Source organism: Streptomyces sp. NPDC014727 (assembly GCF_043083485.1).
In the GTDB taxonomy this organism is placed as follows: domain Bacteria; phylum Actinomycetota; class Actinomycetes; order Streptomycetales; family Streptomycetaceae; genus Streptomyces.
In genome coordinates this window covers 1-57,671 of the sequence record NZ_JBIBYR010000034.1, presented here as the reverse complement: position 1 = coordinate 57,671, position 57,671 = coordinate 1, and the positions used below count along the sequence as shown (strand labels likewise).

General features: G+C 70.3%; 40 protein-coding genes, 6 tRNA genes, 1 pseudogene and 1 riboswitch (1 of these 48 running past the window's edge). Of the genes and pseudogenes, 28 read left to right on the top strand and 19 right to left on the bottom strand.

Features of this window, described 5'->3' with window-relative positions; all coding sequences use genetic code 11:
* From purL to purM, 6 genes are all read left to right on the top strand, one after another.
* Positions 1-1,336, top strand: partial view of a phosphoribosylformylglycinamidine synthase subunit PurL gene (gene purL / locus ACF1B9_RS33345; RefSeq protein WP_391744844.1) — the 3' portion only. It extends 914 nt beyond the left edge of the window; only the last 1,336 of its 2,250 coding nucleotides appear in the window; its start codon lies beyond the left edge, outside the window; it ends in the stop codon at positions 1,334-1,336.
* Between the two features lie 478 nt (positions 1,337-1,814).
* Positions 1,815-2,453, top strand: coding sequence for a TetR/AcrR family transcriptional regulator (locus ACF1B9_RS33340; protein ID WP_391744842.1), 639 nt, complete (start codon positions 1,815-1,817; stop codon positions 2,451-2,453).
* A gap of 58 nt (positions 2,454-2,511) precedes the next feature.
* Positions 2,512-3,312 (top strand): sterol carrier family protein, encoded by an 801-nt coding sequence (locus ACF1B9_RS33335; RefSeq protein ID WP_391744840.1) that lies wholly within the window; start codon positions 2,512-2,514, stop codon positions 3,310-3,312.
* A 52-nt stretch (positions 3,313-3,364) separates the two neighbouring features.
* Positions 3,365-3,850: an META domain-containing protein gene (locus ACF1B9_RS33330; RefSeq protein ID WP_391744838.1), complete on the top strand. Its 486-nt coding sequence runs from the start codon at positions 3,365-3,367 to the stop codon at positions 3,848-3,850.
* A gap of 463 nt (positions 3,851-4,313) precedes the next feature.
* A complete protein-coding gene (gene purF, locus ACF1B9_RS33325) occupies positions 4,314-5,840 on the top strand; it encodes an amidophosphoribosyltransferase (protein ID WP_114245671.1) in 1,527 nt (508 codons plus the stop codon).
* A gap of 60 nt (positions 5,841-5,900) precedes the next feature.
* Positions 5,901-6,974 carry a phosphoribosylformylglycinamidine cyclo-ligase gene (gene purM, locus ACF1B9_RS33320; protein ID WP_391744836.1) on the top strand — a complete coding sequence of 358 codons (1,074 nt, stop codon included), beginning with the start codon at positions 5,901-5,903 and terminating at the stop codon, positions 6,972-6,974.
* 219 nt (positions 6,975-7,193) lie between these two features.
* Here purM and ACF1B9_RS33315 read toward each other — a convergent pair whose 3' ends face one another.
* Both ACF1B9_RS33315 and ACF1B9_RS33310 read right to left on the bottom strand, forming a co-directional pair.
* Positions 7,194-7,451 (bottom strand): DUF3073 domain-containing protein, encoded by a 258-nt coding sequence (locus ACF1B9_RS33315; RefSeq protein WP_351076855.1) that lies wholly within the window; start codon positions 7,449-7,451, stop codon positions 7,194-7,196.
* Between the two features lie 309 nt (positions 7,452-7,760).
* On the bottom strand, positions 7,761-8,861 hold the full coding sequence (locus ACF1B9_RS33310) for a Leu/Phe/Val dehydrogenase (protein WP_391744834.1): 1,101 nt from the start codon (positions 8,859-8,861) through the stop codon (positions 7,761-7,763).
* 177 nt (positions 8,862-9,038) lie between these two features.
* Here ACF1B9_RS33310 and ACF1B9_RS33305 point away from each other — a divergent pair, with 177 nt between their 5' ends.
* Entirely contained in the window at positions 9,039-9,884 is an 846-nt protein-coding gene (locus tag ACF1B9_RS33305) for a hypothetical protein (RefSeq protein ID WP_391744832.1), read from the top strand.
* A 523-nt stretch (positions 9,885-10,407) separates the two neighbouring features.
* Positions 10,408-10,614, top strand: a complete 207-nt coding sequence (gene bldC, locus ACF1B9_RS33300; RefSeq protein WP_003949541.1) for a developmental transcriptional regulator BldC — start codon at positions 10,408-10,410, stop codon at positions 10,612-10,614.
* A 912-nt stretch (positions 10,615-11,526) separates the two neighbouring features.
* Here bldC and ACF1B9_RS33295 read toward each other — a convergent pair.
* Positions 11,527-11,601 (bottom strand) — tRNA-Asp (locus ACF1B9_RS33295).
* Between the two features lie 115 nt (positions 11,602-11,716).
* Positions 11,717-15,652, bottom strand: coding sequence for an ATP-dependent RNA helicase HrpA (gene hrpA, locus ACF1B9_RS33290; protein WP_391744830.1), 3,936 nt, complete (start codon positions 15,650-15,652; stop codon positions 11,717-11,719).
* A 163-nt stretch (positions 15,653-15,815) separates the two neighbouring features.
* On the opposite strand from hrpA, the gene ACF1B9_RS33285 reads away from it, so the two are divergent.
* Genes ACF1B9_RS33285 through ACF1B9_RS33275 form a run of 3 tightly spaced genes read left to right on the top strand, consistent with a single transcriptional unit; the run spans position 15,816 to position 17,981 of the window.
* Complete coding sequence (locus ACF1B9_RS33285) at positions 15,816-16,280, top strand: hypothetical protein (RefSeq protein ID WP_391744828.1); 465 nt, start codon at positions 15,816-15,818, stop codon at positions 16,278-16,280.
* 58 nt (positions 16,281-16,338) lie between these two features.
* Positions 16,339-17,136 carry a DsbA family protein gene (locus tag ACF1B9_RS33280; protein WP_391744826.1) on the top strand — a complete coding sequence of 266 codons (798 nt, stop codon included), beginning with the start codon at positions 16,339-16,341 and terminating at the stop codon, positions 17,134-17,136.
* The gene (locus ACF1B9_RS33275; RefSeq protein WP_391744824.1) at positions 17,133-17,981 is read left to right on the top strand and encodes a cytochrome c biogenesis CcdA family protein; all 849 of its coding nucleotides are present in this window, start codon (positions 17,133-17,135) and stop codon (positions 17,979-17,981) included. The genes ACF1B9_RS33280 and ACF1B9_RS33275 overlap by 4 nt, the downstream gene beginning before the upstream one ends.
* A 38-nt stretch (positions 17,982-18,019) precedes the next feature.
* Here ACF1B9_RS33275 and ACF1B9_RS33270 read toward each other — a convergent pair.
* From ACF1B9_RS33270 to ACF1B9_RS33260, 3 genes are all read right to left on the bottom strand, one after another.
* Positions 18,020-18,096, bottom strand: a tRNA-Phe gene (locus tag ACF1B9_RS33270).
* A 22-nt stretch (positions 18,097-18,118) separates the two neighbouring features.
* Positions 18,119-18,193, bottom strand: a tRNA-Asp gene (locus ACF1B9_RS33265).
* A gap of 38 nt (positions 18,194-18,231) precedes the next feature.
* Positions 18,232-18,304, bottom strand: a tRNA-Glu gene (locus tag ACF1B9_RS33260).
* 211 nt (positions 18,305-18,515) lie between these two features.
* Here ACF1B9_RS33260 and ACF1B9_RS33255 point away from each other — a divergent pair.
* The 7 genes and pseudogenes from ACF1B9_RS33255 to ACF1B9_RS33225 all read left to right on the top strand — a co-directional run bounded on the left by ACF1B9_RS33255 (position 18,516) and on the right by ACF1B9_RS33225 (position 26,508).
* On the top strand, positions 18,516-18,866 hold the full coding sequence (locus ACF1B9_RS33255) for a metallopeptidase family protein (protein ID WP_267004328.1): 351 nt from the start codon (positions 18,516-18,518) through the stop codon (positions 18,864-18,866).
* A 155-nt stretch (positions 18,867-19,021) separates the two neighbouring features.
* Positions 19,022-19,606 (top strand): hypothetical protein, encoded by a 585-nt coding sequence (locus ACF1B9_RS33250; protein ID WP_391744822.1) that lies wholly within the window; start codon positions 19,022-19,024, stop codon positions 19,604-19,606.
* 208 nt (positions 19,607-19,814) lie between these two features.
* Positions 19,815-22,001 carry a DEAD/DEAH box helicase gene (locus ACF1B9_RS33245; RefSeq protein ID WP_391744821.1) on the top strand — a complete coding sequence of 729 codons (2,187 nt, stop codon included), beginning with the start codon at positions 19,815-19,817 and terminating at the stop codon, positions 21,999-22,001.
* A gap of 396 nt (positions 22,002-22,397) precedes the next feature.
* Positions 22,398-22,958, top strand: a pseudogene (locus ACF1B9_RS33240) (FG-GAP repeat domain-containing protein); the annotation flags it as partial.
* Positions 22,958-24,541 carry an FG-GAP-like repeat-containing protein gene (locus ACF1B9_RS33235; RefSeq protein ID WP_391744819.1) on the top strand — a complete coding sequence of 528 codons (1,584 nt, stop codon included), beginning with the start codon at positions 22,958-22,960 and terminating at the stop codon, positions 24,539-24,541. The pseudogene ACF1B9_RS33240 and the gene ACF1B9_RS33235, both read left to right, overlap by 1 nt.
* Positions 24,542-24,778: 237 nt before the next feature.
* The gene (locus tag ACF1B9_RS33230) at positions 24,779-26,308 is read left to right on the top strand and encodes an amino acid permease (RefSeq protein ID WP_391744817.1); all 1,530 of its coding nucleotides are present in this window, start codon (positions 24,779-24,781) and stop codon (positions 26,306-26,308) included.
* A 127-nt stretch (positions 26,309-26,435) separates the two neighbouring features.
* A tRNA-Lys gene (locus ACF1B9_RS33225) sits at positions 26,436-26,508 on the top strand.
* Between the two features lie 4 nt (positions 26,509-26,512).
* Here ACF1B9_RS33225 and ACF1B9_RS33220 read toward each other — a convergent pair.
* The 5 genes from ACF1B9_RS33220 to ACF1B9_RS33200 form a co-directional block, all read right to left on the bottom strand.
* Positions 26,513-27,037: a glycerophosphodiester phosphodiesterase family protein gene (locus ACF1B9_RS33220; RefSeq protein WP_391744815.1), complete on the bottom strand. Its 525-nt coding sequence runs from the start codon at positions 27,035-27,037 to the stop codon at positions 26,513-26,515.
* An 86-nt stretch (positions 27,038-27,123) separates the two neighbouring features.
* Positions 27,124-27,645, bottom strand: coding sequence for a ricin-type beta-trefoil lectin domain protein (locus tag ACF1B9_RS33215; RefSeq protein WP_391744945.1), 522 nt, complete (start codon positions 27,643-27,645; stop codon positions 27,124-27,126).
* 302 nt (positions 27,646-27,947) lie between these two features.
* The gene (locus ACF1B9_RS33210) at positions 27,948-28,826 is read right to left on the bottom strand and encodes a hypothetical protein (protein WP_391744813.1); all 879 of its coding nucleotides are present in this window, start codon (positions 28,824-28,826) and stop codon (positions 27,948-27,950) included.
* Positions 28,827-29,528: 702 nt separating this feature from the next.
* The gene (locus ACF1B9_RS33205) at positions 29,529-30,917 is read right to left on the bottom strand and encodes an FAD-binding oxidoreductase (protein ID WP_391744811.1); all 1,389 of its coding nucleotides are present in this window, start codon (positions 30,915-30,917) and stop codon (positions 29,529-29,531) included.
* Between the two features lie 229 nt (positions 30,918-31,146).
* A complete protein-coding gene (locus ACF1B9_RS33200; RefSeq protein ID WP_391744809.1) occupies positions 31,147-31,557 on the bottom strand; it encodes an SHOCT domain-containing protein in 411 nt (136 codons plus the stop codon).
* Between the two features lie 199 nt (positions 31,558-31,756).
* Here ACF1B9_RS33200 and ACF1B9_RS33195 point away from each other — a divergent pair, with 199 nt between their 5' ends.
* The 6 genes from ACF1B9_RS33195 (at position 31,757) to ACF1B9_RS33170 (ending at position 37,863) form a co-directional block, all read left to right on the top strand.
* The gene (locus ACF1B9_RS33195; RefSeq protein WP_391744807.1) at positions 31,757-32,050 is read left to right on the top strand and encodes a hypothetical protein; all 294 of its coding nucleotides are present in this window, start codon (positions 31,757-31,759) and stop codon (positions 32,048-32,050) included.
* 52 nt (positions 32,051-32,102) lie between these two features.
* A complete protein-coding gene (locus ACF1B9_RS33190) occupies positions 32,103-33,302 on the top strand; it encodes an SPFH domain-containing protein (protein WP_391744805.1) in 1,200 nt (399 codons plus the stop codon).
* A gap of 90 nt (positions 33,303-33,392) precedes the next feature.
* A tRNA-Met gene (locus ACF1B9_RS33185) sits at positions 33,393-33,466 on the top strand.
* A gap of 241 nt (positions 33,467-33,707) precedes the next feature.
* The gene (locus ACF1B9_RS33180) at positions 33,708-34,868 is read left to right on the top strand and encodes a PP2C family protein-serine/threonine phosphatase (protein WP_391744803.1); all 1,161 of its coding nucleotides are present in this window, start codon (positions 33,708-33,710) and stop codon (positions 34,866-34,868) included.
* 279 nt (positions 34,869-35,147) lie between these two features.
* Positions 35,148-35,300, top strand: a riboswitch (cyclic di-AMP (ydaO/yuaA leader).
* Positions 35,301-35,311: 11 nt separating this feature from the next.
* Entirely contained in the window at positions 35,312-36,592 is a 1,281-nt protein-coding gene (locus ACF1B9_RS33175) for a M23 family metallopeptidase (RefSeq protein WP_391744802.1), read from the top strand.
* 326 nt (positions 36,593-36,918) lie between these two features.
* The gene (locus ACF1B9_RS33170) at positions 36,919-37,863 is read left to right on the top strand and encodes an aldo/keto reductase (protein ID WP_391744801.1); all 945 of its coding nucleotides are present in this window, start codon (positions 36,919-36,921) and stop codon (positions 37,861-37,863) included.
* A 156-nt stretch (positions 37,864-38,019) separates the two neighbouring features.
* On the opposite strand, the gene ACF1B9_RS33165 is transcribed toward ACF1B9_RS33170, so the two are convergent.
* The 4 genes from ACF1B9_RS33165 to ACF1B9_RS33150 all read right to left on the bottom strand — a co-directional run bounded on the left by ACF1B9_RS33165 (position 38,020) and on the right by ACF1B9_RS33150 (position 44,190).
* Positions 38,020-39,693 (bottom strand): PrsW family glutamic-type intramembrane protease, encoded by a 1,674-nt coding sequence (locus tag ACF1B9_RS33165; RefSeq protein WP_391744943.1) that lies wholly within the window; start codon positions 39,691-39,693, stop codon positions 38,020-38,022.
* Between the two features lie 141 nt (positions 39,694-39,834).
* On the bottom strand, positions 39,835-40,779 hold the full coding sequence (gene trmB, locus ACF1B9_RS33160) for a tRNA (guanosine(46)-N7)-methyltransferase TrmB (protein ID WP_391744799.1): 945 nt from the start codon (positions 40,777-40,779) through the stop codon (positions 39,835-39,837).
* Positions 40,772-42,028: an L-2-hydroxyglutarate oxidase gene (gene lhgO, locus ACF1B9_RS33155; RefSeq protein ID WP_391744797.1), complete on the bottom strand. Its 1,257-nt coding sequence runs from the start codon at positions 42,026-42,028 to the stop codon at positions 40,772-40,774. Before lhgO ends, trmB begins: the two co-directional genes overlap by 8 nt.
* A 284-nt stretch (positions 42,029-42,312) precedes the next feature.
* Entirely contained in the window at positions 42,313-44,190 is a 1,878-nt protein-coding gene (locus ACF1B9_RS33150) for a sporulation protein (RefSeq protein ID WP_391744795.1), read from the bottom strand.
* Positions 44,191-45,467: 1,277 nt separating this feature from the next.
* Here ACF1B9_RS33150 and ACF1B9_RS33145 point away from each other — a divergent pair.
* Positions 45,468-47,579: an asparagine synthase-related protein gene (locus ACF1B9_RS33145; RefSeq protein WP_391744794.1), complete on the top strand. Its 2,112-nt coding sequence runs from the start codon at positions 45,468-45,470 to the stop codon at positions 47,577-47,579.
* A gap of 132 nt (positions 47,580-47,711) precedes the next feature.
* On the opposite strand, the gene ACF1B9_RS33140 is transcribed toward ACF1B9_RS33145, so the two are convergent.
* Positions 47,712-49,775: a sigma-70 family RNA polymerase sigma factor gene (locus ACF1B9_RS33140; protein WP_391744792.1), complete on the bottom strand. Its 2,064-nt coding sequence runs from the start codon at positions 49,773-49,775 to the stop codon at positions 47,712-47,714.
* A 511-nt stretch (positions 49,776-50,286) separates the two neighbouring features.
* Positions 50,287-51,258 (bottom strand): TetR/AcrR family transcriptional regulator, encoded by a 972-nt coding sequence (locus tag ACF1B9_RS33135; protein ID WP_391744790.1) that lies wholly within the window; start codon positions 51,256-51,258, stop codon positions 50,287-50,289.
* A 340-nt stretch (positions 51,259-51,598) separates the two neighbouring features.
* Here ACF1B9_RS33135 and ACF1B9_RS33130 point away from each other — a divergent pair, with 340 nt between their 5' ends.
* Complete coding sequence (locus ACF1B9_RS33130) at positions 51,599-53,095, top strand: NAD(P)/FAD-dependent oxidoreductase (RefSeq protein ID WP_391744788.1); 1,497 nt, start codon at positions 51,599-51,601, stop codon at positions 53,093-53,095.
* A gap of 298 nt (positions 53,096-53,393) precedes the next feature.
* Positions 53,394-55,220, top strand: a complete 1,827-nt coding sequence (locus ACF1B9_RS33125; RefSeq protein WP_391744787.1) for a SpoIIE family protein phosphatase — start codon at positions 53,394-53,396, stop codon at positions 55,218-55,220.
* A gap of 51 nt (positions 55,221-55,271) precedes the next feature.
* Here ACF1B9_RS33125 and ACF1B9_RS33120 read toward each other — a convergent pair whose 3' ends face one another.
* Positions 55,272-56,573: an MFS transporter gene (locus ACF1B9_RS33120; RefSeq protein ID WP_391744941.1), complete on the bottom strand. Its 1,302-nt coding sequence runs from the start codon at positions 56,571-56,573 to the stop codon at positions 55,272-55,274.
* Positions 56,574-56,728: 155 nt separating this feature from the next.
* Here ACF1B9_RS33120 and ACF1B9_RS33115 point away from each other — a divergent pair, with 155 nt between their 5' ends.
* Entirely contained in the window at positions 56,729-57,286 is a 558-nt protein-coding gene (locus ACF1B9_RS33115; RefSeq protein ID WP_391744785.1) for a MarR family winged helix-turn-helix transcriptional regulator, read from the top strand.
* Positions 57,287-57,671: the final 385 nt, after the last annotated feature.

The following is a 57,671-nucleotide window of genomic DNA, read 5'->3' as shown; positions in this document are numbered from 1 at the left end:
CGTGCCGCTGCGCGACTCCTCCCTCTCGCCCGAGGAAATCCTCATGAGCGAGTCGCAGGAGCGCATGTGCGCGATCGTCGAGCCGCAGCACGTGGACCGCTTCTTGGAGATCTGCGAGAAGTGGGACGTCATCGCCACCGTCATCGGTGAGGTGACCGAGGGCTCGCAGCTGGAGATCTTCTGGCACGGCGAGCAGATCGTGGACGTACCGCCGCGGTCCGTCGCCCACGAGGGCCCGACCTACCACCGCCCGTTCGCCCGCCCGTCCTGGCAGGACGCGCTGCAGGCCGACGACGCGGGCAAGCTGGCCCGCCCGGCGAACGGCGCCGAGCTGCGCGAGCAGGTCCTCAAGCTGGTCGCGTCGCCGAACCAGGCGTCGAAGTCCTGGATCACTGACCAGTACGACCGGTTCGTGCAGGGCAACACCGTGCTCGCGATGCCCGAGGACGCCGGCATGGTCAGGATCGACGAGGAGTCGAACCTGGGCGTGGCCATGGCGACCGACGGCAACGGCCGGTACGCCAAGCTCGACCCGTACACCGGTGCTCAGCTCGCACTGGCGGAGTCGTATCGCAATGTCGCCGCCTCCGGCGCCAAGCCGCTGGCCATCTCGGACTGCCTGAACTTCGGTTCGCCCGAGGACCCGGACGTCATGTGGCAGTTCGCCGAGGCCACCCGTGGTCTCGCGGACGGCTGCCTGGAGCTGGGCACCCCGGTCACCGGCGGCAACGTGTCGCTGTACAACCAGACCGGTGAGACGGCGATCCACCCGACGCCGGTCGTGGCCGTGCTCGGCGTGATCGACGATGTCACCCGGCGTACGCCGGTCGCCTTCGCGGAAGAGGGCCAGCTCCTCTACCTGCTGGGCGACACGCATGAGGAGTTCGGCGGTTCGGCCTGGTCCGAGGTCGTCCACAACCACCTCGGCGGCATGCCGCCCAAGGTGGACCTGGGCCGGGAGAAGCTGCTGGGCGAGATCCTGATCTCGGCCTCCCGCGACGGCATGATCGACGCGGCGCACGACCTCTCCGACGGCGGTCTGATCCAGGCGGTCACCGAATCCTGCCTGCGCGGCGGGAAGGGTGCCCGGCTGGTCGTGCCGGACGGGCTGGACGCGTTCACCTTCCTCTTCTCCGAGTCGGCGGGGCGCGCGGTCGTCTCCGTTCCGCGCAGCGAGGAGCTCCGCTTCAACGACATGTGCGGGGCGCGGGGCCTGCCCGCCACCCGGATCGGTGTCGTGGACGGCGAGGAGGTCGAGGTCCAGGGCGAGTTCGGCATCCCGCTGAGCGAGCTGCGCACGGCGCACGAGGAGACCATCCCGGGTCTGCTCGCCTGACGCGACTGTCGCTGTGGAGGACGGCCCCGCCCGGGTCTCGGATTCCGGGCGGGGCCGTTCCCGTGTCGTCGTATCGCCCAGGAAGTGGATACGGTTCGTCCGGGCCGCGAACTCGGTTCGTCCGAGCGGTGGATACGGTTCGTTCCGGCCGTGAATCCGGTTCGCGTCGGCTCGCGGACTCGGCGTTTCGGGAATTCCAGCGGGCGGTATGCGTAATTCCGACTGACGTCCCGATCGAGGCGCGGACGCGAGCGGCCGTGGAATCGCGCCCGGCCCACCGGGCGGCGGTGTTCCGGCGGATGGCGGGCATTCGATTCCGGCGATGCGAGCAGAACGCAGGCCGGGCCACCGGAGGTGGGGGCGGCCGTTACCGAGCCGCCGGGCACGGTGTCGCCGCGGCAGTTCACCACACCACCATGAAAATATACTCGGTCAAAATTTATTCCAGGATTAATCTTTATCCTGGTACAGTGATGCCATGACTGAGAGGATGAGCCTGCGCGAGCGCAAGAAGCTCCAGACGCGGCGCCGTCTGCTGGCGGTGGCCACCGAGCTCTTCGCCGCACGTGGCTTCGACAAGGTCTCGGTCGCCGAGATCGCCGAGGCGGCCGACGTCTCGAAGATGACGGTCTTCAACTACTTCGCCGGCAAGGAGGACTTGGTCCTCGCTCCCATGGAGGAGCACATCGGCGATGTCGCGCGGGTGGTGCGGGAACGGGCCCCCGGGGAGTCCGCCCTGGCCGCCGTCCGGCGTCAGTTCCTGGCCGCCGTCGAGGCCCGTGACCCCTCGGTCGGGATGAGCGACTCACCCGTGGTGCTCGGGGTGCGCCGGCTGATCCAGGAGACACCGGCGCTGCTGATCCGGGCGCACGCGTTCTCCATGCGGTCCTACGCCCTGCTCGCCGAAACCCTGGCCGAGGAGGGGGAGGAGCCCTCCCTCGCCCGGATCGCGGCCGCCCAGCTGATCGGCACCCGCAACGCCCTCATCACAGCGAACCAGTTGCGGCTGCTGGCGGGGGAGTCGGCGGACGCGGTCGCGCCGGACGCCGTCGCGCTCGCCGAGCGCGGCTTCGACCTGCTCGACAAGGGACTGGGCGACTTCGCGACCCGGTCCTGAGGCCGCCGCTCCGACAGCCCACTGCCCGTCGCGGGCGAGGTCGTTAGGCTCCTGGACCATGCCGCCGTCCCAGAAACGAGCCCGCCGCTACGACCCGGTCAGGACCCGCGCCGCCGTCCTGGCCCAGTTCGCCCATGTCCGGGAAGCCGTCCGCGCCCTGACGCCCGAACAGCTCGCGCTGCCGACCCGGCTCGGGGACTGGACCGTGCGCGAACTGGCCGTCCATCTGACCCTGGCGCTCTCGCGCGTCACCCATGATCTTGAGCTGCCCGAACCGGCGTCGCCCAAGCCCGACCTGACGCTCCTCGAATGGCCGTTCTCGACCGCTGACCGGGCTGCCCGCATCGCCGAGGACACCACGGCCGCGGCCGCGGACCATCCGGACCTGGACGCGCTGTACGGGGAGGTCGCCGGCCGGTTCGAGGCGCTGGTACCCGGCGATCCCGGGGAGCGGCTGCTGCCGACCCGGCTCGGTGCGATGCGGCTGGCCGACTTCCTGGTCACCCGTACCGTCGAACTCGTCGTGCACACAGACGACCTGAACGAGGCGGCCGGCCTGGCCGTCCCGTACGACCGGCAGGCCCTCGCCGCCTGCACCCGGCTGCTCGCCGACGCCCTCGCGGAGAGGGCGCCGGGCGGTTCGGTCGAGGTGCGGGTCCCGCCGTTCGCCGTCGTCCAGTGCGTCCAGGGCCCCAAACACACCCGCGGCACACCGCCCAATGTCGTCGAGACCGATCCGCTCACCTGGATCCGGCTCGCCACCGGGCGTACGGAGTGGGCGCAGGCGCTCGACGCGGCGAAGGTCAGTGCCAGCGGGGAGCGGGCCGACCTCGCCGCCCTGCTCCCGCTGATGGGGTGAGGGGGAACCGGACGGGGTCCGGGGCCGTCCCAGGGCCATGCGGAGACAACGTATGGCCCTCGCTGTCCTGGGGTCCCTTCTCGTTCTCACCTCCTGCGGTACGGAGACGGGGGACGATCCACGGTCCGGAGCCGGTTCCGGCGGCGCCGTGCGGACCGAACTGCCCGCCACCGGCACCACCTGGACGGTCACCTCACTGGTCTCCGGCTCCGTCGCCTCCTCCCTGCCCGCGGGCACGGAGGGCAAGGCACGGATCGTCTTCGGCAAGGACGGTTCCGTGCACGGCAGTTTCGGCTGCAACGGCTTCCGCGGCCGGGCGACGGTCTCCGGCTCCACCATCACGTTCGCCAGCGTCGGCAGCACCAAGATGATGTGCCCGGACCCCCGGATGAAGCTGGAGCGGGCCGTGCTCGCGATCCTGGACGGGAAGGCGACGTACAGGATCGACCACCGCGGCCTGTCCCTCACCGCGGAGAACGGCGAGGGACTCGGCGCGTCGGCCGCGGAGAAGACCCGCACCGGGGGGACGACGGGCTGACTCGGGCATGTGCCTGTCAGCGACGGTCTCGACTGCGGACTCGGTCGCGAACAGCCCCGCGACTCCGGGGGCTCCCGCACCACGTCCCCGGACGCTCCACCGCCCCGTCCGCGCCCCCGAGATGCCGCATACCGGGCTCGTCGATGTGAGGCTCACCACGAAACGGGCGTTCGGCCGGACTCCGCGCCGGAACGTCGGCCGGTTCACCGAGTGCCACCATCCGGCCATTCGGGCCTACGCGCCCCGAGTGGCCGGATTCAGCCCTCGACCGGCCGCTGGTCCGGGCGACCGCCGCCCCGAAGGCGTCCCGTACCCCGTCCCGATCCTCGCCGCATCCCGGAAATGATCACTCCGCGTGACCATCCGGTCCGGCCTTTGAACAGCCTCTGGGAGCGCTTCCCCGGTGCTCCGGCCCGGTGTCCCGAATTCGGACCAGTGGTCGATCTCGCCTACACTCGGTGGCGTGCCCCGTGGTGATGGACGACTCAACCACGACCTGCTCCCCGGAGAGAAAGGCCCCCAGGACGCTTGCGGCGTCTTCGGTGTCTGGGCTCCGGGTGAAGAGGTCGCCAAGCTCACCTATTTCGGACTGTATGCCCTGCAGCACCGTGGACAGGAGTCCGCGGGTATCGCAGTGAGCAACGGGTCCCAGATCCTGGTCTTCAAGGACATGGGACTGGTCTCGCAGGTCTTCGACGAAACGTCTCTGGGATCTCTCCAGGGCCATATCGCGGTCGGTCATGCCCGCTACTCGACCACCGGTGCCTCGGTGTGGGAGAACGCGCAGCCGACGTTCCGTGCGACCGCGCACGGCTCGATCGCCCTGGGTCACAACGGCAACCTGGTCAATACGGCCCAGCTCGCCGAGATGGTCGCCGACCTTCCCCGCAAGGACGGCCGCGCCACCCAGGTCGCCGCGACGAACGACACCGATCTGGTGACCGCGCTGCTCGCCGGCCAGACCGATGAGGACGGCAAGCCGCTCACCATCGAGGAGGCCGCCGCGAAGGTGCTCCCCGATGTGAAGGGCGCCTTCTCCCTCGTCTTCATGGACGAGCACACCCTCTACGCCGCCCGTGACCCGCAGGGCATCCGCCCGCTGGTTCTCGGCCGTCTCGAGCGCGGCTGGGTGGTGGCCTCCGAGTCCGCCGCCCTGGACATCTGCGGTGCCAGCTTCGTCCGAGAGATCGAGCCGGGCGAACTCGTCGCCATCGACGAGAACGGCCTGCGCACCTCGCGCTTCGCGGAAGCGAAGCCCAAGGGTTGTGTCTTCGAGTACGTGTACCTGGCCCGGCCCGACACCGACATCGCCGGGCGCAACGTCTACCTCTCCCGGGTGGAGATGGGACGCAAGCTGGCCGCCGAGGCCCCCGTCGAGGCCGATCTGGTCATAGCGACCCCGGAATCCGGCACCCCCGCCGCCATCGGTTACGCGGAGGCCAGCGGCATTCCGTTCGGCGCCGGACTGGTGAAGAACGCCTACGTCGGCCGGACCTTCATCCAGCCGTCCCAGACCATTCGCCAGCTGGGTATCCGCCTCAAGCTGAATCCGCTCAAGGAAGTCATCAAGGGCAAGCGCCTGGTGGTCGTCGACGACTCGATCGTCCGCGGCAACACCCAGCGCGCACTGGTCCGGATGCTCCGTGAGGCAGGCGCCGCCGAGATCCACATCCGGATCTCGTCCCCGCCGGTGAAGTGGCCCTGTTTCTTCGGTATCGACTTCGCGACCCGCGCCGAGCTGATCGCCAACGGCATGACGGTCGACGAGATCTGCACATCGATGGGCGCCGACTCGCTCGCGTACATCTCGCTCGACGCGATGGTCGAGGCGACGACGATCGCCAAGCCGAACCTGTGCCGCGCCTGCTTCGACGGCGAGTACCCGATGGAGCTGCCGGATCCGGAGCTGCTCGGCAAGCAGCTGCTGGAGACCGAGCTGGCGGCAGGCCCCGCGGCGACCGCCGCGTCCGACGCGCTGCGTCGTCCGTGACGGTCCCGCCGTATCCCTCTGGCCACCAGCCCCGTATTTCCACACGAAAGATCCCAGGCAATGTCTGAGACAACAGGTGCTTCCTACGCGGCAGCGGGCGTCGACATCGAGGCCGGCGACCGCGCCGTCGAGCTGATGAAGGAGTGGGTGAAGAAGACGCAGCGCCCCGAGGTCGCGGGCCTCGGTGGCCTCGGCGGTTTCGCCGGCCTCTTCGACGCCTCGGCCCTCAAGCGTTACGAGCGTCCGCTGCTCGCCTCCGCCACCGACGGTGTCGGAACGAAGGTCGACCTCGCCCGCAAGATGGGCGTCTACGACACCATCGGCCACGACCTCGTCGGCATGGTCGTCGACGACCTGGTCGTCTGTGGCGCCGAGCCGCTCTTCATGACCGACTACATCTGCGTCGGCAAGGTGCACCCCGAGCGTGTCGCGGCCATCGTCAAGGGCATCGCCGAGGGCTGCGTCCTCGCGGGCTGCGCCCTGGTCGGCGGCGAGACCGCCGAGCATCCGGGCCTCCTCGGTCCGGACGACTTCGATGTCGCGGGCGCCGGTACGGGCGTGGTCGAGGCCGACCACCTGCTCGGCCCGGAGCGTATCCGTAAGGGTGACGCGGTGATCGCCATGGCGTCCTCCGGTCTTCACTCCAACGGGTACTCGCTGGTCCGGCACGTGGTCTTCGACCGTGCCGGCTGGGAGCTGGACCGCCAGGTCGAGGAGTTCGGCCGGACGCTCGGCGAGGAACTCCTGGAGCCCACCAGGATCTACTCGCTGGACTGCCTGGCTCTCACCCGTACGACCGAGGTGCACGGCTTCAGCCATGTCACCGGAGGCGGCCTCGCCAACAACCTGGCCCGGGTCGTCCCGGACGCGCTGCACGCCAGGGTCGACCGTTCCACCTGGACGCCCGGCGCGGTCTTCGACCTGGTCGGCAAGGCCGGTCAGGTCGAGCAGCTGGAGCTGGAGAAGACGCTGAACATGGGCGTCGGCATGATCGCGATCGTCCCGGCCGAGTCCGTGGACGCCGCCCTGACGACGCTGGCCGACCGTGGGGTCGAGTCCTGGGTCGCGGGCGAGATCACGGAACGCGGTGAGCACACCTCGGGTGCGGAACTCGTCGGCGGGTACGCGCGATAGGCACGGAGGCGGGTGCACCGGGGACGCCCGGTGGCCGCTTCGCCCTCGATCGCCGGTCGGGCCGGGGCCCGTCGCCCGGTGCGCGACGGAATTCGGTCCGCCCGGCAGTCGAGGACGCTGTTGAGGACGACGGGGTCCGCACGGCGAACGGACCGAATCGGGGTAGCACAGAACCCGGTCCGGGACAGGCCCGGACCGGGTTGATGTGTCAGCGCGAGGTCAAGCGCCGCGGCGCTGTGACGACGGACCGGACTTGCCGTCCTCGTCCTCGTCCTCATCGTCGTTGTACAGATCCGCGTACTGTGCGTACGGGTCATCTTCCTCGTCGTCGTCCTCGAACGGCTCTGCGTTCGGTGGCTGACTCGAAGGCGATGCGCCCAGCTCATTGGCCAGACGCGACAGGTCAGTCCCGCCGCTGCTGTACTTCAGCTGGCGGGCGACCTTTGTCTGCTTGGCCTTTGCCCGGCCGCGCCCCATGGCTCGACCCCCTCGGTGACGGGGCTCGACGGCCCCAGAGTCTTGACACGCGTTCATGTTTCAGGACGGACTCTCGGCAGAGAGACCGTGCCCGTAGGGCTTTAACGGTACCTGCTTCCGCGGCCATACGGTACGCCGCCCGCGTCACACGCCCCGGAAGAGGACCGGCGAGACGCCCCGTCCTCGCTGGTCAACTGCGATTTTAACCTCTTCTTGGCATGCGACCCGCCGACCGGAGTGAGTCTTGTCTCGCCGGTCGGCGGGTCGGTGCCATGCGCGGTGAAGGCGTCCCGTGACGCCCCGCGACCGTCAGCCGCGGCGGGCTTCGGCCATCCGCTGCTCGGCGATCCGGTCGGCCGCCGCGGCCGGCGGAATGCCGTCGTCCTTCGCACGTGCGAATATGGTCAGCGTGGTGTCGAAGATCTTCGAGGCCTTCGCCTTGCACCGGTCGAAGTCGAACCCGTGCAGCTCGTCTGCGACCTGGATGACACCGCCCGCGTTCACCACGTAGTCGGGTGCGTAGAGGATCGACCGGTCCGCGAGGTCCTTCTCGACGCCGGGGTGCGCGAGCTGGTTGTTGGCCGCGCCGCACACCACCTTGGCGGTGAGCGCCGGAACGGTGTCGTCGTTCAGCGCGCCGCCGAGCGCGCACGGGGCGTAGATGTCGAGACCCTCGGTGCGGATCAGCGAACCGGTGTCCGCGGCGACGGCGATCTGGGGGTGCTTCTCGGTGATGCGGCGAACGGATTCCTCGCGCACATCCGTGATCACGACCTCCGCGCCGTCCGAGAGCAGGTGCTCGACCAGGTGATGACCCACCTTGCCGACGCCGGCGACCGCCACTTTTCGGCCACGTAGCGTCGGGTCGCCCCAGAGGTGCTGGGCGGAGGCCCGCATGCCCTGGAAGACGCCGAACGCGGTGAGGACCGAGGAGTCGCCGGCGCCGCCGTTCTCGGGTGAACGGCCGGTGGTCCAGCGGCACTCTCGGGCGACCACGTCCATGTCGGCGACATAGGTGCCGACGTCGCACGCCGTCACGTAGCGGCCGCCGAGCGAGGCCACGAACCGGCCGTACGCCAGGAGCAGCGCTGTCCGCTGGGGGCCCTCGATCTGCGCGGAGTCCCCGATGATCACGGCCTTGCCGCCGCCGTGGTCGAGACCGGCCATGGCGTTCTTGTACGACATACCGCGCGACAGGTTCAGCGCGTCCGCGACGGCCTCCTCCTCGGAGGCGTACGGATAGAAGCGGGTGCCGCCGAGGGCCGGGCCCAGGGCGGTGGAGTGGATGGCGATGACGGCCTTGAGGCCGCTGGCACGGTCCTGGCAGAGCACGACTTGCTCGTGGCCCCCCTGATCCGAGCGGAACAGGGTGTGCAGTACATCGCCAGGCGCGCCGGTCACATCGGTCACTGTGGTGACTCCCAAGTACGAAGCGGCGGGAGACCCTCCTGAAGGTGGGGAGGGCCGTGGACCGGCCGGCACGGCCGGTCCGACTAGGGCAAGAGCGTAAGTCCTACGCGGAGGTAGATCTGTTGCAGTGCCGAGGATCACCCCCCGGCGGAGTACGGGCATGACACGATTTGCTGCATGTCGGTGGTGTCTTCAGTGCTCGTTCCTTACGCGTCCTACCTCCGGGTGTACGAGCCGCTGGCAGCCTTCCCGGAGCCCGAACGCACCCACTGGGCCCGCTACGCGGGCCGTTCCCGCATCCCCACGGCCCAGGACGAACTGCGTCGTTCGCTGGCCGCCTTGGTGGCCACACCGCCGGTCGGCGTGCCGGTGCACGAGAGCGCGGACGCGTTCGTCGCCGAGGTGGACGGCGTGGTGTGCGTCTGCCCGTGGCGGACCAGGCTGCGCGGCTGGCTGGCGCTGGCCGAGCTGACGGAGATGTTCCCCGAGTCGGTGCTCGACGCGGTGCTGCCGCCGGTGGTGCGGGGGCAGGCGGTCGCGGACCACGAGCGGTGGGCGGAGCGCAATCCGGACGCCAGGCCCTGGATCCTCAGCTCGGTGTGGCAGGTTCCGGTGCGGTGGTTCGTGCTCTTCTCGGACGAGGAGAGGGAGTACACGAAGGCGGGCGAGGGCGGTGAGCCGCCCGTGCTGCGCTACCGGACGCCGATGGTCGAGGCCCGGCGCCGGCTGGCCCGGACGCTGAAGACGCTGCGCGAGACCGTGGGCGAGGGACCGCTGACCGAGGGGCTCGTGGACGTGGGACGTTGGCTGGAGGAGTTCCACCCGCGGGCACTGGTCGAGCTGGACTACGCGGGGCTGGTGCACGCGCTCTCGGCGGAGCAGCTCGCCGGGGACCGCTCGGCCGCCGATGTGGCCGAGGGCGTCGCGGCGCTGCGGGCCGGCGACACCGAAGGGGCGAGTGAGGCGTACGGACGGCTGGCGGAGCGCTGGCGTGCGGTGAGGGACCGTCAGTTCGCCAACTGAGGGGCTTCCGTTCACGTCCACTCTGGTGTCCTGTGTGACGCGTGAGGATGAAGAGGCGGAAGCGTACCGCAGTGGTCTTAGGACCTACGTCCCGAACCGGGCCTTTGCCTCAAGCGTGATGGATAGCACTAACTGGGCCCTTGCGTCCTTCCCTACTCCTCGTGCCAAAATAGGACAAGGAGTCCGGGGAGGGCTCCATCCGTCCAACTAGGGGCGGATTGCTCAGCATTGCACGCTATGGGGGGTCTGGTGACTCCTGATCGCTCTGTGACTGATCGTCACGGTGGTGTGACTGTCCGCTATGGCATGGTCCATCGGCTTCCGTCGCTGATGAACACCTGGGAGGGCAATTCCATCGGTTTGGCCGACGTGGCTGGACGGATGGTGTAGTTGTAGTGCCGAGGACAAGCCGTTCGTCCTATAACCGACTCGGCCCGCGTCCGCCATTTCGGGCAACGTGGGTCAAGGTGCAGAATTTAGAGGAAAGAACCGAGATGGTTCGGTTCTCCCGAGGAGGCCGCTCATGACCGCTCGCACCCCTGATGCCGAGCCGCTGCTGACCCCGGCTGAGGTCGCCACGATGTTCCGCGTGGACCCGAAGACGGTTACCCGCTGGGCCAAGGCCGGCAAGCTCACGTCCATCCGCACGCTCGGTGGACACCGCCGGTACCGCGAGGCAGAGGTCCGCGCACTGCTTGCGGGTATTCCGCAGCAGCGCAGCGAGGCCTGACACACCCCTGTCGCCGCGCCACAACAGGGCTTCCGGGTCCCCCTACCCGTACAGGCCCACCCATAGCTCCACATGACGGGCGTCCGCCCCAACGGGCGCCATACCTGTGTCATACGGGCACGTCATTCGATCGCGCTGGACTCCGCCGGGTCCAGCGCGATCTTTTTTGTGCGCTCGCGCCCTGGGGGGGCTTCCCGTGCGTGCCGCCCGCGACGGCTCCGATGCCTCGGGAAACCGGGCGTCCGGTTGGCTGCGGGCGCAGTGGCGTGCGGGCTTGCGCGGGTCTGTGCGGGACTGTTCCCGACCGTCCCGGGGAAGCCGGGCCGTGACGGTTCGGAAGGTCCCGTGCGGCTCCCGTCCGGGTGGTGCAATTGCACATATTAAATTCGCCAGTTGTAGGAAGGGTGTAAAGTCACCCCTTCTCAAAACTCGTGCAGTGACTCCCGTCACATCGCATGAGTCTTGCCAGATACGAGCCTGCCACCTTCGTGGAGCGGGGCGGCTCGCCATTGGTCACCCGGGCGGGGGACTTTCGTCCCGGCTCCCACAAGGCCCTTCCGGCGCCCCGTGGGCACGGTCGGCGGTTCGGGCGGCGGGGCGGTCCCGGAGGCCGTCACGGGCTCGATGGCGGCCTCTGGGGGCCGGTGGCCGAGGGGTGGGTGGCGAGTGGGTCGGCGGAAGCCGGATGCGGCGGTCGGGCGGACGTGCGGGAGCGCGTCGGTCCCGCGTCCGACGGGTGCCGCCGTGCGCGCCACCTCCCGGTGGACCGTCGTCATGCGTGCCACCTCCCGGCGGACCGTCGCCCCGTGCCGAGGAACAGGAGCGGCTCCTGCTGTCTGACTACTCGTCGGCGGTTGCCGGAGTCAAGACGCGCGAAAGCCCGGATCCAGGGGATCCGGGCTTTCGTTACTGCGGTCCTGACGGGATTTGAACCCGCGGCCTCCACCTTGACAGGGTGGCGAGCACTCCAAACTGCTCCACAGGACCAGGTTTTCGCTGCTGCCTTGCGGCTGGCTGCGAAGACAGACTGTACAGCAGGTCAGAGGGTCCGGTCGACCTCACTCAAGGTGGTGGTTCCGTCACGGTGCCGATCCCGCCCGTCTCACGGTGCCGCCGCGTCGATCGCCTTCACGATCCGCTTGTCGGAGACGGGATAGGCCGTCCCCAGGGCATGCGCGAAATAGCTGACCCGGAGCTCCTCGATCATCCAGCGGATGTCCAGGACCTCCTGCGGAACGGGCCTGCCCCGTGGCATCTGTTCGAGCAGCCAGGCGTACTCGTCCTGCATCTCGTGGACCTTCTCCATGCGCGTGGTGTCGCGCTGGACGGCCGTCGGCATCTGCTGGAGCCGGCGGTCCACTGCGACCAGGTAGCGCATCAGGTCCGGCAGCCTGCGCAGTCCGGTCGAGGTGACGAAGCCCGGCGGCACCAGGGCCGCGAGCTGGTCCCGTGCGTCGGTGACGTTGTTGACCAGGACGAGGCTGTTGGTGGCCTTCAGGCGCCGCTCGCAGGCCTGCCAGGCGGCCAGCACCTGCTGCACCTGCTTGACCGTGTGCTCGGTCAGTGCGACGAGGTCGGCGCGCACCTTGTCGAACAGCTTGCGGAACGACTCCTCGTCCCAGGCAGGGCCCCCGTGCGCGCCGATCAGCCGGTCGGCGGCCGCCGTCGCGCAGTCCTCGAAGAGCGCCTGGATGGACCCGTGCGGATTGCGGGACAGGGCCAGCTTCTGCTGGTTCGTCAGGTTGTCCGAGGCGAACTTCGCCGGGTTCACCGGGATGTTCAGCAGGATCAGCTTCCGGGTGCCGAGCCACATCGCCTGCTGCTGCTCGGCCTCGGTGTCGAAGAGCCGGACGGCGACTGTGGCGCCCTGGTCGACGACGGCCGGGTACGCCTTGACCGGCTGGCCGGCCCGGCGGGTCTCGAAGACCCGGTTCAGCGTCCCGATCGTCCAGTCCGTGAGGCCCGAGCGTTCGATGGACTCGCCCGAGGGCCCCGCGGTGGCCGCGGCGGCCTTGGAGAGGGCCTGACGGGCCTTGGGACGCAGCTGGAGCTTCAGTGCCTCCAGGTCCTTGTCCTCGGCCACCTTGCGGCGCCGCTCGTCGACGATCCGGAAAGTGATCTTCAGGTGGTCGGGGACCCGGGTCAGGTCGAAGTCGTCGGCCGTGACCGGGACACCGACCATCCGCTGGAGCTCCCGCGCCAGCGTGACCGGCAGCGGCTCCTGCAGTGGAACGGCCCGGTCGAGGAACTTGTCCGCGTAGTTCGGCGCGGGGACGTAGTGCCGGCGGATCGGCTTGGGCAGCGAGCGGATCAGCTCGGTGACCACTTCCTGGCGCAGCCCCGGGATCTGCCAGTCGAAGCCCTCGGGGGTGACCTGGTTGAGCACCTGGAGCGGGACGTGGACGGTCACACCGTCGGCGTCCGCGCCGGGCTCGAACTGGTACGTCACCCGGAACTTGAGCTTCCCCTGCCGCCAGGAGTCGGGGTAGTCGTCCTTGGTGACGGCCCCGGCCTTCTCGTTGATGAGCATCGAGCGCTCGAAGTCCAGCGCGTCCGGCTCGTCCCGGCGCTTGTGCTTCCACCAGGAGTCGAAGTGGGCGCCGGAGACGACGTGCTCGGGGATGCGCCGGTCGTAGAAGTCGAAGAGCGTCTCGTCGTCCACGAGGATGTCGCGGCGCCGGGCGCGGTGCTCCAGTTCCTCGACTTCGCCGAGGAGTTTGCGGTTGTCGTGGAAGAACTGGTGGTGCGTCCGCCAGTCGCCCTCGACCAGGGCGTTGCGGATGAACAGGTCCCGGGACGTCTCCGCGTCGATACGGCCGAAATTGATCTTGCGCTGGGCGACGATCGGTACCCCGTACAGCGTGACCCGCTCATAGGCCATCACCGCGGCCTGGTCCTTCTCCCAGTGCGGCTCGCTGTAGGTGCGCTTCAGCAGATGCTGGGCCAGCGGCTCGATCCACTCCGGCTCGACCTTGGCGTTGACCCGCGCCCACAGCCGGGACGTCTCGACCAGCTCCGCTGACATCACGAACCGCGGCTGCTTCTTGAAGAGCGCCGATCCGGGGAAGACCGCGAACTTGGCGCTGCGGGCACCCAGGTACTCGTTCTTCTCGGTGTCCTTCAGACCGATGTGCGAGAGCAGCCCGGCCAGCAGCGAGACGTGCACCGACTGCTCGGGCGCGGGCTCCTCGTTCAGGTGGATGCCCATCTGCTTGGCGACGGTACGCAGCTGCGCGTAGATGTCCTGCCATTCGCGGATGCGCAGGAAATTCAGGTACTCCTGCTTGCACATCCGGCGGAAGCTGGACGAGCCTCGCTCCTTCTGCTGCTCACGGATGTACCGCCACAGATTCAGGAACGCCAGGAAGTCGGAGGTCTCGTCCTTGAAGCGGGCGTGCTGCTGATCGGCCTGCGTCTGCTTGTCCGAGGGCCGCTCGCGCGGGTCCTGGATGGAGAGTGCCGCGGCGATCACCATGACCTCGCGGACACAGCCGTTGCGCTCGGCCTCGATGACCATCCGGGCCAGACGCGGGTCGACGGGCAGCTGGGAGAGCTTCCGGCCGAGCTGGGTGAGCCGCTGCCCCTTCTTCCCTTCCTGGGGGGACTTCTCCTCCAGATCGAGCGCGCCGAGCTCCTGGAGGAGCTGGATGCCGTCGCGGATGTTGCGATGGTCCGGCGGGTCGATGAAGGGGAACTTCTCGATGTCGCCGAGGCCGGCCGCGGTCATCTGGAGGATGACGGAGGCGAGGTTCGTGCGCAGGATCTCGGGATCGGTGAACTCCGGACGGGTCAGGAAGTCGTCCTCGGAGTACAGCCGGATGCAGATGCCGTCCGACGTACGGCCGCAGCGGCCCTTGCGCTGGTTGGCGCTGGCCTGTGAGATCCGCTCGATCGGCAGCCGCTGGACCTTGGTGCGGTGGCTGTAGCGGGAGATCCGGGCGTTGCCCGGGTCGATCACGTACTTGATGCCGGGGACGGTCAGCGAGGTCTCGGCGACGTTGGTCGCCAGCACGATCCTGCGCCCCGTATGGCGCTGGAAGACACGGTGCTGCTCGGCGTGCGAGAGACGGGCGTAGAGCGGGAGCACCTCGGTGTGGCGGAGGTTCTTCTTGTTCAGGGCGTCCGCGGTGTCACGGATCTCGCGCTCGCCGGAGAGGAAGACCAGGACATCGCCCGGCCCCTCCGACTGGAGCTCGTCGACGGCGTCGCAGATCGCGGTGATCTGGTCCCGGTCGGCGTCGTCGCCCTCCTCCTCCAGGAGGGGGCGGTACCGCACCTCCACCGGGTACGTACGCCCGCTGACCTCGACGATCGGCGCCTCGCCGAAGTGGCGTGCGAACCGCTCGGGGTCGATCGTCGCCGACGTGATGACGACTTTCAGATCCGGGCGCCTGGGCAGCAGCCTGGCCAGGTAGCCGAGCAGGAAGTCGATGTTCAGCGACCGCTCGTGGGCCTCGTCGATGATGATCGTGTCGTACGCGCGCAGCTCGCGGTCCGTCTGGATCTCGGCGAGCAGGATGCCGTCCGTCATCAGCTTGACGAACGTCGCGTCGGGGTTCACCTGGTCGGTGAAGCGGACCTTCCAGCCGACCGCCTCGCCCAGCGGGGACTTCAGCTCGTCGGCGACGCGCTCGGCGACCGTACGGGCCGCGATCCGGCGCGGCTGGGTGTGCCCGATCATGCCCCGGACACCGCGCCCCAGCTCCATGCAGATCTTCGGGATCTGCGTGGTCTTGCCGGAGCCGGTCTCCCCGGCGACGATCACGACCTGGTGGTCGCGTATCGCCTCCAGGATCTCGTCCTTCTTCTGACTGACCGGGAGCTGTTCCGGGTAGGAGACGGCGGGCAGCCGCCCGGCACGCAGCGCGAGCCGTTCGGCTGCCTTTCCGGCCTCGGCGGCGATCTCGTCCAGCACGGACTGCTGGGCCTCGGGCTTGCGGATGCGGCGCGCCCCTTCGAGACGGCGGCCGAGCCGGTGCGCATCGCGCAGCGAGAGCTGTTCGAACCGGTTCTGGAGATCAGCGAAGGAAGTAGACATACGGGTCCCAGGATCTCACCCGGGCCCGAAGAACGGCGAACGTATTTCGTGCGGCCCCGGTCACCACCTCGGCACTGCGCGGAGGCGCGGGATCACAGCACGTACCATTTCGGGCAGCTGACCACCCGTTGCCCGATGCCCCAGTCCGGAAAGGCCGGTCGCCGTGTCCCGTACGCAGTGGTGCTGCCTGATGGCGGTGCTCGTGGTCGCGCTGGGGCTGTTCTGCGGGCCGGGGAAGGCTGCGCCGGGCGACCAAGGACGTGCCTCTGCCCCGGTGGTCGCGGCTGCCGGGGCCGACATCGGAAGGGCGGCCTCCTCGGCGCGTCCCGGCCCGCACGCCGCTTCGGTGGATCCCGGCGCGGACGCCACGTTCGCCGGTAGGACCGTCGTGTCGGCCGTGGACGGGCACCAGGTGCCGGGGTGCGGCAAGAGCAGGAAGCGCGAGGACGGCGAGCCCGCCCTGCCCGGCCGGGCCCGCGCGGCGCACGACCTGGCGCCCGGACTCGCCGAGTGGGGCCTGCCCGCCGCCACCGGGGAGGGACCGGTCGGCCCGCCCACCCGGATAAGGCTGCGCGGCCCCGCTGCCGCCGCGCCCACTCCCGTCGAGCTCTCCGTACTGAGGGTGTAGAAGGCCGTTCCCCCCGGCCGTCCCTCTTCCCTCCCGCATCACCAGCACGGAGTCCCGCATGCCCAAGCCCAAGTCCTCACGTACACCGGCGTCCAAGAAGCCGCTGATCTACGGTGCCGGAGTCGTCCTCGCCGCCGCGGCGCTCGGCTTCGTCTCCTACCGGGCCACCGCCCCCGACCACCCGGCTTCCTCCTCTTCCTCCTCGGTCGCCGATGTCACCTCGGAACCGGACGCCGGCGTCTATCCGGAGCTGGCGAAGCTCGCCCGGCGCGACGCCGGTGACAAGCTTGCGCAGGGACGAGTGGACGCGCCCGTCGTCCTCATCGAGTACGCCGACTTCAAGTGCGGCTACTGCGGCAAATTCGCCCGCGACACCGAACCCGCCCTGGTGAAGAAGTACGTCGAGAACGGCACCCTGCGCATCGAATGGCGCAACTTCCCGATCTTCGGCGCCGAGTCCGAGGCAGCCGCCCGCGCCGCCTGGGCCGCCGGGCAGCAGGGCCGCTTCTGGCAGTTCCACCGTGCCGCGTACGCCGAGGGGGTCAAGGAGAAGGGGTTCGGAAAGGACCGGCTGAAGGCGCTCGCCCAGCAGGCCGGGGTCGCGGACCTGGACCGGTTCGCGCGCGACGCGGACAGCTCCGCCGCCTCCGACGCGGTGGGCAAGGACCAGGAACAGGGGTACGGCATCGGCGCGACCTCCACCCCGTCGTTCCTGATCAACGGCCGCCCGATCGCCGGAGCCCAGTCGATGGAGACCTTCACCCAGGTCATCGACGCGGCGGCCGAGAAGGCCCACGACACCGAGAACGCCAAGAGCGGAAAGAACGGCCGCGGCGCCGAGGGCGGCGCGAAATGACGGCCGACATCGGCTACTTCGCGGCCTTCCTCGGCGGGCTGCTCGCCCTGGTCAGCCCGTGCAGTGCGCTGCTGCTGCCCGCCTTCTTCGCCTACTCCATCGACTCCACCTCGCGGCTGCTGGCCCGTACCGGAATCTTCTACGCGGGTCTCGCCACCACCCTGGTGCCGCTCGGCGCGGCGGGCTCGTACGCCGGACGGCTCTTCTACAGCCACCGCGACGCGCTCGTGCTCGGGGCCGGGTGGCTGATCATCGTGCTCGGCATCGCACAGATCGTGGGTCTGGGCTTCGCCTCGCGCCGGATCGCCGCCCTCAGCGGTCGGATCCGTCCGACCACCGCCCTGTCGGTCTACGCGCTGGGCGCCGTATACGGACTGGCCGGTTTCTGCGCGGGGCCGATCCTGGGCAGCGTCCTCACCGTCGCGGCGGTCAGCGGCAGCCCGGTCTACGGCGGAGTGCTGCTCGCCGTCTACGCCCTGGGCATGGCGGTACCGCTCTTCCTGCTCGCCCTGCTCTGGGAACGCTTCGACCTGGGCCGCCGGGCCTGGCTGCGCGGTCGCACCTTCCGGATCGGCCGCTTCGAGCTGCACACCACGACGCTGTTGTCGGGGCTGTTCTTCGTCGGCCTCGGCGTGCTGTTCCTCGTGTACGACGGGACGACCGCGCTCCCCGGGCTGCTGGACGTCGACGATTCGTTCGCCGTCGAGCAGTGGGCCCAGCGCATCGGTGAGCACGTGCCGGACGCCATGGCGCTGGTGGCCGTGGTCGCGGTGGTGCTGCTGGCTCTGGCGGTACGGGCGTGGCGCGGCCGGGGTGCGAACTCGGCGGACCGGGAAGAGGCCTGACACGACGAAGGCCCCGTCCGGTGGACGGGGCCTTCGGGTGGTGGCTGGGGCCGGGATCGAACCGGCGACCTATCGCTTTTCAGGCGATCGCTCGTACCAACTGAGCTACCCAGCCACGCAGCTCACAAGGGCTGCAGCGGTCCTGACGGGATTTGAACCCGCGGCCTCCACCTTGACAGGGTGGCGAGCACTCCAAACTGCTCCACAGGACCAAGCGATGTGCGAGACAAGTCTCGCACACGTTAAACCGTGCCCCCAACGGGATTCGAACCCGTGCTACCGCCTTGAAAGGGCGGCGTCCTGGGCCACTAGACGATGAGGGCTAAGGGCCCACCTGCGCGCTTTCCAGCGCGTCGGGGACGTGAGAAGCATATGGGATGGCAGCAGCTATCGCCAAAACGGTTTACGGCGAGGCGGTGGGAGGGGGCGGGGAGACGGCCGGACGGCCCCCCGTCCGGCTCACCTGCGGCCCCGTACATCCGTGCCGCGGTCCGGCCCGGGGCGTGTAGAGCGGCCGTACGGGACAATGGCGGGGTGCTGGAGATGACGCGCGAAGAGTTCGAAGAACTGGTCGCCGAGGCGCTGGACCGGATTCCGCCGGAGCTGACACGGCTGATGGACAACGTCGCGGTATTCGTCGAGGACGAGCCGGATCCGGGTGATCCGGAACTGCTCGGTCTGTACGAGGGCACACCGCTGACCGACCGCGGTGAGTGGTACGCGGGGGTGCTGCCGGACCGGATCACCATCTACCGCGGGCCGACACTGCGGATGTGCGAGTCGCGCGAGGACGTCGTCGTCGAGACCGAGATCACGGTCGTCCATGAGATCGCCCATCACTTCGGCATCGATGACGAGAGGCTGCACGCGCTCGGCTACGGATGAGCGTGCGAGCGCCGTACGGGTGGGGCGCAGAAGGCGTGCGGGAGGTGTGCGGGCCGGGTGCGGGGCGTGTCCCCGGTGGGGCGGCGGGAGTTGGGCAGGGTGCCCCCCGCTCCCCGTACTGTCCGCTCGCTCTTCGTACCCCGGAGGTGCCTCCCGTGCGCCAGTTCTCCGCTCCCGTCCGATGGGCGGCCGTCGTCGCCGTGACGGTCGCCGCGTCCACAGGCTGCATGAGCGTCGGCGACGACGACAGGAAACCGGCGCCGTCGCCGACGTCCGAGCCGAAAGGAAGCGTGGCCGGGCCGGACGGCGGCACCGTGGCGGGCACGGGTCGCGCCCGCACCGGTGGTGGCCGTGCCGAGGCGCACTCCGAACGGGAGGCGGCCGAATCACCGGAACCGCGCGGCTCCGCCGGTCCCTCGGGTTCGCCCGGCGGTGTCCGGCCCGGCGCGGAGCCGGGGGACCGGGGCGATCCGGGACCGGCTGCGGGCGGCGGCCTGCCGGCGCCCTCGGTCTCGCGGCCGGGGCCCGGAGCGCCGCAGCAGCCCGAGCCCCCGTCGCCCTCGCCGTCGGCCACGCCCGAGCCGCCCGCCTCCCCGGAGCCCGAACCGGAGCCCTCGGAGCCGTCGCCGCAGCCGTCGGCCTCTTCGGCGGCTCAGCTCCGCACCGACGCGATGAGTGCGTCGGGGGAGCCGTGGCCGCTTCCGACGCCCGATGTGTCGCCGCAGGTCAGCCCGGTGTAGGCGGGGGCCGGGGGAGGGCGGTTTGCGCGATGTGGGGGGAGTGCGTATGGTGGTAGATCGTTTGATCCCATTGCCCGGCGCCGAAACAGAAGCGCGCCGTGTGGCGCGTACTCTCCCTTGCCGTGGCTGGACCGCATTGAGGCGGTCGAAATTGCGAATCACGGAGTTACGGGCGCGTGCCGAGACTCCGGAAGGTTTCGCATTTCGCATGTCAATTTCCAGTCCTGACCACACCGTCATGCCCGAGAGCGTCGAGAACGACGAGCTCGTCGAGGCCGCGCAGGCCGTCGTCGCCGAGTCCGCCGACTCCGTCGAGGCCGACGCCCCCCTGGCCGACGCGGACGCCGAGCCGACCGTCACCTTCGCCGACCTGGGCCTGCCCGAGGGCATCGTCCGCAAGCTCGCGCAGAACGGTGTGACCGAGCCCTTCCCGATCCAGGCGGCGACCATCCCGGACGCCCTGGCCGGCAAGGACATCCTGGGCCGCGGCCGTACCGGCTCCGGCAAGACCCTCTCCTTCGGTCTGCCGACCCTGGCCTCGCTGGCCGGTGGTCACACCGAGAAGAAGAAGCCCCGCGCGGTCATCCTCACCCCGACCCGTGAGCTCGCGATGCAGGTCGCGGACGCGCTGCAGCCGTACGGCGACGTGCTCGGCCTGAAGATGAAGGTCGTCTGCGGCGGTACGTCGATGGGCAACCAGATCTACGCGCTGGAGCGCGGTGTCGACATCCTCGTCGCCACCCCGGGCCGGCTGCGCGACATCATCAACCGGGGCGCCTGCTCCCTGGAGAACGTCCAGGTCGCGGTCCTCGACGAGGCCGACCAGATGTCCGACCTCGGCTTCCTGCCCGAGGTCACCGAGCTGCTCGACCAGGTTCCGGTCGGCGGCCAGCGCATGCTCTTCTCCGCCACGATGGAGAACGAGATCGGCACGCTGGTCAAGCGCTACCTGAACAACCCGGTGAGCCACGAGGTCGACAGCGCCCAGGGCAACGTCACGACCATGACGCACCACGTCCTCGTCGTGAAGCCGAAGGACAAGGCGCCGGTCACCTCCGCCATCGCCGCCCGCAAGGGCCGCACCATCATCTTCGTCCGTACCCAGCTGGGCGCCGACCGCATCGCCGAGCAGCTCGTCGAGGCGGGCGTCAAGGCGGACGCGCTGCACGGCGGCATGACGCAGGGTGCCCGTACCCGGGTGCTCGCGGACTTCAAGGACGGTTACGTCAACGCGCTCGTCGCGACCGACGTCGCCGCCCGCGGTATCCACGTCGACGGCATCGACCTGGTGCTGAACGTGGACCCGGCCGGCGACCACAAGGACTACCTGCACCGCTCGGGCCGTACCGCGCGTGCCGGAAAGTCCGGTGTGGTCGTCTCGCTGGCGCTGCCGCACCAGCGCCGTCAGATCTTCCGCCTCATGGAGGACGCGGGCGTCGACGCCTCGCGGCACATCGTGGGCGGCGCGGGCGCGTTCGACCCGGAGGTCGCCGAGATCACCGGCGCCCGTTCGCTGACCGAGGTCCAGGCCGACTCCGCGAACAACGCCGCCAAGCAGGCCGAGCGCGAGGTCGCCGACCTGACCAAGCAGTTGGAGCGCGTCCAGCGCCGCGCCGGTGAGCTGCGCGAGGAGGCCGACCGCCTCGTCGCCCGCGCCGCGCGTGAGCGGGGCGACGACCCCGAGGCCGCGGTGGCCGAGGCCGCCGCGGAGGCGGAGGCCGCGATCGAGGCCGCTGTCTCCGTGCCGGAGCAGCCCGCCGCCCGTGACGACCGTCGCGACGACCGCGGCAACTTCGAGCGCCGGGACAGCCGTGGCGGCGACCGCGGCGGCTACCGCGGCGGTCACGACCGTCGTGATGACCGCGGTGGTGACCGTGGTGGTTTCCAGCGTCGTGACGACCGTTCGTCCGGTGGTTTCCGCCGTGACAACGACCGTCCGTCGTTCAGCCGTGACCGTCGTGATGACCGCCGTGACGACCGCGGTGGTGACCGTGGTGGTTTCCAGCGTCGTGACGACCGTTCGTCCGGTGGTTTCCGCCGTGACAACGACCGTCCGTCGTTCAACCGCGACCGCCGTGACGACCGTCCCTCCGGTGGCTTCCGCTCCAACGACCGTCGTGACGACCGCGGTGGCCGTTCCTTCGACCGCCGTGACAACGACCGTCCGTCGTTCAACCGCGACCGCCGTGACGACCGTCCCTCCGGTGGCTTCCGCTCCGGCGGCAGCGACCGGCCGTTCAACCGCGACCGTCGGGACGACCGTCCCTCCGGCGGTTTCCGTTCCGGCGGCAGCGACCGGCCCACCGGCCGTCGTGACGACCACCGGGGCTCCGGCACCGGCACCGGTTCCTTCGGGCGCCGCGACGACAAGCCGCGCTGGAAGCGCAACGGCTGAACCCGGTGAGGACCTGCTGAAGGTCCACCGAAGGTCCTTGGAAAGCGGGCCCACTCTTCACGAGTGGGCCCGCTTTACTTTTCGCTTCCCTCGCATGAACAACCGCTGTTAATATCCGGCGACTTACACAGGTGCGCGGCCAGGGGCTTTGCGCGATTCCTTTGCGGCGGACCGCCGTTGAGCACCTGTGCCTCCATGCCATTCGGCATTTCGGGGAGGACCGACCCTCTTGGTGCGCCTTGCTTCTTCACCCACCCGTGCCGTCGGGCGCCGTCGCGCCGTCCTGGCCGCTCTTACCGTGGTCGCGGCCGGTCTCGGCACGATGCCGAGCGCCGTCGCGGCGGACACACCGACGCCGGTGCGGACCGGCGGGGTCTGGGGCATCGACTGCCGAGCGGGGAACTGCGCCGGTACGCGGGCAAGTGCGGCGCCCCGTACACGCCGAACAGCAGCCACGTCTCGCTGGGCACGGGCTGGAACGCCTACAACGTCCTGACCGCGCCGGGCGATCTGACCGGTGACGGCCGCACGGACCTGCTCGCGCGCAAGGCGTCGACCAGCGACATCTACCCCTTCGCCGACGACGGCCACGGCAAACTGAAGCCCGGGGTCAAGATCCGTTCGTCCTGGACCGTCTACACGAAGATCGTGGGCGCGGGAGACCTCAACGGCGACGGTTACGGCGATGTGCTGGCCCGTCACAAGGACGGCACCCTCTACCGCTACGACGGAACCGCCGGCGGGAAGCTGAAGGAAAGGGTCAAGGTCTTCTCCGCGTGGGGCGCCTCGTACGACGCCGTCGTCGGGGTGGGGGACATCACCGGTGACGGGAAGGCCGACCTCGTCGAGCGGGACAGCTCCGGCAACCTCTTCCGCAACAACGGCAACGGCAAGGGGTCGTTCGGCTCGCGTACGAAGATCGCCACCGGGTGGCAGGGCTACAAGGGGATTTTCTGATGGGAAACAGACTTCTCATGGCGTTCCGGACGGCTCCGCGGCTCCGGACGGGCCCTGCGGTGGGCCGGGCGCTCACCACCGTGACGGCGGCCGGTGCCGTGCTCGCCGGGCTGCTGGGCTCCGTGCCACAGGCCCAGGCGGCCACGACCGTCCCCTCGTGGCTCATACCACTCCACTACTCCGACGACGCGGACGGCTCCCACCGGGCCTGCACGGGCATCACCCTGTCCAAGACCCGGACGCTGGCCACGCCCGACTGTTTCACCGGCCGCAGCCACGCGGACATGGAGTGGGACCACGACCTGAAGAGCGGCCTGTTGCGGGGCGGGAGCAGCGATCCGCGCTACCGGAGCCATCCGACGTACGACGCCGCCACGCGGCGGGGTGCGGTCTCGGTGGCGATCCGGGCGACGCCGGCCTCGTACGGCAAGCCGGTGATGGCCGCGTCGAGCGACACGGCGTTGTATGCCACGGGCGCCAAGGCGACGTTCTACTCATGGTCCGGCCTGGACCTGGACGACGCCCCGCGGGTCCGTCACACCGAGCAGGTCGTGCTCAAGTCTGCTGCGACCTGCGCCACCCTGCTCGGCCGCACGCTGCCGAGCGGCACGCTCTGCACCGTACCGGCGCCCGGCGCTCCCCCCGTCGCGGACGAGGACCAGTGCTTCGGCGACGCGGGCGGAGCGCTCGTCGGCGGTGGCAAGCTCATCGCCATCTCGGCCACCAGGGCCACCGGCTGTGTCGAAGGCGGGGTACGCCTCTACACCCGGATCTCCTCCTACCGGTCCACGATCACCGACTGGGCCCGTGACGTCGACCTCGACGAACGGGTGAGCGGCTCGGTCCTGGCGCGGGAACCCAGCGACCTCATCGACCTCTGCACCACGAACCAGCAGGGCAGGCTGGACGCCTGCTACGTCGACAGAACGGGCTCGATGCTCGACTGGGACGACGATTTCGACTTCCTGACGCAACTGGGTGATCTGGGCGGCGACGGCAAGGGCGACCTCCTCGCCCGTACACCGGGCGGCACGCTCTACCGCATTCCCAACCCGCTCGCGTACGGCGAGGTCGGCGACGCCCCGAAGGTGAGACTGGGCACCGGCTGGTCCAGGTACAACAAGATCGTCGCCGCCCGCGACCTCAGCGGCGACGGCCTTCCCGACCTCCTCGCCCGTGACACCTCGGGTGTGGTCTGGCTCTACCGCGGCAGGAGCGACGGCTGCCTGGCCGGCCGTACGAAGGTCACCACCTGGAAGAGCTACACCGCCATCGCGGGACGCGGGGACCTGTCGGGCGACGGCCGCGCGGACATCGTGACGCGGGACGGCGCCGGGGTGCTCTGGCTCTACCGCGGCAACGGCAAGGGCGGCTTCTCCCCTCGTACGAAGATCGGATCGGGCTGGGGCAAGTACAACGCGATCGTCGGCAGCGGCGACATGGACCACAACGGGCGTCAGGACATCCTCGCGCGGACGCCCGCGGGCGCGGTGTACCTCTACAACGCGGACCACACGGGGGGCTTCTCGGCGCCGAAGAAGCTGGCCGACACGCGCTGGAAGAAGTACACGCGGATCAGCTGAGGCGCAGGACGCGCGGATCAGCTGAGGCGCAGGACGCGCGGATCGGCTGAGGCCCGGGACACGCGGATCGGCTGAGGCCCGGGTCGGTTCGGGAAAACTCGGGAAGGGCGCGGCCTGCGGGTCGCGCCTTCCTGTTGCGGTGCGGTGTGTCGCGGGGCAGGTCTCCCCGGTGGTGTTTTCCCAGTCGTGACCACGGCGACCGCATGTGTTCTCCCCAGCGGGGGCATCGCTGGGGGCATGACAACAGACACCGGCGAGGACAGGCCGCCCACGGGCGTCTCCGACGAGGAGCGTCTCGCGCAGCTCGGGTACACGCAGACGCTGGCCCGGCGCATGTCGGCGTTCTCCAACTACGCCGTCTCGTTCACGATCATCTCGGTGCTCTCCGGCTGCCTCACGCTGTATCTCTTCGGCATGAACACGGGCGGCCCGGCGGTCATCACCTGGGGCTGGGTGGGCGTCGGCCTGATGACGCTCTTCGTCGGCCTGGCGATGGCCGAGATCTGTTCGGCGTACCCGACCTCCGCCGGTCTCTACTTCTGGGCCCACCGGCTGGCCCCGCCGCGCTCGGCGGCGGCCTGGGCCTGGTTCACGGGCTGGTTCAACGTCCTCGGCCAGGTGGCCGTCACGGCCGGGATCGACTTCGGGGCGGCGTCCTTCCTGGGCGCGTACCTGAACCTCCAGTTCGGCTTCGTGGTCACTCCCACCCGTACGATCCTGCTCTTCGCCGCGATCCTGCTGCTGCACGGCCTGCTCAACACCTTCGGCGTGGGGATCGTCGCGATCCTGAACAGCGTGAGCGTGTGGTGGCACGTCGTCGGCGTCGCGGTCATCGTCGGCGCCCTGACGTTCGTACCGGACTCGCACCAGTCGGCGTCGTTCGTGTTCACCGAGTTCGTGAACAACACCGGGTGGGGCAGCGGCTTCTACGTCGTGATGATCGGTCTGCTGATGGCCCAGTACACGTTCACCGGCTACGACGCGTCCGCGCACATGACGGAGGAGACCCGCGACGCGGCCACGGCGGGCCCGCGCGGCATCGTCCGGTCGATCTGGACCTCCTGGATCGCCGGCTTCGCCCTGCTCCTCGGCTTCACGTTCGCCATCCAGTCGTACGACGGGGCGTTGAACTCCCCGACCGGCGCCCCGCCGGCCCAGATCCTCCTGGACGCCCTCGGCGCCACCACCGGCAAGCTCCTGCTGCTCATCGTGATCGGGGCCCAGCTCTTCTGCGGCATGGCGTCCGTCACCGCGAACAGCCGCATGATCTACGCCTTCTCCCGGGACGGGGCCCTGCCCTTCTCCCGCGTCTGGCACACGGTCAGCCCCCGTACCCGCACCCCCGTCGCCGCGGTCTGGCTCGCCGCCCTCGGTGCCCTCGCCCTGGGTCTCCCGTATCTGATCAACGTCACGGCGTACGCGGCGGTGACCTCGATCGCCGTGATCGGCCTGTACATCGCCTATGTGATCCCGACCCTGCTCCGCCTGCTCCGGGGTGACGACTTCACCCCGGGGCCCTGGCACCTGGGCCGCTGGTCCCGCCCGATCGGTGTCGTCGCGGTGACCTGGGTCGTGATCATCACGGTGCTCTTCATGCTGCCGCAGGTCTCGCCGGTCACCTGGGAGACGTTCAACTACGCCCCGATCGCCGTCCTGGTGGTTCTCGGCTTCGCCGCGACGTGGTGGCTGGCCTCGGCCCGCCACTGGTTCCTCAATCCGGATCACCACCGCGCGACCACGCCGGAGGTCCCCGCCCGCACCCCGTGATCCCGGCGCCGATGCCCGTGTCCGTCACCGCTCGTTCCACGCCGATTCCCCTCGCGACAGGGCCCGACAACCGATACCCGATCGGCGGCCGGGCCCCGGCGGGCTATGCTCAGGGGTGATGTGCCGAGGGCCGTTAGCTCAATTGGCAGAGCAGCGGACTTTTAATCCGTTGGTTGTGGGTTCGAGTCCCACACGGCCTACGTCTCAGCCCCAGGTCAGAGCACATGTGATCTGGGGCTGACCTCGTTTCAAGGGGCTTCGCGATCGATAGCTGGCCCCCTGCCGGCCCGAGCGGATATCGCCGCGTCCCGCAGTGGTCCTCAACGGTCGGCACGACCAGGTCCGGGTACCCGGCCGCGAACCACGTGGACGGGTCCAGCGGGCGGCGGCCGGCTGCGCGGCAGTGATGGTCGAAGCGGTACCGGACTTGTTGATGACGCGGTCGATCTTCGCATCGTGCAGGGACACGAGCGTGCCGTCAGTGAGGAGGCGAGCGTCCATGTCGAGGACCTGGGAGTACGCGCGGGCCGCGCGCAGAGCGTCCACGCTGTTCTCCGGGGATTCGCCGGCGCCGCCGCGGTGGGCGTCGTTGCGTTCGCCCTCGCCAGGTTGCGGCACTGAAGGGGTAGTGCGCCTGGTGGGGTGATGAGGGCTGACCGCAGTCTTTGGACTTGCAGTCCTGATTGCGCTGGGCGCAACGGCCCAGGCCGGCGCTGTCCGGTCGATCATGTGCGGCGCAGGCGGGCCGAGCTGCCACGCTCGGTCCCCGCGGCGTTGGCGACGACGGCGACCGGGCGTGCCTGCTGCAAGGCTGGTCAGATTGTGTCTGCGACCTTGATGTAGCCGCGCTGGAGAACCCACTTCTGGTTCGGGTGGTTCACACACTGCCAGATGCGCACGTGGTCACCGTTGTTGCGGGTGTTCCCGGCGTCCAGGCACATCTCCCGAGGACGCCCCACCGTGTCGGCGAGCACGATATGGGCGTCGCGGACGATCCACTTCTGGTTCGTGTGGTTCACACACTGCCAGATGCGCACGCGGTCACCGTTGTTGCGGGTATTCCCGGCGTCCAGGCACATCTCCGCGCTGGTACCGATCGTGTCTTCGACCTTGATCTGCCCATTGGCGATGACGAACCGCTGGTTGGTGTTGCCAATGCACTGCCAGAGCTTGGACCAGTCGCCGTTGTTGCGGGTGTTGCCGACGTCCAGGCAGACACCGTTGGCAGCCCGGTGCGCAGGAGCCGCCGCAGAGGAGGGCACTGCCACGGTGCCGGCGAGCGCCAGTGCCGCGGCGGTGAGGGCAGCAAGGCGGCTGGGGGAGAAGAACGAACGCATGATCACGGCCTCAATCATCGGAGGTGGTCGGTGTTCGCTCATTTTTGTTGGCCCGCTCGTTCACCAGCAGTGCTGATCAGAGATCGACACCCATACGAGCGAGGCGTGATCACCCGTCCGGCGGAGACGCGAGGGGCCCATCCACGTGCTCGGGCCGCCGGCGCGGCCTCGGCTGCTTGACGCAGATCATCGTTCGTCAAGTACTGGTAGCTCTGCGGTGGGTGAAATGCACCGGCGGCCCGCAGCGCACTCAGTGGAACGGGATCAGTGCGGCAACCCGGCCGACGATGAGCGTGGTGTCCTTACGACAGTTGGGCGTGGCGCTCGCCGGATGGGGCGGCCTTCCTGCGCTCCCGCAGATGGGCGTGGGCCATGAGGCCGAGGAGGGTCACCAGGAGTACCGCCGAGGAGCCCGGAGTACCGAGGTCCAGGCCGCCCTTGGCGGTCGGCTTGGTCAGGAAGTCACCGGCGGTGGCCCCCAGGGGGCGAGTGAGGACGAAGGCGATCCAGAACAGTGCGACATCGGGGACGGCCGGCGCCCGCGTCAGGACGGCGAGTACGGCCAGGAGCGCTGTCACGAGCAGGGCGCCGCCGGCGTAGCCGAGGCCGGAGCTGTCGGAGAGGAAGTCGCCCATGGAGGTGCCCAGGGTGTTCGACACCAGGATCGCGGACCAGAAGAGGGCCTCGCCGCGGAAGGTGACGATGTCGCGGATGGCGAAGGTCTGCCCGGTGAGTTTCCAGGCGATGAAGACGGCGATCAGCAGGGAGACGAGAATCGCGGCGCCCGCCGGGTATCCCAGGCCCAGGCCCTGGGGGCCCCGTCCCAGCGAGGTCGTGCCCGCTGTGAGGTATTCGGCGCCCGCGTCGCGGTTCATGAAGTCCGACATGGTGGTGCCGGCCATGCTCGTGGACAGGATGACGGTCCAGTAGAAGAACGGGTTGTAGTGCTTGGACCGCAGCTGCACCACCAGCGTCACCACGAAGACCAGGAACAACGCGATCGTGGTGAGGAAGTAGCCCAGTCGCAGCGTCTGGGAGAAGAGATCGCCGGCCGTCTCGCCGAGGGTGGTGGCGGCGATCTTCATGATCCAGAAGGCCAGGGTGACCTCGGGGAGCTTCTTCATCACATACGGGCGCTCACGGGTGGCATCCACCGCGGTGAGGAATTCCGGCTGTCCCAAAGCGCACTCCTGGTCGACCGTCCGGCACTGCACCGCTCGGGCGGTGGGCGACCGGTTGTTGTATGGCGGCGGTGAACGGCTCGGGTGCTTCGCTCGCACTCCGGTCGCGCCTGTGCGCCGGTATCTCGACGCGCGTTCGCGCCTTCGCGCCTCCGCGTCCACGTAACGTAGACCGTCTACAGCGGCGTAGACGGAACGACACCCCCTGTGGGTGCTGCGCCGCTCACGGGGAGCGGGCGTTTTGGCCCGGTCGACCGGTGCTCTCTCCAGGGTGAGGGAGTGGTCATCATCATGTCCTCGCCAAGCAGCCGCCCCGTGCGAGTGCGCCCTCGTACGATCCGTCGTCGTTCGCAGGCACCACCACGGCGGACGCCGAGGCATGGCAGCGACTGACGAGTGATCAGGACAAGCCGTTGCTCAATGGGGCAGAATGCCTCCATCCGGACCGCTCTGCGGTACTCGTGCCGCAATGTCTTCATGGCCATGGCCGTCGAGGTGGGGCAGCCCCGTCTCGTGTCGACGGCGACGGCGCCGTTCATGTCGGAGATTCCGCCGACCGGGTCGACGAGGCCGATGGGTGCGCGACCGGCTGTCCGTGGCGCGGAGAGCATGAGCGGGGCTGCGCCGGCCACGAGAGGCTGACGGCTGAGCCCGACGGGCGGCCCCCGGTACCCGGTACGCGGGCCGGGGAAGGCGGGCGCGTCAGGCCGCCGGCTCGATGTTCTGGTTGGCGCGGAAGAAGTTGTACGGGTCGTAGGTGCGCTTGACGGCCGCCAGGCGGTCGTAGTGGTCGCGGTAGGTGGCGCGCACCCGGTCCGGGGCCTCGCCCGCGCCGATGAAGTTCACGTACGTACCGCCCATCGAGTGGGGGTGGAGCTCCTCCCAGTAGTCGACGCACCACTGCCTGAGCGTCTCGGCGTTGTCCGGGTCCGGGTCGATGCCCGCGATGACGCCGGACCAGACCGCGTCACGGTAGGCCCAGGCCGTGTCGTCGGGTCCCGGCCGGTGTGCGGCGCCGTCCACCGGGTAGAGGTGCGTGGTCGACAGGCCGGTGGGGAGGTTCTCGGTGTACTTGGCGTGGACGGCGATGGCGTCGTCGGTGATCCGGTCGAAGAAGTTGCCGCGCCAGTACCACTGCAGGCCCGGGGGGAGCAGCTCGTCGAACATGGACTGCAGGGCGGGGTAGGGCATCGGCGCCATGAAGTGGAATGCGGGCGGTCCGGGGTCGGCCACGGGCCTCAGGGTGGCTTCGAGGAGGTCGGGGGCGCCCGTCCAGCACCACACGACACCGCACATCTTCTGGCCGTGGATCTCCTCCGGGAAGGGTGGACCGGGCGGCACGGTGAGCGCGGCGAAGAAGCCGCTCAGCTCCTCGGTGGCCCCTGGCAGGAAGTCGCGGTACCAGCGCAGTACGTCGGGGGTCCGGTCGACCGGCCAGAGAGTGAGGGCGACGCCCACGGTGTCCACCGGGTGCATCCGGAACGTGAAGGAGGTGACGATGCCGAAGTTCCCGCCCCCGCCGCGCAGCGCCCAGAACAGGTCGGGGTGGGAGGTGGGGCTCGCCGTCACCGCGGTGCCGTCGGCCAGGACCACGTCCGCGGTCAGCAGGTTGTCGGCCGTCAGCCCGTATCTGCGGGTGAGATGGCCGTGGCCACCGCCCAGCGTGAGGCCGCCGACGCCGGTCGTCGACAGGATTCCGGTGGGGGTGGCCAGGCCGAAGGCGTGGGCGGCGTGGTCGAGGTCGCCGAGCGTGGCGCCGCCGCCGACCGTGGCCCTTCGCGTGCCGGGGTCGATGTGCGCCCAGCGCATGGGCGACAGGTCGAGGGTGACCCCGTCGTCCACCAGGCACAGGCCGGCGCCGCTGTGTCCACCGCCGCGGACCGCGACCACGAGACCCTCGTCCCGGACGAAATCGACCGCGGCCATGACGTCCGCCGCGTCGCCGCATCGCACCACGGCCGCCGGACGCCTGTCGATCATGGCGTTGTAGATCGTGCGGGCCGTGCGGTACTCCGGGTCCCGCGGAGCGATGACGGGTCCGCGCAGCGCGGCCCGCATCGCGTCCAGGGTGTCGAGCGCGGTGCCGTTCATGGTCCGGCCATCTCCCTGCTCACCTGGATGCGGACCGCTGCCCCGCCCGATCCCCGTCGGGCTGTCAAGGTGCGCGACGCACGTGCACCAGGTCCCCCGGCACCCCGGGACCGGGGCGGGAGCGGCCGCCGTGGGCTGATGTCTCAAGCCTCCCCGCGGTCCGGGGGCCGTGCCAGTTCGCCGGACCGGGAGGAGCGAGACATGTGCCTCAGGGACGGGGCGGCTGCGCTCAGACGAGGAGTTTCGTCTTCGCCCGCTGGTACTCCTCGTCCGTGATGGCGCCCCGGTCCTTGAGCTCGGCGAGTCTCGCCAGGTCGTCGACGTGCCTGCCCTCCTTGGGGGCGTGCGCCTCGGGGGTGCCGGCGGCCTCCCGTACGTACGCCTTGAAGGCCGCCTCCCGGTCCTGCGCCTCCTTGATTTCCCGCTTCCCCATGGATTTGCCGCGCACGATCACGTACACCAGGACGCCCAGATACGGCAGCAGCAGGGCCACGATCAGCCAGCCCGCCTTGCCCCAGCCGCCGAGGTCGTCGCTGCGGAAGATGTCGGCGACGACCTTGAAGAGCAGGAACAGCCACATGATCCAGAGGAAGAACCAGAGCATGGTCCAGAAGAGATTGAGCAGGGGGTAGTTGTCCACGGTCGGTCCCCTATCACCGCGAGTCATCGCGTCGACTGGCTGAAAGGTAAATCAGTCATATCACCCCATATCAACCCTCGCTCGTTGTTGTTCGAGACCCTCCTCGGGCGGCAGGTGCGGAGTACCGTGGAAACGTCGAGGGAGGCTCCGGCCTCCAGGAGGCGGGGTCGCCTCGTGGACATGAAGCGGCGTGAACGGCGTGAGCAGCGACGCGGAGAGCGCCGCGAGCGGCGGCGTGAGCAGGCGCGCGCAGGGACGCTCGCGAGGGCGCATGCACCGGGCGGATGAGTCCACCCGGAGCCCGGTCGGGGCGATCGGCCGCGTGACGGTGCCGATCCCGCCCGGCGGTCCGGGCGAGGTGCTGGTGGCCGTACGGGGCGGCTCGGAGGCCTACACCGCATGGTCGACGACGTCGATCGACAGGGACGTGCGCGTCATTGTCGTCGACTCGGTCTCGGCGCGCGGCGTCATCGTGGAGCCCTTGCCGCCCTGAGCCGGAGCAGGGGCGTACCCGTCGAGCAGTGACATACGGCAGGAGTCTTCCGATGTTCTTCTGGCATGTTCCCGCCCCCAACGAGGCGATGCTCATATCCGGTTCCAAGGGGCAGACCCTGGACACCCAGTTCCGGATCGTCACCGGCCACGGCAGTTTCGTGCTCCCGGTCAAACAGAAGGCGCGCATGCTCTCCCTGGCGCTGCGCGAGGCGGAGATCACCGAGGACTGCGTGACCCAACAGGGCATCCGCCTCAACGTCCGGGCCGTCGCGGTCTTCAAGGTCGGCGACGACGCCGTGTCCATCGCCAACGCGGCACGCCGATTCCTGACGGAGCAGGAGCAGATGGAGGAGCTCGTCGGGCGGATCTTCGCCGGACACCTGCGTTCCATCGTCGGCGGACTGACCGTGGAGCAGATCATCCGCGAGCGCAACCGGGTCTCGCAGGAGGTCATCGCGGGCAGCCACGGCGAGATGGAGAAGCTCGGCATCGTGGTGGACGCCCTCCAGATCCAGGAGATCGACGACGCCACCGGCTACATCAAGAACCTCGCCGCCCCGCACGCCGCCGCGGTCGCCAGCCAGGCCCGGATCGCCGAGGCCAAGGCCGACCAGGAAGCCAGTCAGCGCGAGCAGCAGGCCGCCGCGCTCAAAGCGGAGTACGAACGTGACACCGCGATCAAGCGGGCGGGCTTCCTCGCCGAGACCGAGCAGTACAACGCCCGCGCCGCGCAGGCCGGACCGCTCGCCCAGGCCCAGGCCTCGCACGAGGTCATCGAGGAGCAGACCGCGCTGGCCGAACGGCAGGCCGCGCTCGCCGCGCAACGGCTCGAAGCGGAGGTCCGACGTCCGGCAGATGCCGAGGCGTACCGGCAGCGCACCCTCGCGGAAGCGGCCCGGGACCGGGTGAAGTTCGAGGCCGACGGCAACGCGTACACCGAACGGACCACCGCCCAGGCCCAGGCCGACGCCAACAGTGCGCGCGCCGCCTCGCTGCGCGACGGCAACCAGGAGCTCATCGCGGCCAACCGGATCGTGGAGAACCTGCCGGCGCTGGCCGACGCGGCGGCGCGCGGCATGTCGGGGGCCGACCTCACCGTCCTCAACGGCACCAACGGGGTCAATGAGATGGCTGCGGGCGTGGTCGGCCAGGGGCTGGCGATCCTCCATGCGCTGCAGCGCGGCGCGAGCCCGATGAAGTCACCGGCGGTCGACGGGAAGGCCACTCCCCGTATCACCGAAACGAACTGATCTTTGGGGCCGCATCGAAGGGGAGGGGCGCGGGAGATTCGCCGAGTGGTCATGAGCGCCCCGGACATGCCGTAGAGTTGTGTTCACCGACGCGGGGTGGAGCAGCTCGGTAGCTCGCTGGGCTCATAACCCAGAGGTCGCAGGTTCAAATCCTGTCCCCGCTACTGACGATTCAGGCCCGGCACGCATGCAGCGTGCCGGGCCTGAATCATTTCCCCTATCGCCGCCGGTCTCTGGTCCCGGTCGCCGGTCCTGTGAAGAGGCAGGACGGGTGGTGTGTGAGCTGGACCACGCGCGTACCCCCATTGGCCGATGAGGAGTCGCCGCGCGCCCTTGCTCCGGTGAGCCTGGGGGTGGGGCGCGGCACCGTCCGCAGCCGAGCGCGTACCGGGCAGGAGATCACAGGTGTGGAAGCGGCTGAAGCGGCGCGGCAGACATGCCAGGGGCGGTGTCCGTACCCGGCGGTTCGTCCGCGCCCTGCCCGCCCTGATGATCCTCGGTGGGCTGGTGTTCGACGCCCTCACCCCGCCGACCTTCACCGCCATTCCGCTGTTCGTGGCCGCGCCGCTGATCGCCGCGCCGTTCTTCTCGCTGTCCGGCACCATCCTCACCGCCGTCGCCTCGATCCTGGCCATCATCACGCTGCGGCTGCACAGCAACACGTTGCCGCAGGTCGTGCCGTTGATCGAGCTGCTCACCCTGGCCACCGTGTCGGTCCTCGCGGTCGTCATCAACGGGGTCGTGCGGCGCGGCAACGAGCAACTGGCCTCCGCGCGGGTGATCGCGGAGACCGCCATGCGGGCTGTGCTGCCCAAACCGTCCGACCGGATCGGCGGGCTGCATGTGGCGGCGCGGTACGTGGCGGCGCAGGCGGACGAGTTCGTCGGCGGTGACCTCTTCGCCGTGGCGGACACCCCGCACGGGGTGCGGCTGGTGGTCGGGGACGTACGGGGGAAGGGGCTCGACGCCGTGGAGTCGGTGGCGGTGATCATCGGTGCGTTCCGGGAGGCGGCCGAGCAGGAACGTTCGCTGGAGGGTGTGGCGCAGCGGCTGGAGCGGGCGCTGGCGCGAGAGGGGACGGGGCGGGGCGGGCTGGACGCGGTCGAGGGCTTCATCACCGCCGTACTGGCCGAGATCCCGCCCGGGTTGTCGCGGGTGCGGATCGTCAACCGCGGCCATCCCGAGCCGATCCTGCTGCATCCGGACGGGGCGCTGGATGTGCTGGGGCCGTCGGTGCCCGCGCTGCCGCTCGGGATGGATCTGGGGGTGTGGCCCGACCGGGCGGACGAATGGGATCTGCAGGCGGGGACGACTCTGCTCCTCTACACCGATGGTCTCTCCGAAGCGCGGAACGCCGACGGGGTCTTCTACGATCCGGCGGCGCGGCTGCGCGGGCGGATCTTTCCGGGACCCGAGGAACTGCTGTCCGCCCTGACCGACGACGTGCGGCGGCACACGGGCGGCGAGACGACCGACGACATGGCACTGCTCGCGGTCGTACGTCCTGCGGAGGGGCAGCCGCACCGGCGCAGGACAGTGAAGATCGTGGGACTGGACACGATGTGACGGGTGGGGCGGGTGTGTGGTGCGGACCGGGCGGAGTCCCGGGCACGGCATGCCACCGTCCGTAACCGAAGCGCACCGCTCCGCATAACATTTGACGCAACGTCAGAAACTGGGTAATGGCTGAGGGGCGATCAACTCATCCGATTCCACCCGGCTATGTCCCGTAAAGTCCAGGCCAAGACCGGAACGATCAGTGGGAACAGCTTGGAATCGGGCCCGGGTGTCTATTAACGTTCGATAACGCAGCGCGGTCGTCCCAGCCGTCGTCAGTGGCGGCACCGTGCGCGAGCGCCGAATTCCGCAAGGGAACCGGGGAACCACCTACATGGGGTGAATCGGACACCTGTGTCTCGTGAGAGGCAGAGGCGCCCGTAGGAGACCTTCCTGCTCCGAACCCGTCAGCTAACCCGGTAGGCGAGAAGGAAGGAAAGGAGTGCGCCCAAGTGGCGTCCAACAAGCCTGCCCCCGAGGCCCCCGCGCGGTTCACCTCCGACTTCGTCCCGGGTGCCGACTTCGGCTCCGGTTCTGACTACGGCCTCGGGTACGGCCCCGGTTTCGCTTCCGACGCCGGTTACGCAACCACCGGGACGGGAACGGCGTTCGGCACCGGCTACGGCACCGAGCCGGGCGCCGACTTCACCGGCGAGTTCGGGTCCGGTGAGTTCGGGTCCGGTGAGTTCCGTGGGTCCGGCGACTCGGCAGAGCTCCGCAGGGGTTTTTGCGCCGACGGCGACGGTGAGCCCGAACGAAGCCGGGACGAGTGGAACCCCACCGAGGAGTCCGTCCGCCCTGTGCGCGGCAAGCACCGCGTCGCCAAGCAGCGCAACGGACTTGCCCGTAGCTCCACCGTGCTCGGGGTCGGCGTCATCGCGGCGGTCGGTGCGGGCGGCATTGCCACCGCGCAGAGCAAGCCGGCGGTCTCCATCTCGCTTCCCGATTCCATCGCGGACAACCTGCCCGACGCCAAGTCCCTTCCCGGTGTGGGTTCCCTGTTCTCCGGCGAGTCCGAAGCCGACAAGGCCGAGGCCGTCGCCGCGTCCGCGCCGCTGACCACCGCCGGCATCACCACCGCCGAGGCCCAGCGGGGCACGACGGACGCGGGCGAGGCGCTCCGTGCCCGTATCCTCCAGCAGGCCGAGCAGCAGCAGGACGCCGCCGACGCCGAGGCCAGGGCCGCCGAGGAGAAGGCGGCCGCGGAGAAGGCTGCCGCCGAGGCCAAGAAGCAGCAGGACGCGGCCGAGGCCAAGATCGCCGCCGAGAAGAAGAAGGCGGAGGAAGAGGCCAAGAAGAAGGCGGAGGCGCTGCGGCTCGCCAAGCTCGCCGCCAGCTACGCCATCCCGACCACCTCGTACACGATCACCTCGACCTTCGGCGAGGCCGGCTCGATGTGGTCCTCCGGCTACCACACCGGCCTCGACTTCGCGGCGCCGACGGGTACCCCGATCAAGGCCATACACGGCGGCACCATCAAGTCGGCCGGCTGGTCCGGTTCGTACGGCTACCGCACGGTGCTGGAGCTCGAAGACGGTACGGAGCTGTGGTTCTGCCACCAGTCCTCGATCGGTGTCAGTGTCGGCCAGAAGGTCACGACCGGTGACACCATCGGCCGGGTCGGAGCGACCGGCAATGTGACCGGCCCGCACCTCCACCTGGAGGTCCACACCCCGGCCGGTACGGGCATCGACCCGATGGCCTGGCTGCGCGGCAAGGGTCTCAACCCCTGATCGGCCGGCCGCCTCGCGGCCCACATGACCCGAGCCGGTTCGCCGGCCGCTGAACCCCGGCAGCCCTGACGCTCCCCCCGGCGTCAGGGCTGCCGGTGTGTCGGCACAGTTGCTCCGGCCCGAGGGACGGCCCGGACGGAACGAGGCGGGGGACGGAACGACGCGCAGGGCACGGCAATGGACCGGGCAGGGGCCTGGAGACCGGCCGGAGCGGCGGCCGGGCGGATCGGTGGGCCGGTGGGGACTGCGGGCCGGTCGGACCGGCGCGCCTGCCTGAAGGGTCGGCTGCCGGAATAGCGGACCCGCTGGTGTCCGTTGATCCACATATGACTTCTCTTCGTAAGCTGGGCCCTTCCGACCTTCAGGTCTTCCCGCTCGCACTCGGCGGCAACGTCTTCGGCTGGACGGCCGACGAGGCGCAGTCGTTCGCCGTGCTGGACGCCTACGCCGCGGCGGGCGGCAACTTCATCGACACCGCCGACGCGTACTCGGCCTGGATCCCGGGCAATGAGGGCGGCGAGTCCGAGACCGTCATCGGGAAGTGGCTCGCGGCACGCGTCAACCGGTCGGAGATCGTCGTCGCGACGAAGGTCGGCGCCCATCCCTCGTACAAGGGGCTCGCCGCCACGAACATCAAGGCCGCGGCGGAGGAGTCGCTCCGTCGGCTCGGCACCGACCACATCGACCTCTACTACACGCACTTCGACGATGAGACCGTCCCGGTCGAGGAGATCATCACCGCCCTCGACCAGCTGGTGAAGGAAGGCAAGGTCCGGGAGATCGCCGCCTCCAACATCAGCCCCGAGCGGCTCCAGGCGTCCCTGGACTTCTCGGAGCGCGAGGGGCTGGCCCGTTACGTGGCCCTGCAGCCGCACTACAACCTGGTCTCCCGCGACACGTACGAGGGCGAACTCCAGGAGACGGCCGCTCGGGCCGGGCTCGCCGCCGTCCCGTACTTCGCCCTGGCCTCCGGGTTCCTCACCGGCAAGTACCGTCCGGGTGCCTCGGTGGAGAGCGCTCGGGCCGAGAAGGCGGGGCAGTACCTGGAGTCGGAGCGGGGACAGAAGGTCCTGGCCGCGCTCGACAAGGTCGCGCGGGAGCACGACGCGGAGATCGCGACCGTCGCGCTGGCGTGGCTCGCGTCCCGGCCCACCGTCGTCGCGCCCATCGCCTCGGCCCGCACCGTCGAGCAGCTGCCCGCGCTGGTGGCCGTCGCCGACCTCCGGCTGACCGAACAGGACCTGGCGGAACTCACCGAGGCATCCGCCTGACACGGTCGTCCAGGGACAGGGTCGCCCGTTCACGCCCCGGGAGCACAGCGCTGCCGGGGCGTTCGCGCGAGCGGGACGGTTCAGCGCCCGGCCGCGGTCGGCCCGTCCACCGCCCTCCTCGTGCGGCGGACGGACGCTTCGGTGCCGAGCGTGGCCCTACTGGCTCCGCTGCGGCGGCTGGTGCGGGGCCAGATAGGGGTTGTAGCCGTGGCCGCCGTACGGCGTGTGCGGCGGGAACGGGTGAGCGTACGGGCCCGGTGGCGGCCGGTGGAGGCGGCCCGTCGCCTGCGCCGCATACGTCAGGGCGGGAGCGGCCACGTCCCTGCGCTGCCAGAGATGGTGCAGCAGCTCCAGTTCGCGTTCGGCGAAGTCCGCCCCCACGGTTCCGCGACGGGCCTGCCTGCGCAGTGAGGCCAGTGACGTCGCGAACGACTCGTACTCGGCGACGGTGCGGGCGGCAGCCTTGCCGTGGGCCTTGGCCTGCGCCTTGGCACGAGCCCCGGCCTGGGCCGACGGTCCGCTCGCCGGAGCACGCCCCGTCCCGTACCCGTACCCCTGCCCGTGTCCCGTCCCGAACCCCGGCGCGTACCCCTGCCCGTGTGCCGGCGCGTATCCCGGTCCGTACACCGACGTGTGTGCCTGCGGCTGTCCCGGCCCCGGCCCGAAGGCCGGCGACGTCGGCGATGGCGGCGCGTGTGCGGGCCCGTACGGGCTCGTCCGGTTTCCCGGGGCTGCGAGGGAGTGTCGTCGGCGTGCCGCGTCGCGTGCCATGCCTCGGGCCCGCATCGATGAGAGGGCGAGCGGCTCGGCGGGCGTCAGCCAGCCGGCCGCCGCATAGGCCGGCAGCTCGGCGGAGAGCGTACGGAGCTCCCGTTGGCGCGACCAGATCGCCAGCCAGGTCACCAGGCCGAAGGCCGGGACCATGAACACGCCGTACACGGCATAGAAGCCGTACGGTCCGACGGCCGCCGATCCGTTCCACAAGGCATGCATGCCCATCGCGAGAACGAGGCCCGACAGCGGCAGAGCGATGCGGCGGATCCGACGCCGCCGCGCACTGGCCGCGGCGAGCCCGAAGCCCATTCCGGTCAGCACCGTGAAGAGCGGATGCGCGAACGGTGACATCACGGCCCGGACGAAGAACGTCGCGGCCGTCACCGAGACGACGCCCGAGGTGCCGATCTGCTGGTCCTCGCCGAAGGCGTTGCCCAGGTAGAGGATGTTCTCGGTGAAGGCGAAGCCGCTCGCGGTGAAGCCGGCGACGACCACGCCGTCGACGATCCCGTTGAACTCCCGCTTTCGGAACAGGAAGATCAGCAGCACGGCCGCGGCCTTGGCACTCTCCTCGACGACCGGCGCTATGACCGTGGCACCGAGGGTGTCGGCGTGCGACGGGTCGGCGGTGGCCGTGGCTATCCAGTGGGTCGCGAAAGAATTCGCGAGGATCGCGACCAGGGCGGCCGCGAACGCACCCCAGGCGAAGGCGAACAAGAGATTCCGCCAGGGTGCCGGCTCGACCCGGTCCAGCCAGCGGAACGCCGCCATCAGGAGCGGGACGGGCAGCACGGCGAGGCCCAGACCGACGAGAAACCCCTCCGTGCCTGTCTGGTCACGGACCAGGGCCAGGATCGCCAGGCCGCACAGCGCCAGCACCGTGAACACGGCCACGATGCGGAAGGTCCTGCTGCGCCACACCATGCCGACGCGGCGGGGCCGGTAACGCCAGTGCCTGCGCTCCGGCACCGCAGCCAGGATCTCGCCGACCCGCTGCTCCTCGAGCAGAGGGACGGCCGGCTGTGACTGCGGCTGCTGGACAGACCCGTCGGACACCACCTGATGACCCTAACGAGCAGCACTGACACCTGGCCATGGGGCGCCGTGTCGGTCGGCTCCCGCCCGGAGGCCAGGTGCCACCACCTGTGGACGACACCGGAAGCCGGTGTCACCACCGGTGAACGACAGCGGTGGACGTCAGCGGCGGGCGAAAAGCAGGTCGTGCACGACATGGCCCTTGCCGAGGCCCTGCCCCTCGAACCGGGTCAGCGGCCGGAACGCCGGCCGCGGCGCGAAGCCGCCGTCCGCTCGGGTGTTCTCGAAGAGGGGGTGCGCGGTCAGCACCTCCAGCATCTGCTCGGCGTACGGCTCCCAGTCGGTCGCACAGTGGATCACGGCGCCCGTCTTCAGCCGCTGGGCCGCCAGATCCAGGAACTCCGGCTGGATCAGCCGTCGTTTGTGATGGCGCTTCTTGGGCCACGGGTCGGGGAAATACACCCGCAGCCCGTCCAACGAGTCGGGCTTCAGCATCTCGCGCAGCAGGATGATCGCGTCACCGTTCGCGACTCGGATGTTGGTCAGGCCGTTCCGGTCCGCGAGGCCGAGCAGATTGCCCTGGCCGGGGGTGTGCACGTCGACGGCGAGAATGCCCGTGCCCGGGTCGTCGGCCGCCATTTGTGCAGTGGCCTCACCCATCCCGAAACCGATCTCCAACACGGCCGGGAGCCCGTCGAACAGCTCGGGCAGATCGAGGACGCGCTGCCCGTCGATGTCCAGGCCCCACTTCGGCCAGAGCCGCAGCAGGGCGTCCTCCTGGCCGGGCGTGACGCGGCTGCGGCGTGGCTGGAAGCTGCGGATCCGGCGCTCGTGATGCGATCCGGCCGGGTCGATGGCCGGTCCCCCGGGGAAGCGCGGTTCCTGGCGCAGCCTGCGCTGCCGCTCGAAGGAGGCGGCGCGCAGATCGTCCGGAATCCCTGCCGCGGAGGAGGCGGCGGGCTGGGCCGGGGAAGCGGTGCCCGGTTCGACCGAGGCGCTGCTCGCACCGGCCGCGGCCTCGCCGGGCTTCGGGGCGGAAGGATGCGCGGACGGGCTCGCGGAGGGACTCGCCGAGTGGTTCGCGGAGGGATTCAAGGACTCAGACACAATGCCCCGATTCTACGGCGGGCGGCCTCCATCCCGTCCCCTGTGCCCGGAGCAGTGCCCTGCGTGCCACCTCCCGCCCGATGGGCAGGGAGGCCGTCGCGGCGGGCGACGGGGCGTTCAGCACATGAACGGTGTGCGGGGCCTCGCGGATCAGGAAGTCGTCGACCAGGGTGCCGTCCCGCAGCACGGCCTGCGCCCTGACCCCGGCCGGGGCGGGCCGCAGATCGGCCGCCGTGACCTCGGGCAGCAGTCGCTGCACGGCCGTCATGAAGGCACGCTTCGACAGCGAACGGCGCACCTCGCCCGCCCCGTACCGCCAGTGTCTGCGCGCGATCTGCCAGGTGCCGGGCCAGGTCAGGGTGTCCGCCAGCTCACGGGGGCGCACGACGGGCCAGTCGTATCCCTCACGGGCCAGCGCCGGCACCGCGTTCGGCCCGACGTGGACACCGCCGTCGTGGCCGCGGGTCAGATGCACGCCGAGGAACGGGAACGCCGGATCGGGTACCGGATAGACCAGGCCGCGCACCAGCTCCGGCCGCGCCAGCTCGTAGTACTCCCCGCGGAAGGGAACGATCCGTACCCCCGGGTCGTCGCCCGCGAGCCGCGCCACCCGGTCGCAGTGCAGCCCCGCGCAGTTGACCAGCACCCGGGCCCGCACCACCGGACCGTCCGCCGTACGCACCGCCACACCCCAGGGACGCCGGTCGATCGCGGTGACCTCCGCCCCGTAACGGATCACCCCGCCCGCCGCGTTCACCTCGGCGGCGAACCGCGCCGCGACCGCCGCGAAGTCGCACACCCCGGTCGTCCCGACGCGGATCGCGGCGATCCCGTGGACCTGCGGCTCGTACTGCGCGATCTGGGCGGGGCCCAGCTCGCGCACCGGCAGCCCGTGCTGCCGGCCGCGCTGGACCAGCGCGTGCAGCCGGGGGAACTCGGACCGCGCGGTCGCGACGATCAGCTTGCCGGTCACCGCGTGCGCGATACCGTGCTCGGCGCAGAAGTCGACCATTTCGGCGGCGCCACGCACCGCGTAGCGGGCCTTGAGCGAGCCGGGGCGGTAGTAGATGCCGCTGTGGATCACTCCGCTGTTGTGCCCGGTCTGGTGACGGGCGGGGCCCCATTCCTTCTCCAGTACCGTCACCCGGGTGCCCGGAGCGGTGCGCGTGATCGCGTACGCCGTCGACAGGCCGACGATGCCGCCGCCGATCACCAGCACATCGCAGTCGTACGCCGCGCGCGTCATCATCACGCCACCTCCCACCCCGATAGTGCACTGACCCACTGACAACGTACTCAAACCAGCGAAGCCCAGCGTGGCGCCGGATCTTTACGCCCGGCGGCTTCCGGTGGCCCGCCGAATACCGCCCGTATGCCGTTCGGACGTCGTCCGTATGACAGGGGGACGCGGGCGACGCAGCGACCTCGGGGCACGCGCCGGGGCCGGGGAGTGCCCGGCCCCGGGACGGGGCGCCGGGGCGATGCCGTGAGGAAGCCGCGGGGCGAGCACTCGCACGCCCCCGCGCGGTGCGGCTACGCGGGCGCCACCAGCAGCGGCCGGGCCCGCTCACGCAGCTCGGCGACGCGCGGCTCGTGCCCGTACGGTTCGAGCCGGTGCAGCAGGTCCCGTACGTACTCCGTCGTCCGCGCCGAAGAGATGCGGCCCGCCACCTCCACCGCCCGGGTGCCCGCAGCGCAGGCCGCGTCGAGATTTCCCGACTCCAGCTCGGCCACCGCAGACACAACGAGCCGCAATCCGTGCGAGCGGACGAATTCCTCGGTCGGCCTGGACAGAGCCTGCTCGGTGAAGCGCCGCACCTGCCGGGGCGCCTTCAGGTCGAGGTGACACTCCGCGGCATCGGCCGCGAACCTGTCGTACGAGTAGAAGCCCAGCCACGACGGGTCCGCATCGCCGTCGCGGGAACGCTCCAGCCAGCCCTCGGCGGCCTTGAGCGCCGCCCCCGCGGCCGCTGCGTCGCTCGCCTTCGCATGGGCACGGGCCTCCACCAGGCGGAAGAAGCTCATGGTGCGGGCGGTGGCGAGCCCCCGGTTGCGTTCGACGGCGGCCTGCGCGAGGTCGACCCCCTCGTCGGCGAAACCTCGATAGGTCGCCTGCAGCGACATCGAGGCGAGGACATAACCGCCGAGAGGCACGTCGGCCGCGGCCCGCGCGAGTCTCAGGGCCTGGATGTAGTAGCGCTGCGCGGCCTCCTGCTGGCCGGTGTCGAAGGCCATCCACCCGGCGAGCCTGGTCAGCTCCGCCGCGGCACCGAAGAGCGCCCGGCCGACTTCGTCGCTGTAGGAGCCGAGCAGCAGCGGTGCGGCGTCGACCCGTAAGCACTCGGGGACCATGGAGGAACGCCAGTCCCCGCCGCCGTACTTGGAGTCCCAGCGACGGGCGTCCTGGGCGGCCTCGCGCAGCTTGGAGACATCGCTGTGGCCGACCCGCAGCGGGGAGATGTCGCTCGTGAGCGTGGTGGCGGTCGTGTTCGCGTGTGTGCTCGTGTGTGCGCTCGGAGCCGGAGCAGTGGGCGCGGAGCCGGGTGTTGCCTCCCGGCCCGGCTGGGCGGGGATGGACGGCGTCCGCTGCGTGCCCATGGCCCCCAGGGTTCCCAGCGCAGCCTGAGCCGCCTGCGCATTCAGCGCATTCTGTGCCGCTTGTGCCGCTTGTGCCGCTTGAGCCGCGTGGGTTGCTTGAGTTGCCTGTGCCGCATGGGTTGCTTGAGTTGCCTGTGTCGCCGGTGCTCCGGGTGCCGGCTGTGTGCCGAGCGGTCCCCGAGTGGTCCGGGAGCCCGCGGTACCGGACGCGCCGGGTGCACCGGACTCCGGCTCCGTGCTCTTTCCTGTCGTGCCCGATGCCCTCTGCGCCCCTGCACCGGTGCGTGCGCCCCTTGCGCCCTGGGTGCCGAGGATGGCTGCCTCGGCAGCCGTCGCATCGCGCTCCACCGACGGGTCGGCAGGGGATATCAGCCAGCGGGACGTGGGCGTCGCGTACGCGCTCACCGAGAACGATCCCGCCAGCGACTGCCAGATCCCGCCACTGCCCGCCCGCCGCCCGGCCAGATCCAGCCGGTACAGCTCGGTCGCCGAACGGACCGCTTCGGCCACGTCCCGCGGAAAGGCCAGTCCGACCTCCGGGGCCGGATCGGCGTCCGCGAGACCGATCTCGTGCAGCGGGACCGGGCGGCCGAGTTTGGCCCCGATCGCCGCCGCGATGAGATGGGGCGCGGCGCCCTGCGGCACCATGCCCTTGGAGACCCACCGGGCCACCGACGTCTTGTCGTACCGAAGTGTCAGACCGCGCTGCGCCCCGAGGTCGTTGACCCGCCGGGCGAGCCCGGCGTTGCTGATTCCCGCGAGGGCGAGAACGGTTCCGAGCTTCTCGTTCGGTCCGCGTTGCTCCCTGGACATGCGCCACCCCTCGACACACAGACGGCCGCCGCGTCACCGTTGCGGCGCGCGGCATTCGTACCGTGTCCTCCCCAGGGACGAACCCCGGCACTCCGACCGCACACGCATATGGCCGAGCCCCGAGGAATATGCCTCCTGCCGAGGACCTCAGTAAACCCAGCGTAGTTCGCCGCATCCCTACCGTTAAGGGGCAGACGTCCGTATGGCGGGATTGTTGTCCGTGCGGAGGCGAGCGGGTCCGAGGCTCCGCTCGGGCCGTCGCCGGCGTGCCGCTCCGGTCGCCGCGCACAGGGCCCCGGCCTCGGCACGGAAACCTGCCCGGACCTACCCGGAGCCTCGCCCGGACCCGGCGCGAGAACCTGCTCCACGCCCCGTCCACGCCCCGTCCACGCGCTCCTGGAGGCGCCCTTCGTGCGTGGTGACAGCCCCGTCCGCCGGGCTCCGCACGTGCTCCTGGTGTGTGGCCGTGCGCCCGGCCGTGCGCTCTCGTCCGGCTGTTTCGGAAGGGCTTCCATGGTTGCTGCGTGGGTCGGCCCACTGCATTGGACTCAGTGGGCTGGGGGACACTGCCGCCTCATTCCCCGCAGGCGGCGGACCGGTCCGGGAGGTGAACGACACCTCCCGGACTGAGCGTGGAATCCGGTCCGGGGCCGGTGCGGGGCCACACGGAGCCAGGGCGGCCGGGGTCGGGCCCGTCGGCCGCCCCGATGGTGATCGGCGGTGGACGACGGGGGATTCCGGGAGGGATTCGGGGGGATCATGGAGCGAAGTGGGGCGAAAGTGGACTTCTGATGCGACGAGTTCCCTGGCGTCCGGGTTCAACGCGCTCCAAGAATGGCCGAATGTCGTTGGTCCTCTGAGGTTGGGCCCGACGATTCACAGATCCCGTCGACCCTCCGACGGTCGTCCGTCACCGGGGCGTGGGTGATTCGGGATGTGGCCGGATTTCGGCCGGTGGATCCTGCTCGTCCGGGGAAGGCAACGCGCCCGATACGCAAGCCTGTTGGGGTATGACCCGCCGTGCGCGGGCCGTGTCCCGCGTGTCCCGCCGGAAACCCGCTGCCGAGTCGCCGTCGGACGCGGCTGCGTCCGCACCGGCCGGGGCCCGTCCCGGTCCGACCTTTGCCAGGGGCGCATGCCCTTCCGACGTGCGCGGTCCGTAGCCCCTCCTGTGCGCCTTTGTCGTGGCAGCATGTTCGCAACGGCGCCGCGCACCACCGGAGTTCTCCCGATGCCTTCCTGCTGCGCCATTTTGTCCACAGCCTGTGGAGGCGGCGATGCGTTGGTTGGTGGGGTGGAGCAGTATCGCCGCGAGCTTCGGCACGGCCGGCGCGGTGGGCGCCGGCGACGACGGGCGCACGATGCACCCCGTCGGATCCCAACTGCTGTGGGGCGACCCGGATCCGCTCTGGGCCGTCGGCGACTGGCGCCCCGACGAGATCCGTATCAGCACGGTCGAGACCGCGGAGGGCGCGCCCACCGCCCGCATGGCCGTCCTCGGCTGCTGCAGCGCCACCGACGAACAGCTGCGCGTCGGCCTCCTCGCCGCCCGCGGCGGGGCCCTGCGCCATCTCACCTCCTGGCCCGGCAGCTACACGGTCGTCGTCCAGGTCGGCCGCCGGATCACCGTCATCGGGGACCTCGCCGGGGCCCGCCCGGTCTTCTACACCCCCTGGGCCGGCGGTACGGCGTACGCCACTGCCGCCCTCCCGCTCGCCGACCTCATCGAGGCCCAGCTGGACATCGGTCATCTGGCCGCCCTGCTCGCCTGCCCCGAAACACCGGAAGCGCTGCGCGACGGCACCCCGTATGCCGGAGTGAAGCGCATCCCGCCGGGGCACGCGCTCATCCTCCGCGAGGGATCGCGCGAGATCACCGGGTACGAGGCGGTGGCCTCCCTCGCAGTCGCAGCTCCCCAGATCGACCCCGTCAGTGCCGTCGACGGGGTGCGTGACGCACTGGTCGAAGCAGTACGCGCCAGACTCACGGCCCCGCGCCACGCCCCCGAAACCCTGCCGCCCGACCCGGGCCCGGTTCCCGGCATGGGTCCCGCCGAACGACGCGCCGCCCGCGGCGCACCCGTACCGGGCATCGGCGCCGACCTCTCCGGAGGCAGTGCCTCCGCCACCCTTGCCCTGCTCGCCGCCGGACTGCCGGGCCTGCCGGGCACCCTCCTCGGACACGGCACGGGAGCGGGGGAGCGGCTGCTCGCCGTCACCTTCAACGACCTCACCACCCGCGGACACGAGGACGAACTCGAACGCGCCCGCGTCATCGCGGCCAACCCGCGCCTGCACCATGTCGTCGTCGCCGCCGGGGAAGAGGCGCTGCCCTACGCAGATCTGGGGGGCGGCCCACTCACCGATGAACCCGGACCGTCCCTCGTCGTCGCCGAGCGCCATCGCCGCCGTCTTGCCTCGGGCAGCGCCGACCACTTCGTCGGCGGCGGCGCCCGACAGGTGCTCGACGCCCACCCGGCCCGCCTCGCCGACCTGCTGATGGACCGGCGCCGACGCCACCTGCTGCGCCCGGTCGCCGCACTCGCCAAGGCCGAGGGCCCTACCGCGCACTCGCTCTTCGTGCCGTTGACCGTCTATCGCGCGGCCCGCCGCCTGTCCCGTACGTCGTACCGCGCGGGTCTGGAGACGGCGGCCGGCCTGCTGCCGGACGCGAACCGCCACACCCCCGACCTCGACACCCCCGCCGACGCCTCGCTCGCCGCCCTCGCCTGGTCGCGGCCGGGGCCCGCCGCACACTGGCTGACGGGGGAAGCGCTCGCCGAAGTATCGGTTCGCCTTCAGGAGGCGGCGATCCGGCCCGCCTCCGTCCAGCGTCCTGGCGAGGCCCGTGCCAGGGCGGCCCTCGCCCGGTTCGCCGCGGACCACCGGATCCTGGAGCAGGCCGCGGAGAACCGCAGCCAGCGGCTGCACGCCCCGTTCCTCGACAACCAAGTCGTACGCGCCGCCCGGGCGCTCCCCGAATCGCTCCGGGTCCAGCCGGACGCCCGCGCCGCGATTCTGCGCCGGGTGCTCGCGGGCGCGGGCATTCACGAACTTCCGTCCGGCTGGGGCACCCCCTCCCTGGCCACCTCGAACGCGACGGCCCGCACGGGCCTGCGCGCCGCGCTGCCCGACCTGATCGCCCTCTTCGACGCCCCGCTGCTCGCCGACGCGGGCCTGATCGAGGCCCGCGTCGTACGGAAAGCCCTGCGCGCCGCCTCGGAGGGTGAGCCGCTCCCCTTGGACGGCCTGGCGCACCTGGCGTCCACGGAACTCTGGCTCCGCCGCCTGGTCTCGCGGCGCGGCACCTGCTGGACGGGCACGGCGGCACCTCGCCAGCGCGCGGTGGCGGGCGGAGTCGTCCCGGCGAGGCGGACACTGCAGCCGTAGCGGTGGGCGGGGCCGTATCCGTAGTGGTCGTTGTCGGTAGTACTCGACGGCCGCTAGGTGCCCGACCGCACCTGACCCGCATCACCGAGGAACTCCCGGGCGCTCCGTCCGAAGGTGCGGTGCCCGGTCGCCTCACTGACAGCTGATGACCGAATCCGCCCAGTCGGCGAGTGCCACGCCGCCGCCTGGCCGCGTCCGCTCGACGACGAGCCGGATCCTCTCCTGACCGGCGATATCCACTCCGACGGGCACGGCCGGGTCGTTGCCCTTCATCACGGGGGACTGCCACAGCCGTGCCCCGTCACCGTTGAAGACGGAGAAGCGCACCGAGCCCAGCCCCAGTGTCATGTCGTCGATCCCGACCACGGCCTCGTAACGCGTGCACTGCCGGTTCAGCTGGATCGTGACCGAGGACTTGCTGTGGACGGTCACGCCGTGGGCGTACCGCGTGCCGCCGATCGACAGACCGGAACGCTGCCAGACCCAACCGCTCTCATTGATCACCACCTCCGGTTCGGTGTGGTCGCCCTGCATCGAGTAGCTCAGCTCACTGACCCGGTAGGCGGTCGACGCAGGCGGCGGAGGGGGCGTCGCCGTCGGGGTGGGCGTCGGCTTCGGTTTCGGGGTGGGCTTCGGCGCGGGGGGCGTCGGGGTCGGGACAGGCGGTGCGGGTGGCACCGGCTTCGATGTCGGCTTCGGTATCGGCTTCGGTATCGGCTTCGAGGGGGGTTTCGGGGTCGGCTTCGGGGTGGGGGCGGGCTCCGGCGGGGGAGGCGACTTCGGTGCAGGTGGCGCAGGTGGTGCAGGTGCAGGTGCAGCGGGCGGTGCGGGCTCCGGCGGCGGTGTCGGCCTCGGCGGTGTCGGCGTCGGCGGTGTCGGCGCGGCAGGCGCCACGGCAGCCGGCTTCGCCGCGTGCTCGGCCTCGGGCTTCGGCTGGTCGTTGCCGACCAGAGCCCAGGCCAGTCCGGCCGTCACGGCCACGGCAACCGCCGCCGCGATACCGGCCTTCGCCGGGGCACCGAGTCCTTCGGAGACCGCGGCACCCCCTGCCGAGCCCCCGGACACGCTCCCGCCGGTCGCCGCCGCCGCGACTCCGGCGCCCGCGGCCCCGGCCGCGCCACCGGCGACGACTCCGGCGGCCTTGAGCGTGTACCCGGCGGCGAACCAGCCGATGACCGCGACCGGCAGCAGTGCGGGAATCCCGGCGTTGACATGGGCCAGTTCGCCTGCGGCGAGCCGACACTTCACGCACTCCTCCAGATGCCCGCGCAACCCGCGCTCGGCCCGCATCCGGAGCCCACCTCGTGCATACGCGCCGAGGCGGTCGGCGTACCGCGCGCAGTCGCCGTCCGAGGTGAGCGCCTGGCTCACATGCGCTTGCAGGTAGGCCTGCTTGAGCCCCTCGCGGGCCCGGCTGGCCAGCACCGCCGTGGCATTGGCGGTCAGCCCGAACAACGGGGCGATCTCGCTGGGCGACTCCTCCTCGACGGTGGTGTGCCACAGCACTGCCTGCCAGCGCTCCGGCAGACTGCTGAACGCCTGCATCGCCATCGACTGTTCGGCCTCGTGCATCGCCAGCACATCGGCACCGAGGTCGAGCGTGTCCGCGTCCGACACCTGGGACGACTGGGATGCCTGGGCGGCGAACACCGCGAAGTCATCGACCAATTGTTCCCGCTTCGCGGTCTTGGTCCAGGCGGCTCCGACGTGCCGGACAGCGGTCATGAGGTAGGCCCGCACAGCTTCCTCGGGACCCTTGCCCCTCCGTACCGCCTGCAGCGTGCGGGCGAAGACCTCGGCCGTCAGGTCATCGGCGGTGTGCGCGTCCCGGCAGCAGGTTCGCGCGTAGCGGCGCACCGCGTCCGAATGCCGCCTGAACAGTTCCTCGTACGCGAGATCGTCGCCGTCCCGCATCTGCGTGATCAACTCGGCGTCCGAGAACGGGGAGCCGGAGGCACCGGCGGTGCTGCTGCGGCCCTCCCGCTGCATCGGCACCGCGCCCTCGGGCTCGACACCGGCCTCGACGGGCGCCGACCACGGACCGGGCAGGTCGGTGCGGCCCCCGGTGTCACCGTCGGCTCGCCCGGGTCCGGCCTGGCTCGGTACCTGCGAGGAGGACAGCCCACCGGCCTCCGTCGCACCGCCCACGGCGGAGACGTCGTCGAACGACTCTTCCTGCTGCCCGTCACCGGTCATCGCGGAAGCCCCCGTATGCACTGTCGGACCCGAACCTCGGGCAAGACTGTCACATGGCTCAATCACGCCGACGACTCAGCCCCAGCAACCACTCATCCGGGGCGTTTTCTCGAATGTGAGCACTAGTAGCCACTCATTCAGGGAAAGCTCTTCGCGCTTCTTTTGTACGTGGAGGCTGCGGACAAAGGGGCGGGCAGCTTCTTCGGCGAAGGCCCTGCCGAGTGCTCACCCCACGCTGAGAGCACGGAACGCACACCGATCAAGGCCCGTTCGGACGGCGTCCGTACGGGGAAGCCTGGCTCGGAACCTGGACGTGGACGCAGGATGCGGAAGCCCGATGCGTGCAGCGGACGAACGGGAACGAGCCACTGAGCGGGCCCCTCCGAAACGGGCCATGTCAGCCACTCACCCCGGCCGCACACTCGGGCGACTCGTTCGCGCCGTCCGCGTACCCGAGGCGCCCGGGGGACCGCCTCCCTCGCTCACACATCGGGCGGCGATCACCCCCCGTTCACACCAAGGGCCGTGAACGCAGTCCCTCCAGAAGGATGTCCAGCAGTCGGCTCGAAGCCGCGGCCTGCTGAGCCGGGTCAGGCAGCGATGGCGCCGCTGTCGCGATGACCAGCAGCACGTCCGCCACCGTCACATCGCGACGCAGCTCACCGGCTGCCCGCGCCCGGTCCACCAGTCGGCCGACGACCTCCAGCAGTTCGCCGGCTCCCGCGTCGTCGGCATCGGGGCCGATCTCCGCGGCGGAGCCGGAGCGCCCGTCGACCGGCCGGAGGCCGACCTGGTCCGCGCCCTGGCGCTGGTGAGGTACTCGCGTCTCGTCCCGCACACCGCCCGAGCCCGGTCCGGAAGCCGCTGTGGCCCCCGATTCCCCGGCGGCGGCCGAGCCCTCGACGTCGCCGGCGGGATGGACACCCGCACCACCATCGGCGTCGACATCGACCCCGACCCGCAGCACCTGCGGCGGCAGCAACCGTCCCGCTCCCGACGCCACGGACGTCCGCAGGAAGCGCGACAGCGCCGACCACGGCTCGTCCTCCTGGCCCAGCGCGGCCCGCGCCTGGGCGGTCAGCCGGGAGGTCTCCTCCTCGGCTATCCGCCTCACCAGCACGTCTTTGCTCGGGAACCGCCGGTACACCGTGCCGACTCCGACTCTGGCGCGGCGCGCCACGTCCTCCATCGGAGCCCCGTATCCCAGCTCGCCGAAAACCTCACGCGCGGCTCGCAGCACATGCTCCAGATTCCGCTGCGCGTCCACGCGAAGCGGAGCCGAGCGGCCGTCCGCTCCAGCCGTCACGACCGTACCGACCGTCCCGGCCGCCCCACCTGTTCCGGCTGCCGGGACCGCGCCGGCCGAACCCACCGTGTCCACTGCCCCCACCGCTGTTCCCACAGCTCCGCTTCGCCCGTTTCCTTCGGACGAATGGGAGGTGACCTCAGCAGTGGTCTGCCAATGAGAATCCTGAATGTGCATAATATTTCCCCCGGTTATGACGTCTCCCCCCGGAGACTTCCCGCCGTTTGAGCCGGAGAGTGGATCACGGTCTCGACCCGGCTCCCCGACGACATACGAACATAGTTGAGCTCGGGTCAATTCAGAAGGGGGTAGTTCCGCACGGAGCGCCCCCCGATCGGAGCAAGGACCGGTTGGTCACTGATTCGCCCCCGGCCCACCACCCCCATTTCGACCCCTGACCTGCGTAGCTTCCGTGTTGCCGCGCGGATCGGCGGCGACGGCCCGTCCGAAACCTCCAGTCACACAATTTGCCGGGGCTGTGGACAAACCCTTGAGCACGTTGCGTCATGGGGTGGTGATGGCTTCAGATTCCGGGGGAACACCCCCCGGCCCCCCGCCAGGTGTGCGCGTTCTCGTCGTCGGCGGCGGCTACGTCGGGATGTACACAGCGCTGCGTCTCCAGCGGAAGCTGAAGCAGAGACTCAGAGGCGGTCAGGCCGAGATCGTCGTCGTCACGCCCGAGCCCTATATGACGTATCAGCCGTTTCTGCCCGAAGCGGCGGCCGGTTCGATCTCGCCGCGCCATGTCGTCGTACCGCTCCGCCGGGTCCTGGCGGACTGCAAGATCGTGATCGGTGAGGCCCAGCGCATCGACCACGCCAAGCGAACGGCGACCGTCACCACCCTCGCCACCGGGGAGGACGGCACCGGCGCGGTCGAGATCCCCTACGACGAACTCGTCCTCGCACCGGGTTCCGTCTCGCGCACTCTCCCGGTCCCCGGCCTCGCCGATCACGGCATCGGCTTCAAGACCATCGAGGAGGCGATCGGGCTGCGCAACCACGTCATCGAGCAGATGGACATCGCCTCCGCCACCCGCGACCCGGCCATCCGCGACGCCGCCCTCACCTTCGTCTTCGTCGGCGGCGGCTACGCGGGCGTCGAGGCTCTCGCCGAGCTGGAGGACATGGCCCGCTACACCTCGCGGTACTACCACAACATCAAGGCCGAGGACCTGAAATGGATCCTCGTCGAGGCGTCCGGACGCATCCTTCCCGAGGTCGGTGAGGCGATGGGCGGCTACGCGATCCGTGAGCTGCGCGGCCGCAACATCGACGTACGCCTCGACACCAGGCTGGAGTCCTGCGAGGACCGGATCGCGGTCCTGAGCGACGGCTCCCGCTTCCCGACCCGCACGCTCGTGTGGACGGCGGGTGTCAGACCCGCACCGGTCCTCGCCGCCACCGACCTGCCGCTCAACGAGCGCGGCAGGCTCCGGTGCACGGCGGAACTCACCGTCGAAGGGGTCGAGCACGCCTGGGCCGCGGGCGACGCCGCGGCCGTTCCCGACCTGACCGCCGCGGAAACCGGCCGGGAGACCGCCCCCAACGCGCAGCATGCCGTGCGCCAGGCCAAGGTTCTCGCCGAGAACGTCCTCGCGTCCATCAGCGGCGAACCCCTCAAGGAGTACCGGCACAGTTACGCGGGCTCCGTCGCCTCACTCGGCCTCCACAAGGGCGTGGCCCACGTCTACGGACGCAAACTCAAGGGCTACCCGGCCTGGCTGATGCACCGTACGTACCACCTCAGCCGTGTCCCGACGTTCAACCGCAAGGCCCGTGTCCTTGCCGAATGGACTCTCGCCGGGCTCTTCAAACGCGAGATCGTCTCCCTCGGTTCGCTGGAACACCCACGCGCGGAATTCGAACTCGCCGCAGGTGGCAGGCGAACCAGGCCCGGCGGCCCACCGAAAATCGATGGCCCACCGAACACCGGCGGCACACCGAGCTCCGGGAACCCGCAGCGGCCCGACGAGTCACAGGGGCCCGACGGCCCACCGGGTAACGGCGGCTGACCGGCCGTCGGGCCGCCTCGACGTCCCCCGGGGCGCGACCGTACCGGCCACTGTCAGTACGGTCCGCCACACTGGACGTGTGACCATAGGTGGGCCCACATCTGCACAGAGTGACCCGGCCGGCAGTGACCAACAGTGAACAGCACCGACGTTCCAGACGCATCAGACGTACGAGCAGGGCGACGAGACCCGGCCCCGACCCCGGCGACAGAAAACCGGCGGAAGAACCGGTAGTGGAACCGGCAGAGGAAGCAGCCCGCCCGAGCGGACCAGACCGACACACGAGGCCAGAAATTCCGTGAACTTCACGCGTTGGAGCGCCCGCCTACCCGGAACGCAGCGCCGCGCCGCCGCACGGGACGACCGCAGTTCCGTGCCTCCGGCACGCGCGGAGTGCGCGCAGCCCGGGGCCGGATCCTGCCCGTCGGACGGCGACACGCGCAGCGACACGCCTGGCGACACCGGGGTCGACACGCCCGCTGAACCGCCCAGCGACCGCGGACCCGCCGCCTTGGAGGACCTCTCCGCCCGGGACATCCTCGGGCGGCTGCCTGCCCTGGTGGCCCTGGTGTACGGCCCCGATCACCGGATCGCCTACGTCAACGATGCCTACGCCGCCGCCTTCGGACCCCGCCCGGCCGGCGCCACCGCGGCCGAGGCCATGCCCGAGCTCACCGAACTCAGTCTGCTGCCGCTCATGGACCAGGTGCTGCGCAGCGGCACCCCTCGCACGGTCAAGTCCCGCAAGGTCCGCAGTGGGAATTCGTACACCGTCACCTGCACCCCGGTGCACAGGGACAGGTACACGGACGGCGAGGGCGAGACCAACAGCTACAACAGCGACGGTGACCGGGCCGAGAAGCAGAACAAGGACATCAAGGACAACAAGAACGGCAGGAACAGAAACAGGGACAGAGGCGGGGACAGGGGCAGCGAGAGCGGAGTGCTCGTGTACGCCGCCGATGTCACCGACCACGCCGAGGCCGCCGAACGGCTCCGCGCCAGCGAGCGCCGCCACCGCGAAACGGCCGTCACTCTCCAGCGCTCCCTGCTGCCGCAGGAGCTGGAACAGCCCGACGACCTCCGGATCGCCGCCACCTATCAACCCGGCGGCACGGACGCAGCGGTCGGCGGTGACTGGTACGACGTCATCACTCTCGGCGCGGGCCGCACCGCCCTGGTCATCGGGGACGTGATGGGCCGGGGGGTGCGAGCCGCCGCTGTCATGGGCCAGCTCCGCACGGCCGTACGCGCCTACGCCCGCCTCGACCTCCCGCCGCACGAGGTGCTCCAGCTCCTCGACGGTCTCGCCGCCGAGATCGACGCGAGTCAGATCGCCACCTGTGCCTACGCGGTCCACGACCCGAACGAGGGCCGGCTCGTCTACGCCTCCGCCGGGCATCTCCCGATCCTGGTGTGCCACGAGGACGGTACGGTCCACCGCGCCGAGGACCCGACCGGGCCGCCGCTCGGCACAGGGGGCTGGATCCACACATCAGGCACGATCGCGCTGCCGCCCGGCTCCACCGCGGTCCTCTACACGGACGGCTTGGTGGAGCGCCGGAGCGAGGACATCGACGAGGGCGTCGCGGCCCTGGAGCGCGCCCTCTCAGGGGCCAAGGGCTCACCCCAGGTGGTGTGCGACCGGCTGATCCGCTCCCTCGGCGTCACCGCGGAACACGACGACGACGTGGCGGTGCTGGTGGTTCAGCATCCTGCTCGTACGGGGGCGAACGCGGAGCTGTTCCACAACGCCTCGCTCGACCTCCTCGGCGGGATCGAAGCGGCCCCGCGCGCCCGCGCCTTCGCGACCGGCGTCCTGACGTCGTGGCGATTCCCGGTCGAGCTCTGCGACCTGGGCGTGCTGGCCGCGGGCGAACTCGTCGCGAACTCCCTCAAGCACGGCACCCCGCCGATGCGCCTGGGCCTGCGCCGTACCGACCGCCGCCTGATCATCGAGGTGACCGACGCCGACGACCACCTGCCCCGTCTGCGTCGCGCCGATCCGGCGGACGAGGCGGGCCGCGGCATCTCCATCGTCGCGACGATCGCCACGCACTGGGGCAGCCGCCGCACACCCGGCGGCGGCAAGGCGGTCTGGTGCGAATTCGCCCTGCCGCAGTAGGGGACCTGCCGCAACAGGACCCCTACTCACCCCCCGTTCACTCCCGCGGCGTCAGCGGGGGGTGACGGCAGAGGCGGCCACGGGCTCGGCGTCCGGCAGTGACACGGCCACCACCTTGGACGGCACGACCTCGACCGAGGGCTGATCCTGTACAGGAGTGAGCCGTCGGCCGAGCCGCAGCGCCAGTACCGTGATGCCCAGCGAGAACAGCACGAACGTCACGATGTACGGGCCGTGCAGCGTCGCCCCCATCGGCCCGCCCACGGCCGGACCGACCGCCAGCGCGAGCTGCTTGCACAGGGCGAACGCGGAGTTGTACTGCCCGACCATCGACTCCGGCGCCAGATCGGCGACGAGCGGCGCCACGGTCGGCGACAGCATCGACTCACCCAGTCCGAACAGCGCGTACGTGGAGATCATCGCGGCGGTCGCCATGGTCTGGCTGCCGTGCCCGAGTCCCGCGTACCCCGCCACGATCCAGGCGAAGGCCCAGATCAGACCGACTGCGGCAATGACCCTGGTGCGCTTGCGGCGCTCCACCAGGCGCAGCACGACGAACTGGGCCACGACAATGACGGCGGTGTTGGCGGCGAGCGCTATACCGAGTGTCGAAGGCTGGATCCCGGCGGCCTCGGTGCCGTACGCCGCGAGCCCGGACTCGAACTGTCCGTAACAGGCGAAGAACAGCACGAAGCCCAGCACGCACAGCTGCACCATGGCCCGGTGCGAGAGCAGCGCCCGCAGCCCGCCCGGCGCCTTGGACCCGTCGGTGGGCCGGGCGGCGGAGAAGGAAGGCGTAGGGGACAGCCGCACCGTGGAGGCGATGACACCGAGCACGACGAACATCGCGGCCTCGATCAGGAACAGCAGAGTGAAGGTCTCCGGCCGGCTCGTGTCGACGATCTGCCCACCGACCAGCCCGCCGATGCCGAGCCCGAGGTTCTGCAGGAAGAACTGCATGGCGAAGGCACGTGTACGGGTGGCGGTGCTGGAGCACCACACGAGCATGGTGGCGAGAGCCGGCTGCATGACCGCGGTACCCGCGCCGAGGACCGCGGCCGACAGCACGGCGGCGGTCACATTCGACGACAGGCCGAGGGCGGCCGCGCCCAGGGACGCGACGACCGAGGCGACGACGAGCACGGGCAGCGGTCCGCGCCGGTCGATGGCACGCCCGGTGAACGGCAGGACGGCGAGCGCTGCCATGGCGAAGACCGCCAGCACGACTCCCGCCGTACCCGCACCCAGATCCCGCACCTGCGCCACGTAGACGTACAGATACGGAACGGTGAACCCGAGCCCGAACGCGCTCAGCGCGCTCCCCAGCTGGATCCGCCGCAGTGCTGCGCCCATCTCCCTGGTCACACTCACCTACCTCAAGGTCTCGAAGTTGCTTGCCGAGTCATCCGAACGACTCGAACCCGAAGACTTTAGCACTAAAGTTAGAAGCTCAACAATTCAACCCGAAGGACTTCGACGGCTTTGGGGGGCGTGCGATACTGCCCGCCATGTCTGACACCACCGAGCAGCCCGGCCCGCAGGAGCCGAGCCTCGACGAGCAGATCGCCGCCTATCAGCGCGAGTTCCGTGACCTGGACCCCCAGGTCGAGCAGGTCGTCTCGGCCCTGGGCCGGCTGAATCGCCGGATGAACGTGGCGTACGGCCGCCAGGTCGCCGCCCTCGGCATCAGCAACGCCGAGTGGGAGGTCCTCAAGACCCTGGTTCTGGCCGGCTCCCCGTACCGCCTGGGTCCTGGGGAGCTGGCCAAGCGCCTCGGCCTCACCCCTGCGGCGATGACGCACCGCATCGACCGCATGGCGGGCGAGGGCCTGGTCACCCGTGACCGGGACGAGAACAACCGGGTGCGCGTGATCGTCGAGCTGACCGACGAGGGGCGCACGAAGTGGCTGGAGGCGATGCGCATGGCCACCGCCTTCGAGGAGGACCTGCTTCAGGACCTCACGAGCGACGAGCGCGGAGTCCTCGGAGAGATGCTGATCCGCCTCCTGCGCCGCGTGGAGCACGCCCAGCCGGACGCCGGCGGACGTCTCACCGACCTGGACTGAAACCCTGCCCGACGCGCGGGAAAACGACTTGACCTGCCTGGGTTGACACGCACCTCCACGATCCGTAAGGTTCTTCGAGTTGTCACGGAGCCGGAACGGTTCTACGGCAACCGATCCCGCCGTGAACGCGGCAATCAAAACTCAGCACGATCTCCCACTCGGGACAATTTCGGCATGCCGAAATTAATTTCGAAGACTCGATTATGAGTCGCCGGGAAAATCCGCTAGAGTTTGGACGTCGGAACGGCCCAACGGCCGGGAAGACAAGCCCCACTGACTGGGAATCAGGCCCGAAAGGATCTGATAGAGTCGGACTCGCCGGAAAGGGAAACGCGAAAGCGTGGAACTGGAAAGCGGCCCCGCTTCGACCGGGAATCGGACACGA

What these genes read in the sequence shown, in the direction of transcription:
- ACF1B9_RS33205 (WP_391744811.1), bottom strand. Translation starts at nt 30,917, where the DNA reads ATGAACGGCACCGCGCTCGACACCCTGGACGCGATGCGGGCCGCGCTG.
- ACF1B9_RS33280 (WP_391744826.1), top strand. Translation starts at nt 16,339, where the DNA reads ATGCCCAAGCCCAAGTCCTCACGTACACCGGCGTCCAAGAAGCCGCTG.
- ACF1B9_RS33190 (WP_391744805.1), top strand. Translation starts at nt 32,103, where the DNA reads ATGTTCTTCTGGCATGTTCCCGCCCCCAACGAGGCGATGCTCATATCC.
- ACF1B9_RS33330 (WP_391744838.1), top strand. Translation starts at nt 3,365, where the DNA reads ATGGCCCTCGCTGTCCTGGGGTCCCTTCTCGTTCTCACCTCCTGCGGT.
- ACF1B9_RS33340 (WP_391744842.1), top strand. Translation starts at nt 1,815, where the DNA reads ATGACTGAGAGGATGAGCCTGCGCGAGCGCAAGAAGCTCCAGACGCGG.
- ACF1B9_RS33235 (WP_391744819.1), top strand. Translation starts at nt 22,958, where the DNA reads ATGGGAAACAGACTTCTCATGGCGTTCCGGACGGCTCCGCGGCTCCGG.
- ACF1B9_RS33120 (WP_391744941.1), bottom strand. Translation starts at nt 56,573, where the DNA reads ATGGGCGCAGCACTGCGGCGGATCCAGCTGGGGAGCGCGCTGAGCGCG.
- ACF1B9_RS33140 (WP_391744792.1), bottom strand. Translation starts at nt 49,775, where the DNA reads ATGACCGGTGACGGGCAGCAGGAAGAGTCGTTCGACGACGTCTCCGCC.
- ACF1B9_RS33145 (WP_391744794.1), top strand. Translation starts at nt 45,468, where the DNA reads ATGCGTTGGTTGGTGGGGTGGAGCAGTATCGCCGCGAGCTTCGGCACG.
- ACF1B9_RS33220 (WP_391744815.1), bottom strand. Translation starts at nt 27,037, where the DNA reads ATGATCGACCGGACAGCGCCGGCCTGGGCCGTTGCGCCCAGCGCAATC.
- lhgO (WP_391744797.1), bottom strand. Translation starts at nt 42,028, where the DNA reads ATGATGACGCGCGCGGCGTACGACTGCGATGTGCTGGTGATCGGCGGC.
- ACF1B9_RS33315 (WP_351076855.1), bottom strand. Translation starts at nt 7,451, where the DNA reads ATGGGGCGCGGCCGGGCAAAGGCCAAGCAGACAAAGGTCGCCCGCCAG.
- ACF1B9_RS33275 (WP_391744824.1), top strand. Translation starts at nt 17,133, where the DNA reads ATGACGGCCGACATCGGCTACTTCGCGGCCTTCCTCGGCGGGCTGCTC.
- hrpA (WP_391744830.1), bottom strand. Translation starts at nt 15,652, where the DNA reads ATGTCTACTTCCTTCGCTGATCTCCAGAACCGGTTCGAACAGCTCTCG.
- ACF1B9_RS33230 (WP_391744817.1), top strand. Translation starts at nt 24,779, where the DNA reads ATGACAACAGACACCGGCGAGGACAGGCCGCCCACGGGCGTCTCCGAC.
- ACF1B9_RS33150 (WP_391744795.1), bottom strand. Translation starts at nt 44,190, where the DNA reads ATGTCCAGGGAGCAACGCGGACCGAACGAGAAGCTCGGAACCGTTCTC.
- ACF1B9_RS33130 (WP_391744788.1), top strand. Translation starts at nt 51,599, where the DNA reads ATGGCTTCAGATTCCGGGGGAACACCCCCCGGCCCCCCGCCAGGTGTG.
- ACF1B9_RS33245 (WP_391744821.1), top strand. Translation starts at nt 19,815, where the DNA reads ATGTCAATTTCCAGTCCTGACCACACCGTCATGCCCGAGAGCGTCGAG.
- ACF1B9_RS33305 (WP_391744832.1), top strand. Translation starts at nt 9,039, where the DNA reads ATGTCGGTGGTGTCTTCAGTGCTCGTTCCTTACGCGTCCTACCTCCGG.
- ACF1B9_RS33170 (WP_391744801.1), top strand. Translation starts at nt 36,919, where the DNA reads ATGACTTCTCTTCGTAAGCTGGGCCCTTCCGACCTTCAGGTCTTCCCG.
- ACF1B9_RS33135 (WP_391744790.1), bottom strand. Translation starts at nt 51,258, where the DNA reads ATGCACATTCAGGATTCTCATTGGCAGACCACTGCTGAGGTCACCTCC.
- ACF1B9_RS33115 (WP_391744785.1), top strand. Translation starts at nt 56,729, where the DNA reads ATGTCTGACACCACCGAGCAGCCCGGCCCGCAGGAGCCGAGCCTCGAC.
- ACF1B9_RS33335 (WP_391744840.1), top strand. Translation starts at nt 2,512, where the DNA reads ATGCCGCCGTCCCAGAAACGAGCCCGCCGCTACGACCCGGTCAGGACC.
- ACF1B9_RS33215 (WP_391744945.1), bottom strand. Translation starts at nt 27,645, where the DNA reads ATGCGTTCGTTCTTCTCCCCCAGCCGCCTTGCTGCCCTCACCGCCGCG.
- bldC (WP_003949541.1), top strand. Translation starts at nt 10,408, where the DNA reads ATGACCGCTCGCACCCCTGATGCCGAGCCGCTGCTGACCCCGGCTGAG.
- purM (WP_391744836.1), top strand. Translation starts at nt 5,901, where the DNA reads ATGTCTGAGACAACAGGTGCTTCCTACGCGGCAGCGGGCGTCGACATC.